Origin of the sequence: Ralstonia edaphi (genome assembly GCF_958350185.1) — a bacterium.
Lineage (GTDB): Bacteria > Pseudomonadota > Gammaproteobacteria > Burkholderiales > Burkholderiaceae > Ralstonia > Ralstonia edaphi.
Genome location: NZ_CATWHI010000002.1, coordinates 912,307 through 967,912 on the forward strand (window position 1 = coordinate 912,307; position 55,606 = coordinate 967,912).

General features: G+C 65.2%; 61 protein-coding genes (2 of these 61 running past the window's edge). 45 read left to right on the forward strand and 16 right to left on the reverse strand.

The window, feature by feature from the left end; all coding sequences use genetic code 11:
* The 4 genes from R2669_RS09440 to plsY all read left to right on the forward strand — a co-directional run.
* On the forward strand, window positions 1-435 hold the 3' portion of the coding sequence (locus tag R2669_RS09440) for a methylated-DNA--[protein]-cysteine S-methyltransferase (RefSeq protein ID WP_316899788.1). 42 nt of this gene lie to the left of the window's left edge; 435 of the gene's 477 nt are visible here — the last part of the coding sequence; its start codon lies beyond the left edge, outside the window; its stop codon occupies window positions 433-435.
* On the forward strand, window positions 432-1,367 hold the full coding sequence (gene xerD, locus R2669_RS09445) for a site-specific tyrosine recombinase XerD (protein WP_316899790.1): 936 nt from the start codon (window positions 432-434) through the stop codon (window positions 1,365-1,367). The genes R2669_RS09440 and xerD overlap by 4 nt, the downstream gene beginning before the upstream one ends.
* 20 nt (window positions 1,368-1,387) lie before the next feature.
* Complete coding sequence (ybaK, locus tag R2669_RS09450; protein ID WP_027680658.1) at window positions 1,388-1,879, forward strand: Cys-tRNA(Pro) deacylase; 492 nt, start codon at window positions 1,388-1,390, stop codon at window positions 1,877-1,879.
* A 70-nt stretch (window positions 1,880-1,949) separates the two neighbouring features.
* A complete protein-coding gene (gene plsY, locus R2669_RS09455; protein WP_316899792.1) occupies window positions 1,950-2,573 on the forward strand; it encodes a glycerol-3-phosphate 1-O-acyltransferase PlsY in 624 nt (207 codons plus the stop codon).
* On the opposite strand, the gene R2669_RS09460 is transcribed toward plsY, so the two are convergent.
* Window positions 2,570-3,586, reverse strand: a complete 1,017-nt coding sequence (locus R2669_RS09460) for a GlxA family transcriptional regulator (RefSeq protein ID WP_316899794.1) — start codon at window positions 3,584-3,586, stop codon at window positions 2,570-2,572. The two genes, plsY and R2669_RS09460, sit on opposite strands and share 4 nt — an antisense overlap.
* A gap of 160 nt (window positions 3,587-3,746) precedes the next feature.
* Between R2669_RS09460 and R2669_RS09465 the strand changes: the two genes are divergently transcribed.
* Window positions 3,747-6,131 carry an acylase gene (locus R2669_RS09465; RefSeq protein ID WP_316899795.1) on the forward strand — a complete coding sequence of 795 codons (2,385 nt, stop codon included), beginning with the start codon at window positions 3,747-3,749 and terminating at the stop codon, window positions 6,129-6,131.
* A 66-nt stretch (window positions 6,132-6,197) separates the two neighbouring features.
* Here R2669_RS09465 and R2669_RS09470 read toward each other — a convergent pair whose 3' ends face one another.
* The gene (locus tag R2669_RS09470; RefSeq protein WP_147213394.1) at window positions 6,198-6,683 is read right to left on the reverse strand and encodes a YajQ family cyclic di-GMP-binding protein; all 486 of its coding nucleotides are present in this window, start codon (window positions 6,681-6,683) and stop codon (window positions 6,198-6,200) included.
* 106 nt (window positions 6,684-6,789) lie between these two features.
* Between R2669_RS09470 and murB the strand changes: the two genes are divergently transcribed.
* The 3 genes from murB to argG all read left to right on the forward strand — a co-directional run bounded on the left by murB (window position 6,790) and on the right by argG (window position 9,770).
* Complete coding sequence (murB, locus tag R2669_RS09475; protein ID WP_316899796.1) at window positions 6,790-7,818, forward strand: UDP-N-acetylmuramate dehydrogenase; 1,029 nt, start codon at window positions 6,790-6,792, stop codon at window positions 7,816-7,818.
* Between the two features lie 148 nt (window positions 7,819-7,966).
* Entirely contained in the window at window positions 7,967-8,284 is a 318-nt protein-coding gene (ppnP, locus tag R2669_RS09480; RefSeq protein ID WP_316899798.1) for a pyrimidine/purine nucleoside phosphorylase, read from the forward strand.
* 148 nt (window positions 8,285-8,432) lie between these two features.
* Window positions 8,433-9,770: an argininosuccinate synthase gene (gene argG / locus R2669_RS09485; RefSeq protein WP_316899800.1), complete on the forward strand. Its 1,338-nt coding sequence runs from the start codon at window positions 8,433-8,435 to the stop codon at window positions 9,768-9,770.
* Window positions 9,771-9,856: 86 nt separating this feature from the next.
* On the opposite strand, the gene argF is transcribed toward argG, so the two are convergent.
* A complete protein-coding gene (gene argF / locus R2669_RS09490; protein ID WP_316899802.1) occupies window positions 9,857-10,783 on the reverse strand; it encodes an ornithine carbamoyltransferase in 927 nt (308 codons plus the stop codon).
* A gap of 369 nt (window positions 10,784-11,152) precedes the next feature.
* Between argF and R2669_RS09495 the strand changes: the two genes are divergently transcribed.
* Window positions 11,153-11,476: a DUF3579 domain-containing protein gene (locus tag R2669_RS09495; protein ID WP_027680651.1), complete on the forward strand. Its 324-nt coding sequence runs from the start codon at window positions 11,153-11,155 to the stop codon at window positions 11,474-11,476.
* Window positions 11,477-11,618: 142 nt separating this feature from the next.
* Here the strand turns inward: R2669_RS09495 and rpsT are convergent, their stop codons facing one another.
* A complete protein-coding gene (gene rpsT / locus R2669_RS09500; RefSeq protein WP_004631753.1) occupies window positions 11,619-11,885 on the reverse strand; it encodes a 30S ribosomal protein S20 in 267 nt (88 codons plus the stop codon).
* Window positions 11,886-12,200: 315 nt separating this feature from the next.
* Between rpsT and murJ the strand changes: the two genes are divergently transcribed.
* The gene (gene murJ, locus R2669_RS09505; protein ID WP_316899804.1) at window positions 12,201-13,754 is read left to right on the forward strand and encodes a murein biosynthesis integral membrane protein MurJ; all 1,554 of its coding nucleotides are present in this window, start codon (window positions 12,201-12,203) and stop codon (window positions 13,752-13,754) included.
* Window positions 13,754-14,599 carry a SirB1 family protein gene (locus R2669_RS09510; RefSeq protein WP_147213398.1) on the forward strand — a complete coding sequence of 282 codons (846 nt, stop codon included), beginning with the start codon at window positions 13,754-13,756 and terminating at the stop codon, window positions 14,597-14,599. The genes murJ and R2669_RS09510 overlap by 1 nt, the downstream gene beginning before the upstream one ends.
* 3 nt (window positions 14,600-14,602) lie before the next feature.
* Here R2669_RS09510 and R2669_RS09515 read toward each other — a convergent pair whose 3' ends face one another.
* A complete protein-coding gene (locus tag R2669_RS09515; RefSeq protein ID WP_316899805.1) occupies window positions 14,603-15,250 on the reverse strand; it encodes a VTT domain-containing protein in 648 nt (215 codons plus the stop codon).
* Between the two features lie 126 nt (window positions 15,251-15,376).
* Here R2669_RS09515 and mutL point away from each other — a divergent pair, with 126 nt between their 5' ends.
* The 23 genes from mutL to R2669_RS09630 all read left to right on the forward strand — a co-directional run bounded on the left by mutL (window position 15,377) and on the right by R2669_RS09630 (window position 33,941).
* A complete protein-coding gene (mutL, locus tag R2669_RS09520; protein WP_316899807.1) occupies window positions 15,377-17,284 on the forward strand; it encodes a DNA mismatch repair endonuclease MutL in 1,908 nt (635 codons plus the stop codon).
* Between the two features lie 6 nt (window positions 17,285-17,290).
* Complete coding sequence (gene miaA, locus R2669_RS09525; protein WP_147213401.1) at window positions 17,291-18,262, forward strand: tRNA (adenosine(37)-N6)-dimethylallyltransferase MiaA; 972 nt, start codon at window positions 17,291-17,293, stop codon at window positions 18,260-18,262.
* Between the two features lie 2 nt (window positions 18,263-18,264).
* Window positions 18,265-18,792, forward strand: a complete 528-nt coding sequence (locus tag R2669_RS09530) for a GNAT family N-acetyltransferase (protein WP_147213402.1) — start codon at window positions 18,265-18,267, stop codon at window positions 18,790-18,792.
* Window positions 18,793-18,872: 80 nt separating this feature from the next.
* A complete protein-coding gene (locus R2669_RS09535) occupies window positions 18,873-19,613 on the forward strand; it encodes a 2OG-Fe(II) oxygenase (protein ID WP_316899809.1) in 741 nt (246 codons plus the stop codon).
* Between the two features lie 10 nt (window positions 19,614-19,623).
* Window positions 19,624-20,280, forward strand: coding sequence for a DNA oxidative demethylase AlkB (gene alkB, locus R2669_RS09540; protein ID WP_316889937.1), 657 nt, complete (start codon window positions 19,624-19,626; stop codon window positions 20,278-20,280).
* Window positions 20,281-20,295: 15 nt separating this feature from the next.
* Window positions 20,296-20,946 (forward strand): DNA-3-methyladenine glycosylase family protein, encoded by a 651-nt coding sequence (locus R2669_RS09545; RefSeq protein ID WP_316899811.1) that lies wholly within the window; start codon window positions 20,296-20,298, stop codon window positions 20,944-20,946.
* A 158-nt stretch (window positions 20,947-21,104) separates the two neighbouring features.
* A complete protein-coding gene (napE, locus tag R2669_RS09550; protein WP_147213429.1) occupies window positions 21,105-21,269 on the forward strand; it encodes a periplasmic nitrate reductase, NapE protein in 165 nt (54 codons plus the stop codon).
* Between the two features lie 87 nt (window positions 21,270-21,356).
* Window positions 21,357-21,701 carry a chaperone NapD gene (locus tag R2669_RS09555; RefSeq protein WP_316899813.1) on the forward strand — a complete coding sequence of 115 codons (345 nt, stop codon included), beginning with the start codon at window positions 21,357-21,359 and terminating at the stop codon, window positions 21,699-21,701.
* Window positions 21,673-24,189, forward strand: a complete 2,517-nt coding sequence (gene napA, locus R2669_RS09560; protein ID WP_316872897.1) for a periplasmic nitrate reductase subunit alpha — start codon at window positions 21,673-21,675, stop codon at window positions 24,187-24,189. Before R2669_RS09555 ends, napA begins: the two co-directional genes overlap by 29 nt.
* A 40-nt stretch (window positions 24,190-24,229) precedes the next feature.
* A complete protein-coding gene (locus R2669_RS09565) occupies window positions 24,230-24,733 on the forward strand; it encodes a nitrate reductase cytochrome c-type subunit (protein ID WP_316872896.1) in 504 nt (167 codons plus the stop codon).
* Window positions 24,734-24,745: 12 nt separating this feature from the next.
* On the forward strand, window positions 24,746-25,333 hold the full coding sequence (locus tag R2669_RS09570; protein ID WP_147213409.1) for a cytochrome c3 family protein: 588 nt from the start codon (window positions 24,746-24,748) through the stop codon (window positions 25,331-25,333).
* Between the two features lie 52 nt (window positions 25,334-25,385).
* On the forward strand, window positions 25,386-26,018 hold the full coding sequence (gene ccmA / locus R2669_RS09575) for a cytochrome c biogenesis heme-transporting ATPase CcmA (protein WP_316899816.1): 633 nt from the start codon (window positions 25,386-25,388) through the stop codon (window positions 26,016-26,018).
* A complete protein-coding gene (gene ccmB, locus R2669_RS09580) occupies window positions 26,015-26,683 on the forward strand; it encodes a heme exporter protein CcmB (RefSeq protein WP_012436331.1) in 669 nt (222 codons plus the stop codon). Before ccmA ends, ccmB begins: the two co-directional genes overlap by 4 nt.
* Before the next feature lie 4 nt (window positions 26,684-26,687).
* Window positions 26,688-27,473 (forward strand): heme ABC transporter permease CcmC, encoded by a 786-nt coding sequence (gene ccmC / locus R2669_RS09585; protein ID WP_316899817.1) that lies wholly within the window; start codon window positions 26,688-26,690, stop codon window positions 27,471-27,473.
* Window positions 27,470-27,622, forward strand: a complete 153-nt coding sequence (locus tag R2669_RS09590; RefSeq protein WP_316899820.1) for a hypothetical protein — start codon at window positions 27,470-27,472, stop codon at window positions 27,620-27,622. The genes ccmC and R2669_RS09590 overlap by 4 nt, the downstream gene beginning before the upstream one ends.
* The gene (gene ccmE / locus R2669_RS09595; protein WP_147213412.1) at window positions 27,619-28,089 is read left to right on the forward strand and encodes a cytochrome c maturation protein CcmE; all 471 of its coding nucleotides are present in this window, start codon (window positions 27,619-27,621) and stop codon (window positions 28,087-28,089) included. The genes R2669_RS09590 and ccmE overlap by 4 nt, the downstream gene beginning before the upstream one ends.
* The gene (locus R2669_RS09600) at window positions 28,086-30,104 is read left to right on the forward strand and encodes a heme lyase CcmF/NrfE family subunit (protein ID WP_316899822.1); all 2,019 of its coding nucleotides are present in this window, start codon (window positions 28,086-28,088) and stop codon (window positions 30,102-30,104) included. Before ccmE ends, R2669_RS09600 begins: the two co-directional genes overlap by 4 nt.
* Entirely contained in the window at window positions 30,101-30,643 is a 543-nt protein-coding gene (locus tag R2669_RS09605) for a DsbE family thiol:disulfide interchange protein (protein ID WP_316899824.1), read from the forward strand. Before R2669_RS09600 ends, R2669_RS09605 begins: the two co-directional genes overlap by 4 nt.
* A complete protein-coding gene (locus tag R2669_RS09610) occupies window positions 30,636-31,106 on the forward strand; it encodes a cytochrome c-type biogenesis protein (protein ID WP_316899826.1) in 471 nt (156 codons plus the stop codon). Before R2669_RS09605 ends, R2669_RS09610 begins: the two co-directional genes overlap by 8 nt.
* Window positions 31,103-32,011, forward strand: coding sequence for a c-type cytochrome biogenesis protein CcmI (gene ccmI, locus R2669_RS09615; RefSeq protein WP_316899828.1), 909 nt, complete (start codon window positions 31,103-31,105; stop codon window positions 32,009-32,011). Before R2669_RS09610 ends, ccmI begins: the two co-directional genes overlap by 4 nt.
* Before the next feature lie 95 nt (window positions 32,012-32,106).
* Window positions 32,107-33,192: a bifunctional DNA-binding transcriptional regulator/O6-methylguanine-DNA methyltransferase Ada gene (gene ada, locus R2669_RS09620; RefSeq protein ID WP_316899829.1), complete on the forward strand. Its 1,086-nt coding sequence runs from the start codon at window positions 32,107-32,109 to the stop codon at window positions 33,190-33,192.
* Window positions 33,193-33,198: 6 nt separating this feature from the next.
* A complete protein-coding gene (locus R2669_RS09625) occupies window positions 33,199-33,462 on the forward strand; it encodes an Ada metal-binding domain-containing protein (protein WP_316899831.1) in 264 nt (87 codons plus the stop codon).
* 38 nt (window positions 33,463-33,500) lie between these two features.
* The gene (locus R2669_RS09630) at window positions 33,501-33,941 is read left to right on the forward strand and encodes a hypothetical protein (protein ID WP_316899833.1); all 441 of its coding nucleotides are present in this window, start codon (window positions 33,501-33,503) and stop codon (window positions 33,939-33,941) included.
* A 75-nt stretch (window positions 33,942-34,016) separates the two neighbouring features.
* On the opposite strand, the gene purM is transcribed toward R2669_RS09630, so the two are convergent.
* Window positions 34,017-35,072, reverse strand: coding sequence for a phosphoribosylformylglycinamidine cyclo-ligase (gene purM, locus R2669_RS09635; protein WP_316899835.1), 1,056 nt, complete (start codon window positions 35,070-35,072; stop codon window positions 34,017-34,019).
* Between the two features lie 163 nt (window positions 35,073-35,235).
* Here purM and R2669_RS09640 point away from each other — a divergent pair, with 163 nt between their 5' ends.
* Genes R2669_RS09640 through R2669_RS09680 form a run of 9 tightly spaced genes read left to right on the forward strand, consistent with a single transcriptional unit; the run spans window position 35,236 to window position 42,845 of the window.
* Window positions 35,236-36,306, forward strand: a complete 1,071-nt coding sequence (locus tag R2669_RS09640) for an AI-2E family transporter (protein ID WP_316899837.1) — start codon at window positions 35,236-35,238, stop codon at window positions 36,304-36,306.
* A gap of 58 nt (window positions 36,307-36,364) precedes the next feature.
* On the forward strand, window positions 36,365-37,066 hold the full coding sequence (hda, locus tag R2669_RS09645; RefSeq protein WP_004631704.1) for a DnaA regulatory inactivator Hda: 702 nt from the start codon (window positions 36,365-36,367) through the stop codon (window positions 37,064-37,066).
* Window positions 37,067-37,117: 51 nt separating this feature from the next.
* Window positions 37,118-37,792, forward strand: a complete 675-nt coding sequence (locus tag R2669_RS09650; protein ID WP_027680636.1) for a histidinol-phosphatase — start codon at window positions 37,118-37,120, stop codon at window positions 37,790-37,792.
* Between the two features lie 11 nt (window positions 37,793-37,803).
* On the forward strand, window positions 37,804-39,366 hold the full coding sequence (gene pcnB / locus R2669_RS09655; RefSeq protein WP_316899839.1) for a polynucleotide adenylyltransferase PcnB: 1,563 nt from the start codon (window positions 37,804-37,806) through the stop codon (window positions 39,364-39,366).
* A complete protein-coding gene (folK, locus tag R2669_RS09660; protein ID WP_147213422.1) occupies window positions 39,363-39,878 on the forward strand; it encodes a 2-amino-4-hydroxy-6-hydroxymethyldihydropteridine diphosphokinase in 516 nt (171 codons plus the stop codon). The genes pcnB and folK overlap by 4 nt, the downstream gene beginning before the upstream one ends.
* A gap of 29 nt (window positions 39,879-39,907) precedes the next feature.
* Complete coding sequence (locus R2669_RS09665) at window positions 39,908-40,552, forward strand: deoxynucleoside kinase (RefSeq protein ID WP_316899988.1); 645 nt, start codon at window positions 39,908-39,910, stop codon at window positions 40,550-40,552.
* 60 nt (window positions 40,553-40,612) lie between these two features.
* Window positions 40,613-41,431, forward strand: coding sequence for a 3-methyl-2-oxobutanoate hydroxymethyltransferase (panB, locus tag R2669_RS09670; protein ID WP_027680633.1), 819 nt, complete (start codon window positions 40,613-40,615; stop codon window positions 41,429-41,431).
* Between the two features lie 11 nt (window positions 41,432-41,442).
* Window positions 41,443-42,150 (forward strand): ABC transporter permease, encoded by a 708-nt coding sequence (locus tag R2669_RS09675; RefSeq protein WP_316899841.1) that lies wholly within the window; start codon window positions 41,443-41,445, stop codon window positions 42,148-42,150.
* Entirely contained in the window at window positions 42,147-42,845 is a 699-nt protein-coding gene (locus tag R2669_RS09680; protein WP_316899842.1) for an ABC transporter ATP-binding protein, read from the forward strand. Before R2669_RS09675 ends, R2669_RS09680 begins: the two co-directional genes overlap by 4 nt.
* Here R2669_RS09680 and R2669_RS09685 read toward each other — a convergent pair.
* The 3 genes from R2669_RS09685 to dnaK all read right to left on the reverse strand — a co-directional run bounded on the left by R2669_RS09685 (window position 42,789) and on the right by dnaK (window position 48,072).
* Entirely contained in the window at window positions 42,789-44,687 is a 1,899-nt protein-coding gene (locus R2669_RS09685) for a bifunctional chorismate-binding protein/class IV aminotransferase (protein ID WP_316899843.1), read from the reverse strand. The genes R2669_RS09680 and R2669_RS09685 overlap by 57 nt on opposite strands.
* A 149-nt stretch (window positions 44,688-44,836) precedes the next feature.
* Window positions 44,837-45,985 carry a molecular chaperone DnaJ gene (gene dnaJ, locus R2669_RS09690; protein ID WP_102066732.1) on the reverse strand — a complete coding sequence of 383 codons (1,149 nt, stop codon included), beginning with the start codon at window positions 45,983-45,985 and terminating at the stop codon, window positions 44,837-44,839.
* A gap of 134 nt (window positions 45,986-46,119) precedes the next feature.
* Window positions 46,120-48,072: a molecular chaperone DnaK gene (dnaK, locus tag R2669_RS09695; RefSeq protein WP_316872879.1), complete on the reverse strand. Its 1,953-nt coding sequence runs from the start codon at window positions 48,070-48,072 to the stop codon at window positions 46,120-46,122.
* A gap of 264 nt (window positions 48,073-48,336) precedes the next feature.
* Here dnaK and R2669_RS09700 point away from each other — a divergent pair, with 264 nt between their 5' ends.
* The gene (locus R2669_RS09700) at window positions 48,337-49,632 is read left to right on the forward strand and encodes a phospholipase A (protein WP_316889966.1); all 1,296 of its coding nucleotides are present in this window, start codon (window positions 48,337-48,339) and stop codon (window positions 49,630-49,632) included.
* A 12-nt stretch (window positions 49,633-49,644) separates the two neighbouring features.
* Here the strand turns inward: R2669_RS09700 and rnk are convergent, their stop codons facing one another.
* The 3 genes from rnk to grpE all read right to left on the reverse strand — a co-directional run bounded on the left by rnk (window position 49,645) and on the right by grpE (window position 51,466).
* Complete coding sequence (gene rnk, locus R2669_RS09705) at window positions 49,645-50,052, reverse strand: nucleoside diphosphate kinase regulator (RefSeq protein ID WP_147219135.1); 408 nt, start codon at window positions 50,050-50,052, stop codon at window positions 49,645-49,647.
* Window positions 50,053-50,381: 329 nt separating this feature from the next.
* Window positions 50,382-50,807, reverse strand: a complete 426-nt coding sequence (locus R2669_RS09710) for a thioredoxin family protein (protein WP_316889969.1) — start codon at window positions 50,805-50,807, stop codon at window positions 50,382-50,384.
* A gap of 11 nt (window positions 50,808-50,818) precedes the next feature.
* Entirely contained in the window at window positions 50,819-51,466 is a 648-nt protein-coding gene (grpE, locus tag R2669_RS09715; RefSeq protein WP_316889971.1) for a nucleotide exchange factor GrpE, read from the reverse strand.
* Between the two features lie 262 nt (window positions 51,467-51,728).
* On the opposite strand from grpE, the gene R2669_RS09720 reads away from it, so the two are divergent.
* Entirely contained in the window at window positions 51,729-51,926 is a 198-nt protein-coding gene (locus R2669_RS09720; protein WP_009241433.1) for a hypothetical protein, read from the forward strand.
* Window positions 51,927-51,947: 21 nt separating this feature from the next.
* On the opposite strand, the gene R2669_RS09725 is transcribed toward R2669_RS09720, so the two are convergent.
* The 4 genes in view from R2669_RS09725 to hutG are tightly spaced (at most 56 nt apart) and all read right to left on the reverse strand, a layout consistent with a single transcriptional unit that may run on beyond the window.
* Window positions 51,948-52,346, reverse strand: a complete 399-nt coding sequence (locus R2669_RS09725) for an RNA-binding S4 domain-containing protein (RefSeq protein WP_024974832.1) — start codon at window positions 52,344-52,346, stop codon at window positions 51,948-51,950.
* Window positions 52,343-53,458: a ferrochelatase gene (gene hemH / locus R2669_RS09730; RefSeq protein ID WP_316889973.1), complete on the reverse strand. Its 1,116-nt coding sequence runs from the start codon at window positions 53,456-53,458 to the stop codon at window positions 52,343-52,345. Before hemH ends, R2669_RS09725 begins: the two co-directional genes overlap by 4 nt.
* A 56-nt stretch (window positions 53,459-53,514) precedes the next feature.
* Complete coding sequence (gene hutI, locus R2669_RS09735) at window positions 53,515-54,750, reverse strand: imidazolonepropionase (RefSeq protein ID WP_316899844.1); 1,236 nt, start codon at window positions 54,748-54,750, stop codon at window positions 53,515-53,517.
* Window positions 54,743-55,606: the 3' portion of a formimidoylglutamase gene (gene hutG, locus R2669_RS09740; RefSeq protein ID WP_316899847.1), read on the reverse strand. The gene runs 114 nt beyond the window's last position; the window shows 864 of its 978 coding nt (coding positions 115-978); the start codon falls outside the window, past its right edge; it ends in the stop codon at window positions 54,743-54,745. The genes hutI and hutG overlap by 8 nt, the downstream gene beginning before the upstream one ends.

Genomic DNA, 55,606 nt, shown 5'->3' on the forward strand with positions numbered 1-55,606 from the left:
AAGCTGGGCGTGCGCGTGGCCGACGGCGCGCTTCGTGAACTCGTTTATCTGCCGGAAGGCACACCCCGCGTCGATTCATCGGATGCATTGATCGCAAGGCTGGCCCGGCAGCTCGACGCGTACTACAGCGACCCTCGCGCGACATTCGACATCCCGCTCGCGCGCGCCGGCACGGATTTCCAGCAACGCGTATGGCAGGCCATCAGCGCCATCCCGAGCGGCAGCGTCATCACCTACGGCACCATCGCGCAACAGATCGGCAGCGTGCCGCGCGCGGTCGGCCAAGCATGCGGTGACAACTGGTTTCCGATCCTGATCCCGTGCCACCGCGTGGTGAGTGCCTCCGGCATCGGCGGGTTTTCGCATCACACGGATGGCTACCTGCTGAACATCAAGCACTGGCTGCTGCGCCACGAAGGCGCGATGCTGATATGAGAAAGGCCGCACAGAAAGACGCCGAAGCACCGTCCCTGCCGCCGCAAAGCGCAGACGCCATCCAGCGTTTTTGCGACGCGCTGTGGCTCGAGGATGGCCTTGCCCGCAATACGCTCGATGCCTACCGGCGCGACCTCACGCTCTACGCGCAGTGGCTCGCCGAGCGCAGCAAATCCATCGCCGAAACCGAAGACGGCGACCTGGCCGACTACTTCGCCGCACGCCATGCCGAGAGCCGCGCATCGTCCGCCAACCGGCGCCGTACGGTGTTCAAGCGCTTTTTTCAATGGGCGTTGCGCGAGCATGTGGTGAGCACCGATCCGTCGCGCCTGCTGCCCACCGCCAAGCAGCCGCCGCGCTTTCCGAAGACGCTGTCCGAAACGCAAGTCGAGGCGCTCATCAACGCGCCCGATGTCGACACGCCGCTCGGCCTGCGCGACCGCGCGATGATCGAACTGATGTATGCGAGCGGGCTGCGCGTGTCGGAAATCGTCGCGCTGAAAACGGTGGAAGTCGGCCTGAATGAAGGCGTGGTGCGCGTGGTTGGCGGCAAGGGCGGCAAGGACCGCCTCGTGCCGTTCGGCGCGGAAGCGGGCGACTGGCTGCGGCGTTATCTGCGCGATGGCCGCACGGCGCTGCTCGGCGAGCGCACCGCTGACGCGCTCTTCGTCACCGCGCGCGGCGAAGGCATGACGCGCCAGGCGTTCTGGTATCTCATCAAGCGCTATGCGCTGCTGGCCGACATTCACGCGCCGCTGTCGCCGCACACGTTGCGGCACGCGTTTGCCACGCACCTGCTCAACCACGGCGCAGACTTGCGCGTCGTGCAGATGCTGCTCGGCCACGCAGATATTTCCACCACGCAGATCTACACCCACGTCGCGCGCGAGCGGCTGCGTACGCTGCATGCGCAGCACCATCCGCGCGGATAGCGATCGTTCCCCTGCCCCGTATGAGCAAGTCCAAGCACGTTTCTGAGACGCCCGCCACGCAGTTCCTCAAGGCGCACGGCGTCGCTTTTACCGAACACACCTACGACTATGTCGACAAGGGCGGCACGACCGAGTCGTCGCGCCAGCTTGGCGTCGATGAACATCACGTCGTCAAGACGCTGGTGATGGAAGACGAACACGCCAAGCCGCTGATCGTGCTGATGCACGGGGATTGCTCGGTCTCCACCAAGAACCTCGCGCGCCAGACCGGGCGCAAGAACGTGCAGCCGTGCAAGCCCGAGGTGGCGCAACGGCACAGCGGCTACCTGGTCGGCGGCACGTCGCCGTTTGGCGTGCGTAAGGCGATGCCGGTGTATGTGGAAGCGAGCGTGCTGGAGCTGGAGCGCATCTACATCAACGGCGGCAGGCGCGGCTTTCTCGTGAGCATCGCGCCCAGCGTGCTGACCACCGTGCTGAACGCGCAGCCCGTCAACTGTGCAAACCCCGATTGAAACGAACGCGGCGGCTGGGGCACCCTACGCGGCGCGCTACAATCCCGCAGCCTGATTTCACCGATTTCCTATGTCCCCAGTCGTCGCAACCGTCATTTTTGCCGTGGCCGCCTACCTGATCGGCTCGATCTCGTTTGCCGTGGTGGTGAGCCGCGCGATGGGCCTGGCAGACCCGCGCACCTACGGCTCGGGCAACCCCGGCGCCACCAACGTGCTGCGCTCGGGCAACAAGAAGGCAGCCATCCTCACGCTGCTCGGCGATGCGGCCAAGGGCTGGCTGGCGGTGTGGCTGGCGCAATGGCTGGCCCCGCGCTTTGGCGTGGACGAAACCGGCATCGCCCTGGTGGTGATCGCCGTGTTCCTGGGCCACCTGTTTCCGGTGTTCCACCGCTTTGAGGGCGGCAAGGGCGTGGCTACGGCGGCAGGCATTCTGCTGGCGCTGAACGTGTGGCTCGGGCTGGCCACGCTCGCCACGTGGCTCATCATCGCCGTGTTCTTCCGGTATTCGTCGTTGGCGGCGCTGGTCTCGGCGGTGTTCGCGCCGTTCTTCTACGTGCTGATGAACGGCTTCGACTGGATTGCCGGGGCGGTTGCGTTGATGGCGGTACTGCTCATCGCGCGCCACCGCGCCAATATCGCCAAGCTGCTCGCCGGCAAGGAAAGCCGCATCGGCGAGAAGAAAAAAGCGGCTTAATTCCGCAGCTCGGCGCGCACCGAATGGGCGCGCCGATGCTCTCCCGGCGGCCGCCCCGTGTGCCGCCGGATCAACCGCCGGAAGGCGGACATGTCCTGATAGCCGCACTGCTCGGCAATCGCCGTCAGGCTCAGCGTGCTGACTTCGAGCAGGTGACAGGCGCGCTCCACGCGCAACCGGTGCAGCAATTGCAGCGGCGACATCCCCACCGTTTTCGCGAAATGCCGCAGCAGCGTCCGCTCGCTGGTTGACGCCGCGGCCGCAAGTTTTTCCAGATCAAATGGTTCGTGCAGATGCTGCTGCAGGTAACGCCGCGCGCGCAGCACAACGCTGTCGCGGATGGCCGGTTTGCTGCGCAGCCAGATGCCGATGGCCTCGCCGCGCGAGGGGTGATCGAGCGCCGTATTGCCCAGCGTGCGCGCAAGCCGCGCATCCGCCAATCGCGCGACCAACCGGTGCGTGAGCGCCACGCCATGCTGCATCGCCCGTGCGGTGATGACGTTGCCACTGGTGACAATCGCCTGTGCCGGCACCACCTTCAGGCTGGGGAAATTGCCCTGCACCCAACCGGCAATCAGCCATGTGACAGTCAGGCGCTGGCCCGGCGGCAGCACGTCGGCCAACATCGCCACCCCCGTGAACGGCGATGCCACCAGCCGCCCGGCGTCCAGATAACGGCGGATCGTGGCGCGCTCCACTTCCAGCAGGGCCAGACGTTGCTCCAGCGTGCCGATGTGGTCGAAATGCAGCGGCGGGACGATCAAGGCGTCACCGAGCTGCGTCTCGTCTTCGGGGAGAGCGTCGCAACGGCAAGCGAGCGTTTCTGCAGCCGCCTGCCAACGCGCCGGGTCCCGCGCGATGAGCCGCCAGCCGAACACCGACGCCTTGGCGGCATTGGCCCGCTTGCCGGCCTGCATGGAAGCCAGCGCATTGGCCACGCCAAGCGTGTCGGAAGCCGTGGCCAGCGTGGAGAAACCGGCGTCAGGAAAAATCAGCAGGTCGATTTTCGGCATGCCGCAGTATAGGTCTGGGCGGCAATACGTGTGGCGTTATTGCCCCGAATTCTGGCGGGAATACCTCTTTCGAATCGGACCCGCCCGATTGACGATGCCGCGGTGGCTGCGCACAGACGCAACCGCCCATAACAACATCGACATCAGGAGACAACGCACAATGCAGCGATTCATGCAGGGATTCGCGCGCGGCGCGCTTGCCACGGCCGCGCTTGCGGCGCTTGCCGGCTGCGCAAGCACAGGCGGCGGCTGGGCCACGCCTTCGGACACCGGCCTCTCGGCTGACATCAGCCGCACCCGCTTCGGCATTCCGCACGTCCGCGCCAACGACTACGCGAGCCTCGGCTTCGGCATGGCCTACGCCTATGCGCAGGACAACGTCTGCCTGCTGGCCGACCAGGTCGTCACTGTCAACGGCGAACGTTCGAAGACGTTCGGGCCGGACGGCACGGTCGTGGTGTCGTTCAAGCCGGTGCCGAACACGCAAGCCGACGCCTTCTTCAAGGGCGCATTCGACGAGGCTGGCCTGCGCGCCGGCTATGCACAGATGTCGCCCGAGGCGCGCGAGCTGCTGCGCGGCTACATCGCCGGCTACAACCGCTATCTGAAAGACACGCCGGCCGCCAACCGCCCGGCCGCCTGCCGCAATGCCGACTGGGTGCGCCCGCTCACGGTGGCCGACATGATGCGGATGGGCGAAGAGAAAGCCATTCAGGCGAGCGCGGGCGCCATGCTGCAAAGCATCGTCGCAGCGCAGCTGCCGGGGGGCGCACCGGCATCGGCGGTCATTCCACCGCATGCCGTCGACACCGCCGCGCTCGACCGCGATCTGCAGCTGCGCGACATGCCGATCGGCTCCAACGGTTGGGCCTTCGGCAAGGCCGCCACGGACAACGGCCGCGGTGTACTGCTCGGCAACCCGCATTTCCCGTGGACGACCACCAACCGCTTCTACCAGGTCCACCTGACGGTGCCGGGCAAGCTGGACGTGATGGGCGCGTCGATTGCCGCCTTCCCCGTCGTCAGCATCGGCTTCAACAAAGACGTGGCGTGGACGCACACCGTCTCCACGGGCCGCCGCTTCACGCTGTTCGAACTGAAGCTTGCCGAGGGTGACCCGACCACCTACCTGATCGACGGCAAGCCGCACAAGATGACCACGCGCACCGTCGCCTTTGACGTGAAGCTGCCGGACGGCCGCATCGAGCGCCGCACGCACACCTTCTACAACACGGTGTACGGGCCGGTGCTGTCGATGCCCGCCGGCGGCATGCCCTGGACCTCGCAGAAGGCCTACACGCTGCGCGACGTCAATCGCAACAACACGCGCTCCATCGATACGTGGCTGCATATCGCGCAGGCCAAGGATGTGGCGGGTATCCGGCAGGCCATCGGCAATCTCGGCATTCCCTGGGTGAACACGATCGCCACCGACCGCAACGGCCGCGCGCTGTTTGCCGATGTGTCGACCACGCCCGACGTATCGACCGAAGCGCTCAAGCGATGCGCACCGTCGCCGCTCGCGGACAAGCTCTTCAAGGGCGTGGGCCTCGTGCTGCTCGACGGTTCACGCAGCGCGTGCAACTGGCAGGTCGATCCGGCATCGCCGGTGCCAGGCTTGGTAGCGCCTGCACGCATGCCCGTGCTGGAGCGCGATGACTACGTCGCCAACAGCAACGACAGCTCGTGGCTGACCAACCCGGCGCAGAAGATGACCGGCTTCTCGCCGGTAATGGGCTCGACCGACGTGCCGCAACGCCTGCGCACCCGCATCGGCATCATCGAAATCGAGCGCCGCCTCGCCGGGACAGACGGGCTGCCGGGCAACAAGGTGAATCTGCCGAACCTGCAGGCGATGATCTTCCGGAATGCCAACCTCGCCGGCCACCTCGTGCGTGACGATCTGCTGACCGCCTGCAAAGCCACGGCAAACCTTGACGCCGACGTGCGCGACGGTTGCGCTGCCCTGGCGCAATGGAACCTCACGGACAACGTCGACGCGCGCGCCGCGCATGTGTTCCGCGAGTTCTGGATGCGTGCCAAGGACATCCCACATGTCTACGCCGTCGACTTTGACCCGGCCGATCCGATCCACACGCCGCGCAGCCTGCGCATGAGCGATGCAGCTGTGCGCACGGCCGTGTTCAAGGCGTTGAAGGATGCCGTGGGCGCCGTCCGCACCGCCGGCTTTGCGCTCGACGCACCGCTGGGGACTGTGCAGGCAGCACATGCGCCGGGCGGTGACATCGCCCTGCACGGCGGCGAGGAGTACGAAGGCGTGCTGAACAAGCTGCAAAGCACGCCGATCGGGCCGAAAGGCTTGCAGGTGTATTTCGGCACGAGCTACATTCAGACCGTCACGTTTGACGATCAGGGCCCGGTGGCGGATGCGCTTCTGACCTACGGTGAATCGACCGACGCGGCCTCGCCGCATGCGTTCGACCAGATGCGCGAGTTTTCGGCCAAGCGCTGGAACCGGCTGCCGTTCTCGGAAGCCGCCATCGCCGCCGATCCGGCACTGAAGGTGACCAAGCTGTCGCAGTGAAGTTTTGCCACTGCAAATGCAAACGCCCCGCTCGTGCGGGGCGTTTTGCCTGGAAGCGTGGCGGGTTCAGTCGCGGAAGTTGTTGAAATCCAGCGGCGTGTCGGTCACTTCCTTGCGCAGCATGGCAATCACGCTTTGCAGGTCATCGCGCTTGGCGCCGGTCACGCGCACCGCGTCGCCTTGGATGCTCGCCTGCACCTTGATCTTGCTGTCCTTGATCGTCTTGACGATCTTCTTGGCCAGGTCACCCGAAACGCCCTTCTTGATCTTGACGACCTGCTTCATCTTGTCGCCGCCGATCTTTTGCTTGTCCTGGTAGTCCAGGAAGCGCACGTCGACGTTGCGCTTGGCAAGCTTGTTCATCAGCACGTCGTTGACCTGACCGATCTTGAAATCGTCGTCGGCAAACAGCGTGAGTTCCTGCTCTTTGTGCTCGACGCGGGAGTCGGAGCCCTTGAAGTCGAATCGCGTCGAAATTTCTTTGTTGGCCTGTTCCACGGCGTTCTTCACTTCCACCATGTTGGCTTCGCATACCACGTCAAACGACGGCATCGTGTTCTCCTTGCAGACTTGAATTCGGATTGCTGCGGCGCCTCTGTGCGGGGGCCGCGTGCGCCATGGCTTCTATAATCTCGGCTTTCCCAGCAGATTTGGCGCCATGGCGTTGCTCGACACGCATTATCCCCTAGGCCAGCACAACACGTTCCGTTTCGAGGCCACTGCGCGCTATGCCGCCCACGTTCGCACGCCGGACGACATTTCCACCGCGCTGGCCGACCCGCGCGTGCAGGGCTTGCCGGTGCTGGTGCTGGGCGGTGGCAGCAATGTCGTGCTCACGCGCGATTTCGAAGGCCTGGTGTTGCTGATGGAGATTCCGGGCATCGCCACCGGCCGAAGCATGGTCGATGGCCGCGCAGTCCACACCGTCACCGCAGGCGCGGGCGAAGCGTGGCATGGCCTGGTCGCCCACACGGTGGCGCATGGCTTGCCTGGGCTGGAAAACCTCGCGCTGATTCCCGGCACGGTGGGCGCCGCGCCCATCCAGAACATTGGCGCATACGGCGTCGAGATCAAGGACCGGTTCCATTCCCTACGCGCCTACGACCGCCACGCCGGCGAATTCGTCACCCTCACCGCCACCGAGTGCGCCTTCGGCTATCGCGACAGCCTCTTCAAGCGCAGCGGCGCCGATCGCTACGTCATCACCGAGGTCACCTTCGCCCTGCCGGTCGACTGGCAGCCCGACACGCATTACGCCGAACTCGCGCGCGAGCTGGCCGCGCAACACATCGCCAGCCCGACTGCACAGGACATCTTCGACGCGGTGGTCGCCATCCGCCGCCGCAAGCTGCCCGATCCGGCCGAGATCGGCAACGCCGGCAGCTTCTTCAAGAACCCCATCGTCGATGCCGCCACGCGCGATGCCCTCGCCGAGCGTTTCCCGAATCTGGTCGGCTACGCGCAACCCGACGGCACGTACAAGCTCGCCGCCGGATGGTTGATCGATCAGTGCGGCTTCAAGGGCCGGCAGAGCGGCGCGGTGGGCGTGTATGAAAAGCAGGCGCTGGTACTGGTGCACCGTGGCGGCGGCAGCGCGATCCAGCTGATGACGCTGGCGCGCGAGATCCAGGACGCGGTTCATGCGCGCTTTGGCGTGCGCATCGAACCTGAGCCGGTCGTGGTGTAAACAGTCGGGCGGATGGGCGCGCTGGGCATCTTGCGCCACATCGCACACCTCAAGATTCGGGCAGCACTCGCCTGACGTACCCGCGGTCGATCCAATGGCCTAAAATGGCTGGTTTGACCCCACGACCTCCCTTTTCGCGTTCCATTTCATGACCACCGAAACCTTTGACGGCGTCCGCCTGACCACCAAGGCCAATGTGTACTTTGACGGAAAGTGCGTCAGCCACAGCTTTACCCTGCCCGACGGCACCAAGAAGTCCGTGGGCGTGGTGCTGCCGGCCACGCTGACCTTCGGCACGGCCGCCGCCGAGATCATGGAATGCGTGGGTGGTTCGTGCGAATACAAGCTCGACGGCACCGATGAATGGAAGACGTCCGGCACAGGCGAAAGCTTCCAGGTTCCGGCCAACTCGAAGTTCGACATTCGCGTGACCGAGGCCTACCACTACATCTGCCACTACGCCTGAACCTGTCCAGGATCCCACTGCGCGGCTCGATCTTGACCTTGTGATGCTCGCCGTACCCGTGTACGGCTGCGCCTCTCAGGCCAACCTCGAACCGCTCGCTACGGATTCTGAACAGGTTCAAAGAACTGAAAGACTGAAGAGACACACCATGGAAACCATCCTGCAACACGTTCCCGTCGGCCAGAAGGTCGGCATTGCCTTCTCGGGCGGTCTCGATACCAGCGCAGCGCTGCGCTGGATGAAGAACAAGGGCGCGCTGCCCTATGCCTACACCGCCAATCTCGGCCAGCCCGACGAGGAAGACTACGATGCCATCCCGCGCAAGGCCATGGAGTACGGTGCAGAGAAGGCACGCCTGATCGACTGCCGCCCGCAGCTGGCCAATGAAGGCATTGCCGCTATCCAGTCCGGCGCGTTCCACATCAGCACTGGCGGCATTACGTACTTCAACACCACGCCGCTGGGCCGCGCCGTAACCGGAACCATGCTGGTCGCCGCCATGAAGGAAGACGACGTCAACATCTGGGGCGATGGCTCGACCTTCAAGGGCAACGACATCGAGCGCTTCTACCGCTACGGCCTGCTGACCAACCCGGCGCTGAAGATCTACAAGCCGTGGCTGGACCAGGCCTTCATCGACGAGCTGGGCGGCCGCGCTGAAATGTCGGCGTTCATGACCAAGGAAGGTTTCGGCTACAAGATGAGCGCCGAGAAGGCCTACTCGACGGACAGCAACATGCTGGGCGCCACGCACGAGGCCAAGGATCTGGAACAGCTGAACAGCGGCATCCGCATCGTCAACCCGATCATGGGCGTGGCGTTCTGGAAGCCGGAAGTCGAGGTCAAGGCGGAAGAAGTGTCGGTCACGTTCGACGAAGGCCGCCCGGTCGCCGTCAACGGCCGCGAGATTGCCGACCCGGTGGAGATGTTCCTGGAGTTGAACCGCATCGGCGGCCGCCACGGCCTGGGCATGAGCGACCAGATCGAGAACCGCATCATCGAAGCCAAGAGCCGCGGCATCTACGAAGCCCCGGGGATGGCGCTGCTGCACATCGCCTACGAGCGCCTGGTGACCGGCATCCACAACGAAGACACCATCGAGCAGTACCGCATCAACGGCCTGCGCCTGGGCCGTCTGCTGTACCAGGGCCGCTGGTTCGACCCGCAAGCCATCATGCTGCGCGAAACCGCCCAGCGCTGGGTGGCCCGCGCCGTGACCGGCACCGTCACGCTGGAACTGCGCCGCGGCAACGACTACTCGATCCTGAACACCGAGTCGCCCAACCTGACCTACGCGCCGGAGCGTCTGTCGATGGAGAAGGTGGAAGACGCCCCGTTCAGCCCGGCCGACCGTATCGGCCAACTGACCATGCGCAACCTCGACCTGATGGACACGCGCGACAAGCTGGCCATCTATTCGAAGGCCGGCTTGCTGTCGCTGGGCACCGCCAACGCGCTGCCCCAACTCGACGGCGGCAAGAAGTAACTGCCTGCCGCATCAAGGCAAAAAGGCCGCTCCGACGTCAATCGGAGCGGCCTTTTTTATGCCTGCAGATTGGGGCGGCTGCGCGCTCAATAACGACCGCAGAGCAGGTATTCCATCAGCGCCTTCTGCACGTGCAGGCGGTTTTCCGCCTCGTCCCACACGACGCTCTGCTTGCCGTCGATGACGGCCGCTTCGACCTCCTCGCCGCGGTGCGCGGGCAGGCAGTGCATGAACAGCCCATCGGGTTGCGCGCGCTGCATCATCGCCTCGGTGACCATCCAGTCGCCAAAGGCCTTCTTGCGCGCTTCGTTCTCGGCTTCGTAGCCCATGCTGGTCCACACATCGGTGGTCACCAGATGCGCGCCGTCGCAGGCCTCGAGCGGGCTTTCGAACACATGGACGAACGGCAAAGCTGAATCGGCCACCATGGCCGGATCCAGCTGATAGCCCTTCGGCGCAGAAAAATGGAAGCGGAAACCGAGGATCTCAGCCGCCTGGATCCACGTGTAGGCCATGTTGTTGGCATCACCCACCCAAGTGACCGTCTTGCCCTTGATCGGGCCGCGGTGCTCGATGAAGGTGAAGATGTCAGCCAGCACTTGGCACGGGTGGTATTCGTTGGTCAGCCCGTTGATGACCGGCACGCGCGAATGCGCGGCAAAGCGCTCGATGATCTCCTGCCCGAACGTGCGGATCATGATGATGTCGGTCATGCGGGAGATGACCTGCGCGGCGTCTTCGATCGGCTCACCGCGCCCGAGCTGGGAATCGCGCGTGTTCAGGAAGACCGCGTGGCCGCCGAGCTGGTGAATGCCGGCTTCGAACGACAAGCGTGTACGCGTGGAATTCTTCTCGAAGATCATGGCCAGCGTGCGGTCGTGCAGCGGATGCCACGTCTCGTAGTTCTTGAACTTGGCCTTGAGGATCGCGGAACGGTCCAGCAGGTATTCGTACTCTTCCAGCGAAAAGTCCTTGAACTGCAGGTAGTGCTTGATCGAGCTTGGTGGGTTCATAAAACAACGAAGGCGGCCTGCAGATGACGCACCGGGAACATCCCGTAGCACGTCGCCCTAGCCGCCTTGCCTGTTGAAGATTCAGGCCATCATACGGGATCGCCATCGGTTTGGCGAGTTTCGTGCCTGCGCGGGCCGGCTATCACAAAGGCCCCGGTGAAAGGCCGATGAAAGTCTTATATAAGATATAATACTGGCTGCCTCGGATGCCCCACCCGTCCGCACGCCGGCACGACGAGCCGGTCCGTCCGGTTCACGAATCGGCAACCAGGCAGGCGCATCATCCGCACCACAAGTGCACCCCGCTCGAACGTTGCGGCACCCGCACGGTCGAAGTCGTTTGCAAATCTCCACAGCCCCACGCAGTCCATGGCAGCCAACCCTCGCCAATTCTTTATCCAGGGCGTCACCCGTGACGGAAAGACCTTCCGCCCGAGCGACTGGGCCGACCGGCTGTGCGGTGTGATGGCGCAGTTCCGCCCCGCCGGTGATTCCGGAGATCCCCGCTTCACCTACTCCCCATATGTGCGCCCCGTCATGTCGGGCGGCATCCGCAGCGTGTTCGTCGACGAGCGTCTGCGCGACATCGAACCCAAGGCGCTGGATTTCGTGCTGAACTTCGCGCACGACAACAACCTCCAGCTCGTGGAAGCCTGCATCCTGCCGGAAGGCGGCGCTGCAGCGAAAGCCTGATCCCCAAGAACGCCGCTCCACGCAGCGCCTTGCACATTGCAGGCGCGCAGAATGCAAAAAGCCCGTCCGAAGACGGGCTTTTTATCGTCGGAGCGCAACGTTCGTGTCGCGCCATGCCGGCCCAGGCCGGCATCACCCGAACTTAGGCAGCCATTGCCTTGATGGCAGCGGACAGACGCGACTTGGCGCGTGCAGCCTTGTTCTTGTGAACGATCTTCTTGTCAGCGATGCTGTCGATCGTGCTTTGGGCGGTCTTGAATGCAGCAGCAGCGGCAGTCTTGTCGCCAGCAGCCACAGCCTTGCGGACGCCCTTGATTGCGGTACGCAGACGCGAGCGCAGAGCCGAGTTGTGAGCGTTTTGAACGACGGCTTGGCGTGCGCGCTTGCGTGCTTGTGCGGTGTTTGCCATGGAAAAATCCCTGAAGAAACGGTAGCAAGCGCCCCGGGAGACACGGAAGGCCGAAGCGCGCAAATTGGTGAAAGACGGCAATTATACGCAGACTTCCGCCTTCAACGCAAACCCTGTTGTGAAATCGCCCGGATAGCTGCAGTTTGCGGCTTTTGCAGCACTTTTGGGCGCGTGGCAGGCCGGTCCCTATAATACGGCCGCAATTGTGCCCTCCGGTCACGTTCGTCACGCCGGGCGCGAACCCCGCATGGCGCCGTCGGTCAGACCGCCATCGCCGTGTTTGCCTCCCAGGCGGCGCCCAACCACGCTTTCATCTTGAATCTCCTCAAAACCCTCGCCACGATCAGCGGCCTGACGATGCTCTCGCGCATCACGGGGCTCATTCGCGAAACGCTGATCGCCCGCGCCTTCGGTGCCTCGGTCTACACCGACGCCTTCAACGTCGCCTTCCGCATCCCCAACCTGCTGCGCCGGCTTTCGGCCGAGGGCGCGTTTTCGCAAGCGTTCGTGCCGATCCTGGGCGAATTCAAGAACCGCCAGGGCGAAGCCGAAACGCGCGCGCTGGTCGACTCCGTGGCCACGGTGATGACCTGGTTCCTGGTGATCATCTCGGCGCTGGGCGTGATTGGCGCGCCGTTGATCGTCACCGCTGTCGCGACCGGCTTCAAGGAGCACGAGAGCCAGGCGTACATCTCGGCGATCTTCATGACGCGCGTGATGTTTCCGTACATCGGGCTGGTGTCGTTGGTGGCGCTGGCGTCGGGCATTCTGAATACGTGGCGGCAGTTTGCGGTGCCAGCTTTTACGCCGGTGCTGCTGAACCTGTCGTTCATCGTGGCAGCGGTGTTTGTGGCGCCGCACCTTGAGACGCCGATCTACGCCCAGGCCTACGCGGTGATGGTGGGCGGCATCCTGCAGCTCGCCATTCAGATTCCGTCGCTGCGCAAGGTCGGGATGCTGCCGCGCGTGTCGTTCAACGTGCGGGCGGCGTGGCACCACCCAGGCGTGCGGCGCGTGCTCAAGCAGATGTTGCCGGCAACGCTATCGGTGTCCGTCGCGCAGATCAGCCTGATCATCAACACCAACATTGCGTCGCGCCTGCCCACGGGCAGCGTGTCGTGGCTGAACTACGCAGACCGGCTGATGGAATTCCCGACCGCGCTGCTGGGCGTGGCACTTGGGACGATCCTGCTGCCCAGCCTGTCGAAGGCCAGCGCGGAGGACAACCGTGAAGAGTACTCATCGCTGCTCGACTGGGGGTTGCGGCTGACCGTGCTGCTGGCGGTGCCGTCTGCGGTGGGGCTGTTCGTGTTTGGCGCGCCGCTCACGGCCACGCTGTTCCACTACGGCAAATTCACCGGCATGGACGTCGAGATGACGCGCCAGGCGCTGACGTCGTACGGCGTGGGGCTGATCGGGCTGATAGTCATCAAGATCCTGGCGCCTGGCTTCTACGCACGGCAGGACATTCGCACGCCGGTGAAGATCGCGCTGGTGGTGCTGGTGGCGACGCAGTTGTCCAACTACGTCTTCGTGCCGATTTTCGGGCACGCGGGCCTGGCGCTGTCGATCAGCTTTGGCGCGACCATCAACGCGGCGCTGCTGTTCTTCGGCCTGCGTCGGCGCGGCTATTACCATCCGCTGCCGGGTTGGGGGCTGTTCATTGCGCAGGTGATGTCAGCCGTACTGCTGTTGGCCGGCGTGCTGCTGTGGCTGGCCCACAATTTCGATTGGGTTGGACTGGGCGCCAGGCCGCTTGTGCGCATCGCGCTGCTGGCCGCAAGCCTGGTCCTGTGCGCGGTGGTCTATTTCGGTACACTGTGGCTCACTGGATTGAAGTTCTCCACGTTCCGAAAAAAGGCCATCTGATGACCACTAAAGTCCTCGATTATTTTTCGGCCCTGGTCGCGGACGACGACAGCATCCCCCTCACAGAAACGGCACTGTCGATTGCGCAGGACGCATATCCGGATCTGGACCTGCAGGCGGAGCTGGCCGCCATTGACGTGCTGGTCGCGCGGATCAAGAACCGCATTGCCGACGGCACGCCGGCCATCCAGCGCCTGCGCCTGCTCAATCAGTTCTTCTATCGCGAGCTGGGCTTCGGGCCCAATGCAAACGACTACTACGACCCCGAAAACTCCTATCTGAATGCCGTGCTGCAAAGCCGGCGCGGCATTCCGATCTCATTGGCCGTGCTGCTGATGGAGATCGGCCAGCAGATCGGCCTGCCGCTCAAGGGGGTGTCTTTCCCCAATCACTTCCTGGTGCGCATGAGCATTCCTGCGGGCGAGGTCGTGCTCGATCCGCTGACGGGGCAGACGCTGTCGAAGGAAGAGTTGCAGGACATGCTCGACCCGTACCTGGAAAAGGAAGGCATCGAAGACCCGAACACGGTGCCGCTCGGGGTGTTCCTGCAGGTGGCCACGCACCGCGAAATCATCGCGCGCATGCTCCGCAACCTGAAGGCAATCTATCTGCAGGAATCGCGCTGGCAGCGCCTGCTGGCGGTGCAGCAGCGGCTGGTGATTCTGCTGCCCGATTCGATCGAAGAAGTGCGCGACCGGGGACTGGCCTACGCCAACCTGGAGTGCTTCCGCCCTGCGCTGGAAGACCTGGAAGCCTACGTGGACGCCCGCCCCGATGCGGCCGACACCGCCAAGCTCAAGGAGCGCATGCCAACGCTGCGCGCCATGAGCAAGAACTTGAATTGACGCCTACTTCGGCGCCACAGCGCCGCGACGGCGCCTGAGCAGCTTCCACAGCCCGCCCAGCGCAAGCGGCACGATCGCCGCGCCCAGACCGATCAGCACGATCGTGTTCAGGTGATCGCGAATCACGGGCACATTACCGAACGCCTCGCCCGACAGCACCAGGATCGCCACCCACAGCACGGCGCCGACCATATTGAAGAGCTGGAACTTCGCAAACGTCATCTTCGACACGCCGGCCACGAACGGCGCGAACGTGCGCACCACCGGGATGAAGCGCGCCATCACCAGCGTCTTGCCGCCGTGGCGCTCATAGAAGCCGTGGGTCTTCATCAGCGCTTCGTGATCGAGGAAGCGGATGTGACCGTCGAACACCTTGGGGCCAACCCACGAGCCGACGAAATAGTTGACCGTATTGCCCGTTACCGCGGCGGTGACCAGCAGCACGATGAGCAGCCAGGCGTCCATCTGGCCCGTGGCGCACATGGCGCCGGCAATGAAAAGCAGCGTGTCGCCCGGCAGGAAGGGCAGCACCACAAGGCCGGTCTCGGCAAAGACGATGGCGAACAGCAGCACGTAGACCCACGCGCCGTACTGCTGAATGAGCAGTCCCAACGATTTGTCGACATGCAGAACGATGTCGACGAGTTGCATCACGATATCCAAACCAACCCCCGATTGAGCAGCGGGGAATGATACCGGATGTCAATTAATTTTCCCCTTGCGCCTGCGGGGCTTGCGTCGGTGCGCCGCACAGTGCGTGACATTTATAATGCCGCGATGACTTCCGCCTCGACTTCCCGCCGCCCCATCCGCCCGCTTCCCGACCAGCTGATCAGCCAGATCGCGGCCGGCGAGGTGGTCGAACGGCCGGCGTCCGTCGTCAAGGAACTGCTGGAAAACGCGCTGGATGCCGGCGCCACGCAGCTCCAGATCAAGCTGGAGGAAGGCGGCGTGCGGCGCATTGCCATTACTGACAACGGCGCAGGCATTCCGGCCGACGAATTGCCCGTCGCGTTGATGCGGCATGCGACCAGCAAGATCGGCTCGCTGGAAGAACTGGAATCGGTGTCGACGCTGGGGTTCCGGGGCGAGGCGCTCGCTTCGATTGCCTCGGTGGCGGAATTGACGCTCACGTCGCGCACGGCCCATGACGCCCACGCCACACAGATCATCGCGCAGACCGGGCGAGCGCAGCCCGCCTCGGGCGGCGTCGGCACCACCGTCGATGTGCAGCACCTGTACTTCAACACGCCGGCGCGCCGCAAATTCCTCAAGACCGAGCAGACCGAGCTGGGTCACTGCATGGAAGTGATCCGCCGCACCGCGCTGGCGCGGCCCGATGTCGCCATCTCCGTGCATCACAACGGCAAGCCGCTGGAGCATTGGAACGCCACGCAGGCGGATTCACGCTCGGCGGCCGTGCTCGGCACCGAATTCGCCCGCGCGCGCCTGCCTTTTGAAGAATCCGCCGGCGAGCTGCGCCTGTTCGGCTTTGCCGGCCTGCCGACCGCGTCGCGCGGCCGGGCCGACCACCAGTTCTTCTACGTCAACGGCCGCTTCGTGCGGGATCGCCTGCTCACGCATGCCGTGCGCAGCGCTTACGAAGATGTGCTCCATGGCGACCGCTTCCCCGCCTACGTGCTGTGCCTAGAGCTGCCGCCCGAAGCGGTGGACGTGAACGTGCATCCGTCCAAGATCGAGGTGCGCTTCCGCGACAGCCGCGCGGTGCACCAGTTCGTCTATCACGCGGTGCAACGCGCCTTGTCCCGCCACGCCGGCGAACAGGGCGACAGCCTGCGCACCGACATCGCCGAAGCGCCCGAGGTGGCCGGGGTCACGACGGCGCCCTCGCCCGCCGACAACACCACGCGCTGGATCAACCAGATGGCGGCACGGCAAACGTCGCTCGGCATTGCGCAGCCGCGTGCGGAATACCTGTCGATGATGCGCGGCGACAGCGCGCCCATGCCGTCGGGCCGCCCCGCCTGGATGACCGATGTGCCGAGCGCCGCGACGTTGTTCGACGGCGGCACGGCAACTGCGCAAGCGCCTGCTGCCGTTGCGGAGCCGGCCGCTGCGCAGCACGCCGATGACGACGATGCCCACCCGCTCGGCTTTGCGGTCGCCCAGCTGCACGGCATCTACGTGCTGGCGCAGAACACGCGCGGCATGGTGCTCGTCGACATGCACGCCGCGCACGAACGCATCCTGTACGAACAGCTCAAGACCGCGCTGGAAGCCAGGCGCGTCGAAGTCCAGCCGCTGCTGATTCCCGTCACGTTTGCCGCAAGCCCGGTGGAGATCGGCACCGCAGAGGAATTCCGCGACACGCTCACGCTGCTCGGCTTCGACATCTCCGCCGTGTCGCCGACCACGCTGGCCGTGCGATCGGTGCCGACGCTGCTGCAGAAGGCCGATGCGCAAGCGTTGGCCCGCGACGTGCTGCGCGATCTGCACGCCTATGGCGGCTCGCGCGTGCTGGCCGAACGCCAGAACGAACTGCTGGCCACGCTGGCGTGCCACTCCGCCGTGCGCGCCAACCGCCGCCTGAACCTGGATGAGATGAACGCGCTGCTGCGCCAGATGGAAGCCACCGAACGCGCCGACCAATGCAACCACGGTCGGCCGACGTGGATCCAGCTTACCGTGGCGGACCTGGATCGACTCTTCCTGCGTGGTCAGTAAATTCCGATGACTGCGTCTGCTGCAAGCGCCCCGCGCGCGATTTGCCTGCTCGGGCCGACAGCGTCCGGCAAGACCGCCGCCGCATTGAAGCTGGCCGAGCGCTGGCCGGTCGAGATCATCAGCATGGATTCCGCGCTGGTGTATCGCGGCATGGACATCGGCACCGCCAAGCCCAGCGCCGAAGAGCAAGCCATCGCGCCGCATCACCTGATCGACATCATCGATCCGCTCGATGCGTATTCCGCCGCGCAGTTTGCCAACGATGCGAATGCGCTGATCGATGCCATCCGCGCGCGCGGCCGGCTGCCGCTGATCGTCGGCGGCACGATGCTGTATTACAAGGCGCTCACGCAAGGTCTCTCCGATTTGCCCGGCGCCGATCCCGCCATCCGCGCGGAGATCGATGCCGAAGCCGCCCGCGATGGCTGGCCGGCGTTGCACGCCAAACTGGCGCAGGTCGATCCGGTGACGGCCGCGCGACTGCACGCGACCGATGCGCAGCGCATCCAGCGCGCGCTGGAGCTGTATCGGCTGACGGGCCAGCCGATGTCCGCCCTGCTCGCACGCGAGGTTGGCGCAAATGCATTCCAGCAGCACGATGCGGCTGCGCCATATCTGACGATTGCGCTGGAACCGTCCGACCGCCTCGTGCTGCATGCGCGCATCGCACAGCGCTTCGATGCGATGCTCGCCGGCGGCCTGCTTGATGAGGTGGAGGCCTTGCGCCGCCGCGGCGATCTTTCGCCCACGCTGCCGTCCATCCGCTGCGTCGGTTATCGCCAGGCGTGGGCCTATCTGGACGGCGAAATCGACATGGCGGCTCTGCGCGAACAAGGCATCGCCGCCACGCGTCAGCTCTGCAAGCGCCAGATCACGTGGCTGCGCAGCACGCCGGAGCGGCACGTGGTCGACTGCCTCGCGCCCGATTACGTCGACCAGGTTGCGCGCCTGGTCCAAACCTCACTGGAACCACGATGACAATGACCGCCACCACAGCGAGCAGCTTCACGCTGCGCCCTGCCACGCCAGACGACTGCGCCTCGCTCGTTCGCCTGATCTCTGCACTGGCCGAGTACGAAAAGCTCACGCACCTGGTGCAGACCACGCCTGAAGCGCTGGCGACGATGCTGTTCGGGCCACGCCCGTATTGCGAAGCGGTGCTGGCGGAAGTCGACGGCCGGGCCGTGGGCTTTGCGCTGTTCTTCCACAACTTCTCGACCTTCCTGTGCAAGCCGGGCCTGTATCTGGAAGACCTGTTCGTGGAACCCGAATACCGCGGCCTGGGCATCGGCAAGGCACTCCTGATCCACCTGGCGCGCCTGGCGCAGGAGCGAGACTGCGGCCGCTTCGAATGGAGCGTGCTGGACTGGAATGCGCCGTCCATCGCCTTCTACGAAGCCATGGGCGCCGATGTGCTGCCCGAGTGGCGCATCTGCCGCGCCACCGGCGATGCGTTGACCAAGCTGGCCGCCACCACCATGCCCGCCAGCCTGGCCGCAGCCGCCTGAATTTGACCGCAAGCTCCGGAGTGCCGCGCGCACTCCAGCGAGCGTAGGCTTGGCATATCGAATCTCGGAAAGGAGCCCATATGCCGCCTTCCACGGCCGCCGCACATATCAGCGCGGGGCACCGTCCAAGTCTTGACTGCATCGACTGGCATGCCGTTGAGGAGGCCCTCAACGAGGCCGGCTGCGCCGTGTTGCCAAGCCTGCTCGCCGCTGACGCGTGCGACTCCCTCGCCGCGCTGTACCCGCAACAGAGCCTGTTTCGGTCGCGCGTAGTGATGGAACGCCACGGCTTCGGGCGCGGCGAATACCAGTATTTCGCGTATCCGCTGCCGGACCTCATCGCGCAGTTGCGCGCCTCGCTCTACCCGCCGCTGGCGACCATCGCCAACCGCTGGAATCAAGCCATGGATATCGACGTGCGCTATCCAGCCAAACACGCCGATTTCCTGCGTCGCTGCCACGAAGCCGGCCAGCTGCGCCCCACGCCGCTGATCCTGCGATACGGCGCCGGCGACTACAACTGCCTGCATCAGGACCTCTACGGTGAACACGTCTTCCCGCTGCAGGTCGCCATCCTGTTGTCGGAACCGGGCATCGATTTCAGCGGCGGCGAATTCGTCATGACGGAGCAGCGCCCGCGGATGCAGTCGCGGCCCGAGGTGGTGCCATTGCGCAAAGGCGATGCGGTGGTCTTTGCGGTACACCATCGCCCCGTCCAAGGCACGCGCGGCACGTACCGCGTGAACATGCGCCACGGCGTGAGCCGCCTGCGCTCCGGCCAGCGGCATACTGTTGGCATCATCTTCCACGACGCGCTGTAGCGACCACACCATGACCACCGGCGATCTGTTTGCCGATCACGCACCCGCCGATGACGCCCGCATTGCGCTCGGCGAGGCGGCGTTCGTACTGCGTGGTTTTGCGCTGGCGGATGCACCGGCCCTGCTCGCAGCGGTCGACGCCATCGCGCAGCAGGCAGCGTTTCGCCACATGGTCACGCCGGGCGGTTTTGAGATGTCGGTCGCGCTCACCAACAGCGGCACGCTGGGCTGGACTTCAGACCGCCGCGGCTACCGCTACGCCACGCACGACCCGCTCACGGGAGCCGCGTGGCCACCGCTGCCCGACGTGTTCCTGCGCCTTGCGCGCAACGCCGCCGCAGAGGCGGGCTTCCCGGGCTTCGCGCCCGACGCCTGCCTCATCAACCGCTATGTGCCGGGCGCACGCCTGTCGCTGCATCAGGACAAGGACGAGCAGGATTACGGCGCGCCGATCGTCTCCGTGTCGCTCGGCATGCCGGCCGTCTTTCTGTTTGGCGGACATCGCCGCGCCGACAAGACGCAGCGCATCCCCCTGTTTCACGGCGATGTCGTCGTCTGGGGCGGGCCGGATCGCCTGCGCTATCACGGCGTTGCGCCGCTCAAGGACCACCCGCATGCGCTGCTTGGTAGCCAGCGCATCAACCTCACGTTCCGCAAGGCCGGCTGACCGGCAAATTACCGCATGACCATCGCCGCAGACCTGTCCGATACGGCCTACCGACAAGCCGAAGCCTTCCTTGCCACGCTGGACGAAGACTGGGCCCGCCATATCGCAGCGATCGGACCGTGCCGCCACGCCGCCAAGCCTGCGCGCGAACCTTATGAAGCGCTGATCCGCGCGATCGCCTATCAGCAGTTGCACGCCAAGGCCGGCGACGCCATCCTGGGACGTTTCCTCGCGCTGTATCCGGCAGCGGCTTTTCCTGCACCGCAGCAAGTGCTGGCCACCGAGGAGGCGGCGCTGCGCGCCTGCGGCTTCTCGGCGACCAAACTGGCGACCATTCGCGGCATCGCACAAGCCGCGCTCGACGGCGTCGTCCCGACGCGTGAACAGGCGCGCGCCATGCCGGACGAAACGCTCATCGAACGTCTGGTGACATTGCGCGGAGTCGGCCGGTGGACGGTCGAAATGCTGCTGATCTACACGCTGGAGCGCTCCGACATCCTTCCCGCAGATGACTTCGGCGTGCGTGATGGCTACCGCCGCCTGAAGCGGCTCGACAGCACGCCCACGCGCAAGCAGATGGAAAAACTCGGCGCTGCATGGAGCCCATATCGGACCGTCGCGGCCTGGTATTTATGGCGCGTGCCCGTCAATGTTTCACGCGCGTGAATCGAGCAAATCTTGCGCTAGATCACGCCCCACCGACATATCGGTTGCGCGATAGGGGGCACGCCGGGATCATGCGAAAACCTTGAATTCCCGTGCGACGTTCGCTTTACTGGAAAACGTTCGCGCGCCATTGCGCCGCCCTCATTGGTCGAGTCATCGTGGAACAGCCCCAAAACGTCGACGCGCAACGTAAATCCGAAGAACTGCGGAGCTTCCTGTTTCTGACAGCGGTGATGGTGCCGGTTCTATCCGTACTTATCGTGGCCGGATACGGCTTTATCGTCTGGGCAACGCAATTACTGAGCGGTCCGCCAACGCATTGATTTAACGCCCCGGGGGGTCCGAGGGCGAGTCGGTCATATGTTCGCGCAGCACTGATTAGAAAAGGCGTTGATCGCCACAACAGCGTCATGCGACACACAAGAAAAATAGACATCCCCATTCGGCCGGCGCCGCTCGAAGATGACGAGTGGCATATCGCCGGGGTTCTGGTCCAGACGCGGCCAACCCAGCTTGCATCGGTAAGCCAATCCATCGAAGCCATCGCCGGCAGCGAAATCCATGCGGCCAGCGACAACGGCAAGCTCGTGGTCACGCTCGAGGCGCCGAGTTCGCGCGCCATTGCAGCCCACTTGGCGTTCATTGAGCAGATCGACGGTGTGCTGAACACCGCGCTGATCTATCAGCACAACGAAATGGCAGACGCCATGAATGAGGAAATGGACGATGAAAGTCTCTCGCCGCGCGTTCATTAAGCAGACCGCTGCCGCCGCCACCGCTTCGGTAGCAGGCGTCACGCTTCCTGCCGGCGCCGCAAACCTCGTCACCGACAAAGAGCTGACGCAGCTCAAGTGGTCCAAGGCGCCTTGCCGATTCTGCGGCACCGGCTGCGGCGTTGAAGTGGCCGTCAAGGACAACCGTGTGGTGGCCACGCAGGGCGACCCGAAGGCCGAGGTCAACCGGGGCCTGAACTGCGTCAAGGGCTATTTCCTGTCGAAGATCATGTACGGCAAGGACCGGCTGACCCAGCCGCTGCTGCGCATGAAGAACGGCAAGTACGACAAGAACGGCGAGTTCACGCCCGTGAGCTGGGACCGTGCGTTCGACGAGATGGCGGTGCAGTTCAAGCGCGTCATCAAGGAAAAGGGCCCGACCGCTGTCGGCATGTTCGGCTCCGGCCAATGGACCGTTTTTGAGGGCTACGCAGCCGTCAAGCTGATGAAGGCGGGCTTTCGCTCGAACAACCTCGACCCGAACGCGCGCCACTGCATGGCCTCCGCCGTGGCCGGCTTCATGCGCACGTTCGGCATGGACGAGCCGATGGGCTGCTACGACGACTTCGAAGTCGCCGACGCGTTCGTGCTGTGGGGCTCGAACATGGCGGAGATGCATCCGATCCTGTGGTCGCGCGTGACGGATCGGCGCCTGTCTGCGCCGAAGACGAAGGTCGCGGTGCTGTCGACGTTCACGCACCGCTCGTTCGATCTGGCCGACATTCCGATCGTCTTCACGCCGCAGGCCGACCTCGCGATGCTGAACTACATCGCGAACTACATCATCACCAACAAGAAGGTCAACACGGACTTCGTCAACAAGCACACCGTCTTCAAGCAGGGCGTGACCGATATCGGCTACGGCCTGCGGCCGGACAACCCCGTGCAGAAGGCCGCCAAGAATGCCGACAAGGTGGGCGATTCGAAACCGATCTCGTTCGACGAGTTCGCAAAGTTCGTCTCGACGTACGACCTGGACTACACCACCAAGCTGGCGAACCCGGACAAGAGCAAGGAGAAGGAGTTCAAGCAGCAGCTCCAGAAGCTTGCCGAGCTGTACGCCGATCCGAAGATCAAGGTCGTCTCGTTCTGGACCATGGGTTTCAACCAGCACACGCGTGGCACCTGGGCGAACAACATGATCTACAACCTGCACCTGCTGACGGGGAAGATCGCCACGCCGGGCAACAGCCCCTTCTCGCTGACGGGCCAGCCTTCGGCCTGCGGGACCGCACGCGAAGTCGGCACGTTCTCGCACCGCTTGCCGGCCGACATGGTGGTGACGAACCCGAAGCACCGCGAGGAAGCCGAGCACATCTGGAAACTGCCCGCCGGCACGATCCCGGAAAAGCCGGGCTATCACGCCGTGCTGCAGAACCGCATGCTGAAAGACGGCAAGCTCAATGCGTACTGGGTGCAGGTCAACAACAACATCCAGGCCGGCGCCAACATCAACGAGGAAGGCTACCCGGGCTACCGCAATCCGGCGAACTTCATCGTTGTCTCGGACGTGTATCCGACCGTCACCGCGCTGGCCGCCGACCTGATCCTCCCGAGCGCCATGTGGGTAGAGAAGGAAGGCGCCTACGGCAACGCCGAGCGCCGCACGCAGTTCTGGCATCAACTCGTTGATGCGCCCGGCGAGGCACGTTCCGACCTGTGGCAACTGGTGGAATTCTCCAAGCGTTTCAAGGTGGAAGAAGTCTGGCCGGAAGACCTCATCGCCAAGAAGCCGGAGCTGCGCGGCAAGACGCTCTACGACGTGCTCTACCGCAACGGCAACGTCGACAAGTTCCCGCTCAAGGACGTCGACCCGGAATACAACAATGCCGAAGCCAAGGCGTTCGGCTTCTACCTGCAGAAGGGCTTGTTCGAGGAATATGCAAGCTTCGGGCGCGGCCACGGCCACGACCTGGCGCCGTTCGACGACTATCACAAGGCGCGCGGATTGCGCTGGCCGGTGGTCAACGGCAAGGAAACACGCTGGCGCTACAAGGAAGGCAGCGACCCGTACGTCAAGGCCGGCACCGGCTACCAGTTCTATGGCAACCCGGACGGCAAGGCGGTGATCTTCGCCCTGCCCTATGAGGCGCCGCCGGAAGTGCCGGACAAGGAATACCCGTTCTGGCTGTCGACCGGCCGCGTGCTGGAACACTGGCACTCGGGCTCGATGACGCGGCGGGTGCCCGAGCTGTATCGCGCATTCCCGAATGCGGTCTGCTTCATGCACCCCGAAGACGCGAAGGCGTTGGGGCTGCGGCGTGGCGTCGAGGTCGAGGTGATCTCGCGGCGCGGCAAGATGCGCACCCGCATTGAAACGCGCGGCCGCAACCAGCCGCCGAAGGGCCTGGTGTTCGTGCCCTGGTTCGATGCAAGCCAGCTCATCAACAAGGTCACCCTGGATGCAACCTGCCCGATCTCGCTGCAGACGGATTTCAAGAAATGCGCCGTCAAGATCGTGAAGGTCTGACGAGCCCAGGCAGACGACACACGCGCAACCGGAAAACGTCATGAAGCTCAGCCGACTCCTGGGACTGCCAGCCGCACTCTGTGCGCTGCTGCTGGCGACCCTTGCCAACTTGCCCGCGCAGGCCCAAGGCGTTGTCGACGCCATGCGCGGCCCCACGCCGATCGCGGCCGAATCGACACCGCCCATCCTGTATCCGACCGAGAACAAGGACGTGCGCCGCGAGCGCAACTACACCGGGCAGCCGCCGACGATTCCGCACAAGATCGACGGCACCTACATGTATCAGATCACCAAGGACAACAACGGTTGCCTGTCCTGCCATGCGCGTACGAAGGCCGAAGAGATGCGGGCGATTCCGATCAGCCCCACGCACTACGTTGACCGCGACGGCCATCAACTGGCCGACGTTTCGCCGCGTCGCTTCTTCTGCACGCAATGCCACGTGCCGCAGGCCGACGCCAAGCCGCTTATCACCAATACGTTTGTCGATGTCGATGAACTGCTTAAACGCAAGCCTGACGGCAAGAGCGTTGGCAAGAACTGAGGTGGTGCAGCCATGTTCGACCTGATCAAGCGCTACTGGCGCACCATCAATCGGCCCAGCGCGTATTTCAGCCTGGGCTTTCTGACATTGGGCGGCTTTGTTGCGGGCGTGGTGTTCTGGGGCGCGTTCAACACCGCGATGGAGGTGACGAACACCGAAGCGTTCTGCACGGGCTGCCACGAAATGCACGACAACGTGTACCAGGAGCTTCAGAGCACCATCCATTACACCAACCGCAGCGGTGTACGCGCCATCTGCTCGAACTGCCACGTTCCGCACGCCTGGACGAACAAGATTGCACGGAAGATGCAGGCCTCCAAGGAAGTGTGGGGCAAGATTTTCGGCACCATCGATACGCGCGAGAAATTCGAAGCCCACCGGCTCGAACTGGCCCAGCACGAATGGGATCGCCTCAAGGCCAACGATTCATTGGAATGCCGCAACTGCCACAACTACGATTCGATGGATTTCACACGGCAAAGCCCGCGCGCGTCTGCCATGCACTCCCAGTACCTGGGCAGCAAGGAGAAGACCTGCATCGACTGCCACAAGGGCATTGCGCACCATCTGCCCGACATGTCGAAGATGAAGACCGAGTGACGCACGCGATCGTGCAACATGTGCCAGCCCCCATTCGACTCCGACACCTGACGTGCTTGTTGCCAGCCAATTGACGTTTTCGCGCGCCGGCCGCCGGATCTTCCGCGAGCTGGAGCTCTCGGTGTCGGCAGGCGAGCTGGTGCAGATCACCGGAGCGAACGGCAGCGGGAAGACCACGCTGCTGCGTGTGCTCTGTGGCCTGCTGGCACCGGCAAGCGGCACGCTGACATGGCACGGCATGCCCGTGCGCAGCAACGGCCCCGCTTTCCTCAATGCGCTCTGCTACGTTGGGCACACCAACGGCATCGACCCTGACCTCACGGTGACCGAGAGCCTGCAGCTGGCCATGCAACTGGCCGGATTGCGCGGCCCGGCATCTGAGCCGTTTGGCATCGGGCGCGCACTGGAAGCGCTCGAACTCGGCAAGCTTGCCGCCACGCCGGTGCGCAAGCTCTCGCAGGGACAGCGTCGGCGCGTGGCACTGGCGCGCTTGCTGCTCGCGCGGCGTGAACTGTGGCTGCTCGATGAACCGATCGCCTCGCTCGACGATCATGCAGTCGGCCTCTTCACCGCACAGCTCGATGCGCACTTGCGTGCAGGCGGCATGGCCATCATGGCCACGCACCACCTGCTGTCGCGCCCGCAAGGGGCGAGTCGCGTGCTCAGCCTGGGAAGCACCGCATGAAGCCGATGCTGATGGCCATCCTGCGACACGACCTTGCGCTCTCATGGCGGCGGCGCGGCAACCTTGTCGGCGGCGTGGTGTTCTACGTCATTGCGGCGAGCCTGTTCCCGCTGGCCATCGGCCCCGACCCGCAGCAGTTGCGCATGCTCGCGCCGGGCATCCTGTGGGTCGCGGCGCTGCTGGCGTCGATGCTCTCGCTCTCTCGGTTGTTTGCGCAGGAACACGCCGATGGCAGCCTGGATCAACTGCTGTTGTCGCCGCACCCGCTTGCGTTGATCGTGCTGACGAAGATTGCCGCACACTGGCTCGCCAGCGGCTTGCCATTGCTGCTGCTGACGCCCATCCTGGCCCAGCAGTACAGCCTGCCGCTGCATGCAACGCTACTGCTGACCGCCACGCTGCTGATCGGTACGCCGGCCATTGCGCTGATCGGTGCCGTTGGCGCAGCGCTCACACTGGGCGTGCGCAACGGCGCAGCGCTGTTGTGCATCCTGGTGCTGCCGCTTTGTGTGCCCGTGCTTGTGTTTGGCGCAGGCGCGGGATCTGCCGCTGATGCGGGGCTCGATGTCATGCCGCATCTGTCGTTGCTGGGCGCTTGCCTGGCGCTGTCGTTGTTTGTCTGCCCGCTGGCCACGGCTGCCGGGCTGCGCATTGCCGTGGAATGACCCGATGACGAATCGATCCGGACTCCACACCACGCCCATCACCGTGCGCCAGCCTGCGTCGCGGCGCTGGAACTGGCTCGCGTATGCGTCCCCCGTGCGGTTTGATCCGCTCGCGCGCAAGCTCGCACCGTGGTTTGGCGTGGCCGCACTTCTGTTCCTCATCGCCGGCCTCTATGTCGGCTTCATGGTGGCGCCCACCGATGCGCAGCAAGGCGAGGTCTATCGCATCATCTTCCTGCACGTGCCGGCTGCGTGGATGTCGATGTTCATCTACCTCGTGATGGCCGGTTATTGCGCGCTGGGGCTGGTACTGCGCACGCGGCTTTCGTCGATGATGGCGTCAGCACTCGCGCCCACGGGTGCGCTCTTCACCGCCATCGCGCTATGGACCGGCGCGCTGTGGGGCAAGCCCACTTGGGGCACATGGTGGGTATGGGATGCGCGGTTGACGTCGGAGTTGCTGCTGCTGTTTCTGTACCTCGGCTTCATCGCATTGGAAAGCGCCATTGAAGACCCGCGCCGCGCCGAACGCGCCTGCGCCGTGCTGGCCGTGGTCGGCGTAGTCAACATCCCCGTGATCTATTTCTCGGTGCAGTGGTGGAACACGCTGCACCAGGGCGCGTCCATCAGCCTGACGGCGGCACCGTCCATGGCGATGACGATGCTACTCGGCATGCTGCTGATGACGCTCGCATGCTGGATGTACAGCATCTGCGTGGCACTGATTCGCGTGCGCTGCATCATGCGCGAACGCGCCGACGATGACCACAACTTGAGCACGCCCGCATGAACCAGTTCTCCGTCAACCACGTCGACTATATTGCGGGCGCGTTTATTGTGGCCGCGATCTGCATTGCGGCCGAGATGCTGCTGCTCGCCCGCCGCTGGCGCGCGGCCAACCGCGCCAGTCACGCCCATCCAGACGACGGCGACCAATGACACGCAGACAACGCCGTCTCGGCATCCTGATCGCCGCACTGGTGTGCGCGGGTGCAGCCACCGCACTTACGCTGAATGCGTTCCGCTCGAATCTGGTGTTTTTCTTCAGCCCGAGCCAGATCGCTGCCAAGGAAGCGCCCGTGGCGCAGGTCTTCCGTCTGGGCGGGCTCGTTGAGCGCGGTTCCATCCAGCGCGAACGTGACGGCATGACGATCCGCTTTATCGTCACCGACACTGGGCGCGGCGTGCCAGTCGTCTACCGCGGCTTGCTGCCCGACCTGTTCCGGGAGGGCAAGGGCGTGGTGGCGCGCGGCCGTCTCGGCCAGGACGGCGTCTTCGTCGCCAGCGAGGTGCTCGCCAAGCACGACGAGAACTACATGCCGCCCGAAGCCGCCGATGCCGTACGACGCGCCGCGCAGGTCAACGACCAGATGGCGAAGGAATCCGCCCGGAGTGCGTCACGATGATCGCCGAGCTGGGCCACTTCGCGTTGATCCTCGCGCTGCTGACTGCGGCCATGCAATCCGTGCTGCCGCTGGTGGGCGCCGCGCGCGACGACGAGCGCTGGATGGCCGTGGCGCGCCCTGCCGCGCGCATGCAATGCGCATTGGTGCTCCTGGCGTATGGCGCGCTGACATGGGCCTTCGTCAGCAACGACTTCAGCGTGCTCTATGTCGCTGCCAACTCGAACAGCGCGTTGCCGCTGCCCTATCGCGTGGCCGCCGTGTGGGGCGGACACGAGGGATCGATGTTGCTGTGGACGACGATGCTGGCGCTGTGGTCGCTGGCCGTGTCGTTGTTCAGCCGACAGCTGCCGCTGCCCGTGGTGGCGCGCGTGCTGGGCGTGATGGGCGCCATCAGCACGGGGCTGCTGCTGTTCCTGCTGTTCGCATCCAACCCGTTCCTGCGCCTGTTGCCGCCGGCGATGGAAGGGCGTGATCTCAATCCGCTGTTGCAAGACCCGGGCATGGTGTCGCATCCCCCCATGCTCTACATGGGCTACGTGGGCTTTGCGGTGGCGTTTTCGTTTGCCATGGCCGCACTCCTGTCCGGCCGGCTCGATGCCACCTGGGCGCGCTGGTCGCGGCCGTGGACGACCGCCGCCTGGGCATGCCTGACGACCGGCATCATGCTCGGCAGCGCCTGGGCATATTACGAACTCGGCTGGGGCGGCTGGTGGTTCTGGGACCCGGTCGAAAACGCCTCATTCATGCCGTGGCTGGCGGGCACGGCGCTGATCCACTCCTTGGCGGTGACGGAAAAGCGCGGCGTGTTCCGCGCATGGACGGCGCTGCTGGCCATCTTCACGTTTTCGCTCAGTCTGCTCGGCACGTTCCTCGTCCGCTCGGGCGTACTGACGTCGGTGCACGCGTTTGCGGTCGACCCGAAGCGCGGTCTCTTCATCCTGGCCTTGCTGGGGATCGTGACGGGGGGCGCCTTGGGTCTGTTTGCGTGGCGGGCAAAGCGGTTGTCCGGCAACACGGCGGAAGGCGCCACGTTCTCGCTGTTCGCGCGTGAATCGTTCCTTCTGGCCAACAACGTGCTGCTGGCTGTGGCTGCCGCCACGGTGTTGCTCGGCACGTTGTATCCGCTGGTGCTCGATGTGCTGCGGCTGGGGAAGATCTCGGTCGGACCGGCGTATTTCGAGCAGGTCTTTGTGCCGCTGATGTCGCCTGCGGTGCTGCTGATGGGCGCGGCGCCGCTGGCGCGCTGGCGTCATGGTGCGCTGCCGTCCATGGCCGTGCGGCTGCGCTGGGCGGCAGTGGCGAGTGTTGTGGTCGGGCTCGGACTCGCGGTGTTTTATCGGACGTCCGCACTGGCCGGCCTGGGGCTGACGCTCGCCGCATGGTGTCTTGCGAGCGCGCTGGCCAGTCTGGCCGAAAAGCTCCGGCAGCCCGGCAATCGACTGACGACATTGCGGCAGTTGCCGCCGAGCTACTTCGGCATGCTGGTGGCGCACGCGGGAGTCGGTGTGTTCATCGCGGGCGTCACGCTCGTGCTCAGCCAGGAGACGCTACGCGAGTTGCCCGTGCGCGTGGGCGGCACGGTGGAGGTGGGCGGCTACACGTTCCACCTCACCAGCGTTGTACCGGCCCAGGGCCCCAATTACGACGTCTTGCGCGGCCACGTCGACGTCAGCCGCGACGGCAAACCCGTGGCCACACTGCTGCCTGAGCGGCGCCTGTATCACAGCCAGGACAACCCCACGACCGAGGTCGCCATCGACAGCAGCATCACGCGCGACCTCTATGTCGCGCTCGGCGAATCACTCGGACAGGACAACTGGGCCATGCGCGTCTACATCAAGCCCTTCGTCAGCTGGATCTGGGGCGGCTGCGTGCTGATGGTGGTGGGCGGCCTGCTGGCCGTGTGCGACCGCCGCTACCGGCTCCGTCGCCGCTCCACGGCATCGCGCACCGCACCCGACACCGCACTGGCGAGTCCCTCATTGGCGATGCCGGCAACCGAGGAGCCCCGGTGAAGCTGCGTTACGTGCTGCCGCTGGCAGCGTTCTTTGTTCTGGTGATTGCGCTGGCGGCAGGGCTGTCGCGTGATCCGCGTGAGCTGCCCTCGCCGCTGGTCGGCAAGCCCGCACCGGCGTTCCGGCTGACGGCGTTGGATTCAACTGCCACCACCGTCACGCCGCAAGACCTGCGCGGAAAGGTGTGGATGCTCAATGTCTGGGCGTCGTGGTGCACCGCATGCCGGGCAGAGCACGCCGTGCTGAACGCATTCGCCAAACAATCACCCGTGCCGATCTACGGCCTGAACTACAAGGACGACGCCAGCGCCGCCCGCGCCTGGCTCAAGCAGATGGGCGATCCGTATGTCGCCTCGCTCATCGATGCAGACGGCAAGGTCGGCATCGACTACGGCGTGTACGGTGTGCCGGAAACCTTCGTGATCGATCGCGCCGGCGTGATCCGCTATCGCCAGGTCGGCCCCGTCACAGCCGAATCCATGGAACGCAAGATCGTGCCGCTGCTGCAGCAACTGGAGCAGGAGGGCGGTCATGCATAAACGACTGGCTGCGCTGGTTCTCGCAGGCGTCGCGGCGTTCACGTTGCAAATGCCCGCCCGTGCGACGGCGTCGGACGTCGATCTCGACACCCGCGTCCATGCGCTGTCGGAGCAGTTGCGCTGCCTCGTCTGCCAGAACCAGACCCTCGCCGACTCCAACGCCGACCTCGCCGTCGACCTGCGCCGCCAGATTCGCGAACAACTGCGCGCCGGCGCCACCGAAGCCGACGTGAAGCAGTACCTCGTGCAGCGCTATGGCGATTTCGTCCTGTACCGTCCGCCCGTCAAACCGCTGACGTATCTGCTGTGGTTCGGCCCGGTGCTGTTGCTGATGGCGGTGGTGTTCGGCATCGTGTCGTCCCGCAAACAGCGGAAGCCGGCGCCTGCCGAGATGGACCCCGACGCCCAGGCGCGCCTCGCTGCACTGCTTGCGTCGTCGTCACCGGACGACCCCCGCCCATGACTGTGATGACCCTGTTCTGGCTGCTGGCGGCTGCCCTCACGGCCGTCACCATGGCAGTGTTGCTGACGCCGCTGTTGCGGCGCGCGCGCACCCATCAGTTCGATACGCGCATCCAAGGCCCCACGGCGCGCAGCCAGATGGTTCGCTGGTACCACGATCAACTGCGCGAGCTGGATGCCGATCTGCGCGCCGGCACTATCGATGCCGCCGGCCACGCGCATGCACGCGCGGAGCTGGGCCAACGGCTGCTGGACGATACCGCCGATACCGCCGACAGCGCCACCACGCCGCCGGCGCGCCCGGACCGCCGCCCCGTCGTGCTCGCGGCACTGCTGTTGGCTGCGTTGCCCACGTCCGCAGTGCTGCTCTATCAGCACCTGGGCAAGCCCGCCGCGCTGTGGATGCCGGGCGACATGCTGACCGCCGCGCGCAGCGACCACACCGGTGGAGATGCGCAGATCGAATCGATGGTCAACAGCCTCGCGCAACGCCTGCGCGACACGCCTGACGACGCGCCCGGCTGGGCCCTGCTCGCCCGGTCCTACAGCACGATGGAGCGCCCGGCCGATGCCGTCGCCGCTTACGCCAAGGCAGTCGCCCTTGCGCCCGACGTCGCGAGCCTGCGCGCCGATTACGCCGACGCACTCGCCACAGCGCAGGGCGGCGCCCTCGCCGGAGCGCCCATGGAGCAGGTACGCCTCGCACTGAAGAGCGATCCGGACGAGCCCAAAGCGCTGGCGCTGGCCGCTTCCGCCGCCGTAGAACGTGGTGACGTGGCCGAGGCCATCGCCCAGTGGGAGCACCTCTACCAGTTGCTGCCGCCCGAATCTTCCGGCGCCAAGCAAATCGCGGCCAACTTGGCCGCCGCGCGCGCCGGTCAGCAAAAGGCACCGCGCAGAAAGTGAAGCAATCGGTGCTTCGAATTTGACCGCAAGACCCGGAGTGTCCCGCCAGGGGGCCGCACCTACAGTACAGTCATCGCAGTCCACTGGATGACGCCATGCAAACCTCCGCCCGTACCGTACCGGACACCACCTCCGTTGAACATGACCCGCGCTGGGCTCGCGTGCTGGCGCGCGATGCCTCTGCCGACGGGCAATTCGTCTATGCGGTAAAGACCACCGGCGTGTATTGCCAGCCGAGCAGCCCGTCGCGCCTGCCGCGCCCGGAAAACGTCGAGTTTTTCGACACCCCTGCCGACGCAGAAGCCGCCGGTTACCGCCCGAGCCGCCGCGCCAGCCCGGATCAGACCACCGTCCGGGCGCAGCAAGCCGCGCTGGTCGCGCAAGCCTGCCGCCGCATCGAGGCAGCCGACACACCGCCCACGCTTGAAGCGCTTGCGCAGGACGCCGGCCTGAGCCCCTATCACTTCCATCGGCTGTTCAAAAGCGTCACCGGCCTCACGCCCAAGGCCTACGCAGATGCGCATCGCGCCCGCAAGCTGCGCGCGCAACTGGAACGCGGCAGCACCGTCACTGAAGCCATCTACGACGCCGGATTCAACGCCAGCAGCCGCTTCTACGAGGCGTCGGACAACGTGCTGGGCATGACGGCCAGCCGCTACCGCGCCGGCGGCGTACAGACGACGATCCGCTTTGCGGTGGGCGAATGTTCGCTCGGTTCGATCCTGGTGGCGCAGAGCGATCGCGGCATCTGCGCGATCCTGATGGGCGACGACCCCGACGCTCTCGCGCGCGATCTGCAGGACACCTTCCCGAAGGCCGAACTCATCGGCGGCGATGCGGGCTTCGAAGATCTGGTGGCGAAGGTCGTGGGTTTTGTCGAGGCGCCGTCCATCGGACTGGACCTACCGCTGGACGTGCGCGGCACCGCGTTCCAGGAGCGCGTATGGCAGGCGCTGCGCGAAGTGCCGCCCGGCAGCACCACCAGCTACACCGAGATTGCCGCGCGCATCGGCGCGCCCCAGGCCGTCCGCGCCGTTGCGCAGGCCTGCGCGGCCAATCACATCGCAGTGGCGATTCCCTGCCATCGGGTGATCCGCCGGGACGGCAACACCTCCGGTTATCGCTGGGGTGTGGAGCGCAAGCTGGCGCTGCTGGAGCGCGAGTCGCAATCCGCCGCATGAAACCGCGTGAGAACGTGGACGCTCATCGGCGCGGGCGGCCAGCCTTATGAGAGCGCCGTGCCCGGCACGCTGGGCGGGCATCGGCGTGCTCGCATCTATGGCCGCCTCGATTGCGCCGCCGCACGCCGGGCCATCGCGCGCGGCGGTTATGTTCGCTACCGCGTGTTCTTCCTGAACGAAGCCGACGCGCGTGCCGCCGGCTACCGGCCCTGCGCAGTGTGCATGCCGCAGGCGTATGCGGCATGGAAACGATCGGTCAGTTCCGGGTAAAGTCGGGGGCTGAACATCGCCGACACGCTCCGCACATCATGACCCAACCCCTGCTGCTTGCCTTGCTCACCGCTCTCGCGCTGGCGGGCTGCGGCCGCTCCGACGACGCGCACAAACCTGCCGCCCCCGCTACGGCTTCCGCACCTGCGGCCTCCGCCCCTGGCGCGTCCAACTCGGCCAATGCGCCGACCGCCAGCGCGCCCGCCGTCAGCGAAGCCGAACAGGCCAAGGCCGTCGATCTGGCCCGCGCCGCCATCGAAAAATACAAGCTGACCACCCTGTCGCAGGAATGCCTGTCGTTCGTGGTGGACCGCGCCGACGACACGCACAACAGCGTTGAAGTGCTGGAAAACCACACCCCGGCCTGCGGCGGCGACCCGAACACCGCACCGCGCGTCGTCACGCTGCTCATCGACAAGAACACCGGCGCGCTGCAGAAGGACGACCCCGCCAGCGGCGAATACGTCCCGCTCAAATAAGCGCCCGCAAGACAGAACGCGCATAAAAAAACCGCCGAACGTATCGGCGGTTTTTTTGCGGGGGCGAACTTCGCGTCAGACCACGATCGTCTGCGCTTCGCCTGCCTGGCGGGCGCGGATTTCGCCGATCTGGTAGACCGTCTCGCCTGCGTCCTTCAGGTGGGCGATGGCGGCCGGTGCATCGGCTGCCGACACGATCACCACCATGCCGATGCCGCAGTTGAAGACGCGGTGCATTTCGCCATCGGCCACGTTGCCGGCCTTTTGCAGCCACTGGAACAGCGGCGGCAGCGTCCAGGCGTCCTTGTGCAGCACGGCGGTCAAGTTGTCTTGCAGCACGCGCGGCACGTTTTCGGTCAAACCGCCACCGGTAATGTGCGCCATGCCCTTGACGGTCAGTTTCTCCATCAGCGCCAGCAGCGGCTTCACGTAGATGCGCGTCGGCGCCATGATGGCGTCCTGCAGGCGCTGGCCGTGGAAGTCTGCGTTCAGGTCCGGACGCGACACCTCGATGATCTTGCGCACCAGCGAGTAGCCGTTCGAATGCGCGCCCGACGAAGCCAGGCCCAGCACCACGTCGCCCTCGGCAATGGTGGTGCCGTCGATGATCTTGCGCTTTTCGACCGCGCCGACAGCAAAGCCGGCCAGGTCGTATTCGCCGTCCGGGTACATGCTGGGCATTTCAGCGGTTTCGCCGCCGATCAGCGCGCAGCCAGCCAGCTCGCAACCCTGGGCGATGCCCTTGACCACCGTGGCAGCGGTGTCGACGTCAAGCTTGCCGCAGGCGAAGTAATCCAGGAAGAACAGCGGCTCGGCGCCCTGCACGAGGATGTCGTTCACGCTCATGGCGACCAGATCCTGGCCCACCGTGTCGTGGCGGTTCAGCGCAAACGCCAGCTTGAGCTTGGTGCCCACGCCGTCGGTGCCCGACACCAGCACCGGTTCCTGATACTTCTTGGACAGCTCGAACAGCGCGCCGAAGCCGCCGATGCCGCCCAGCACGCCTTCGCGCATGGTGCGCTTGGCAAACGGCTTGATGCGGTCGACAAGGGCGTCACCCGCCTCGATGTCGACGCCCGCGTCGCGGTAAGACAGGCCGGTCGATGCGGATGGGGTTTCGGAAGCGCTCATACAGTCGTCTGAATTGAAAAAACCGGGAAAGAAAGCGAGACGGCGGCGGGAAGTCACAAAAATCGGACCCGCCGGTCCAGTAAAATCGCGATTTTACCGGATGCGGCCGTCACGATGGCCGCTTTTCCGACTCCTCCACCCCGCCATCGGAACCGTCGCCCCCATGAACGCCCCCGTGCTGACGCAGGAAACCAAGCGCACGCTCGCCTGGATCGCCGTGGCGCTTGTCTTCCTCGCCCTGCTCAAGGCGCTGGCGCCGACGCTCACGCCCTTCGTCTTCGCGTTCATCCTGTCGTACATCCTGCACCCGGGCGTGGAATGGCTGCAGCGCCATCGCGTACCGCGCGTGCTGGGCGTGTTTCTGATGATCCTGGTGCTGACGGTGGTGGGCGTGGCGCTGATGCTGCTGATTTTGGCGGTGCTGCAGCGGGAGATTCCGGCGATCCGAGATCAATTGCCTGGGATGCTTGCGAAGCTCAACGCGTTTCTGTCGCCCAAGCTGGACGAATTGGGCCTGCATGTCAGCTTCGATTTTCCGGGCCTGCGCGCCCTGCTCACGGAACAGCTCGCCGCCAGCCCGGACGACGTGGTGGCCCGTGTGCTGACCTATCTGCGTGTGTCCGGCTCCGCGGCCATCCAGGTGCTGGGCATCTTCTTCCTGGTGCCGATCGTGATGTTCTACCTGCTAATGGACTGGAACATGCTCATGCGCCGGATCGAAACCGCCGTCCCGCGCCGTTGGCTGCCAAAAACGCGCGAACTGGCCGCCGAAACCGACGGCCTGCTCTCCCAATACCTGCGCGGGCAGATCATCGTGATGCTGGTGCTGGCGGTGTATTACTCGGCGGGGTTGGCACTGGCCGGCTTTGACGTGGCGCTGCCGGTGGGCATTTTTACGGGGCTGGCCGTGTTCATCCCGTATATCGGCTTTGGCGTGGGCCTCACGCTGGCCATCCTGGCCGCACTGTTGCAGTTCGGCAACCTCTACGGCCTGCTGGCGGTGGCCGTGGTGTACGGCATCGGCCAGTTCCTGGAAAGCTTCTACCTGACGCCCCGCCTGGTGGGCGAACGCATCGGTCTGCATCCGCTGGCGGTCATCCTCGCCTTGCTGGCTTTTGGCCAATTGTTCGGTTTTTTCGGTATCCTCCTCGCCCTACCGATGAGTGCTGTGCTGCTGGTCGGTTTGCGGCAGATCCGGAAGCTTTATCTGGGCAGCCGGCTCTACCAGGATTGAAAGCCACTGAAGGCGACTGAAGGCAACTGAAAAGTACGGCGACTCCACTCCACGTTTCATGGCCACACCCGAACAGCTCCCGCTCGAACTCGGCGCGACACCCGCCCCGACCTTCGACAACTTCGTCGCCACCGGCAACGAAGAGGCGGTGCTTCGCCTGCGCGCCCTGATTCCGCAAGTGGTGGACGGCACCGCAACCGACCGCCTGGTTTACCTCTGGGGCGAGGAAGGCAGCGGCCGCAGCCACCTGCTGCAGGCCATTTGCGCCCAGACCGAAGCCGGCGGCTACGAAGTCCGCACGCTGGAACCCGACGCCCCGCCCGAAGCGTTCGAATTCGACCCGACCATCACCGTCTGGACCATCGACGACGCCGAGCGCCTGGACGAATGGGCGCAGATCGCCGTGTTCAACCTCGTCAATGAAGTGCGCGCGCATCCGCATGCCGCCATCGCCATCTCCGGGGCGGCTGCGCCGATGGCGATGCCGCTGCGTGAAGACCTGCGCACCCGCCTGGGCTGGGGCCTCGTCTACTGGCTGCGCCCGTTGTCCGACGCCGACAAGGTGGAAGCCCTGCGCCAAGCCGCTCGCGAACGCGGCATGCAGCTCTCGGCGGACGTGCCGCAGTGGCTTGTGACGCACTCCTACCGCGACATGCCGAGCCTGATGGCTCTGCTGGACGCCCTCGACACCTATTCGCTCGCCCGCAAGCGCGCCGTCACCCTGCCGCTCGTGCGCGACATGCTCGCGCTGATGAAGTGAATCCCAGGCTCGCACGGCCGGAGATGTAACGTTCGGGTAAAATCGCGCCCCATGAATCTGGCCCTCTTCGACCTCGATCACACCCTCATCCCCACCGACAGCGACCACGAGTGGGGACGCTTCCTCATCCGCCGCGGCGTGGTGGATGAAGCCGAATACCAGCGTAAGAACGATCAGTTCTATGCCGATTACAAAGCTGGCACGCTGGATATCCATGCCTTTCTGCGTTTTGCCCTGGCACCGCTCGCCGCCCACCCGCGCGACACGCTCGCCCAGTGGCACGCCGAGTTCATGCACGACGTGATCCGTCCGAAGATCACACCGCAGGCGCAAGCGCTCGTGTACAAACATCTGGATGCCGGCGACCTGTGCTGCGTGGTCACCGCCACCAACAGCTTCGTCACACGCCCGATTGCCGAGGCCTTCGGCATCGATCACCTCATCGCCACCGAACCCGCCACCGCCGACGGCAACCCGGACAGCGCCTTCACCGGCGACGTGGCGGGCACACCGAGCTTCCGCGAAGGCAAAGTCGCCCGCGTGCATGAGTGGCTGGCCAACATGGGCCGCGGCTGGAGCGATTTCGAGCGCAGCACCTTCTACAGCGATTCGGCCAACGACGTGCCGCTGCTGGAGGAAGTGACCGACCCCGTCGCCACCAACCCGGACGACACGCTGCGCAACCTCGCAGCTGCGCGCAACTGGCGCATCATGGATCTCTTTTAAGCAGGCGCGGCGTGATCAAGAAACTCATCAATCGCCTGCTGGGCAAGACCTCCGCAGAGCCCACCGCTCCCGCTGAACCGGGGGTGCCCGCCGCCAGGAAGAGCCGCGCGCCCAAGGCGGCCAAAACCGCCAAGGCGCGCACCAAGTCCGCCGGTGGCGTGCCGCGCCAGGCGCGCGTGTGGAGCGTGGACGAGCACGGTATCGACCCGAAGCTACTCTCGCGCAACGCGGTCAAGGTCACGTCCACGCTGCAGGACGCCGGCTATGCCGCCTTCATCGTGGGCGGCGCCGTGCGCGACTTGCTGCTCGGCATCAAGCCGAAGGACTTTGATGTGGCGACCAACGCCACGCCCGATCAGGTCCAGGCTCTGTTCCGCCGCTCGCGCATCATCGGACGCCGCTTCCAGATCGTGCACGTCACGTTCTACGGCGGACGCGATCAGGAAATCATCGAAGTCTCGACCTTCCGCGCGCTCGTCGACGCGGTGGACGCCGAGCAGGTGCCGGCCGGCAAGCGCGTGAAGCGCACCGAGCTGGACCACCACACACACGCCGTCGACGCTAGCGGCCGCGTGCTGCGCGACAACGTCTGGGGCACCCAGGCCGAAGACGCCACCCGCCGCGACTTCACCGTCAACGCGATGTACTACGACCCCGCCGACGAGACCGTGCATGACTACCATCACGGCATGGAAGACATGCGCGCCCGCACGCTGCGCATGATCGGCGATCCGCATACCCGCTACCGCGAAGACCCGGTGCGCATGCTGCGCGTGGTGCGCTTCGCGGCCAAGACCGGTTTCGACATCGACCCTGACACGCGTGCGCCGATCGCCGAGCTGGGCCCGCTGATCCACAACGTGCCGGCCGCCCGCCTGTTCGACGAGATGTTGAAGCTGCTGATGTCGGGCCACGCCTGGGCATCGCTGCAGGAACTGCGCAAGGCGGGCCTGCACCGCGGCCTGCTGCCACTGCTGGACGTCGCGCTGGAGCAGCCGATGGGCCAGCGCTTCGTGCAGCTCGCCCTCGACAACACCGACGATCGCGTGAAGGCCGGCAAGCCGGTCTCGCCCGGCTTCCTGTTTGCCTCGCTGCTGTGGCATCACGTGGTCGAGCACTGGAACCGCCGCCGCGCCGCCGGCGAGCCGCTGATCCCCGCGCTGCATACCGCCATGGACGAAGTGCTCGACCGCCAGACCGAACAGCTCGCCATCCAGCGCCGCTTCACCTCCGACATGAAGGAAATCTGGAGCATGCAGCCGCGCTTTGAGAAGCGCTCGGGCCGCATGCCGTATCGGCTGCTGGAGTCGCCGCGCTTCCGCGCCGGCTACGACTTCCTCGCGCTGCGTTGTGCCTCGGGCGAATTGCCGCAGGAACTCGCCGACTGGTGGACCGACTTCCAGAACGGTGACGGCGAAGCTCGCGAAGCCCTGATAGCCCAAGCCAAGCACGCCCCGAGCGCCTCGGCAAATGCCGGCCCGGCCAGCCCGGGCAAGCGCCGTCGCCGCCGACGTGGTCCGGCAAAATCGGATACAGTCGGTGACGTCAATCCGGGAAGTTCGGAGGAAACGTGAAGACAGTGGCGTACATCGGCATCGGCGCCAACCTGGGCGACGCGCGCCAGGCAGTGAAAGACGCCGTGGTCTGCCTCGCACAGCAGGTCGGCATCACCGTCACCGGCAAATCGAGCCTGTATCGCAGCGCGCCCATCGAATCCAGCGGCGACGACTACATCAACGCCGTGGTGCGCATCGATACGCATTTCACCGCCGACCAGCTGCTCCGCATCTGTCACCACATCGAAGACCAGTTCGGCCGCGAGCGCCCGTTCCACAACGCGCCGCGCACGCTTGATCTGGACTTGCTGCTCTACGGGGACCACGTCCTCACCTCGCCCGAGCTGACGGTGCCGCACCCCCGCGTCGGCCAGCGCGCCTTCACCCTGCTGCCCCTGCATGAACTGGCGCCCGACCTCGTGATTCCGGGCATTGGCGCCGTGGCTGAGCTGCTGCCCGGCGTGGCCGACCAGCGCATCGAAAAGACCACGATGTGTCAGTGCATGCGCGCCAAGCAGCCCGCCGCCTGATCATCCGCACCACGCACAAACACCTGCCGATGGCACTGGACCACCTGCGCCGTATCGTTGTCGAGGGGCCCATTGGCGTGGGCAAGACCGCGCTGGCCCAGCGCCTGGCCGATCATCTGCGCGCGTCGACGTTATTCGAGACGCCCGCCGAAAACGCCTTCATTGCTCGCTTCTACGAAGAACCCGCCCGCTATGCGCTGCCGGTGCAGCTGCGCTTCCTGCTGCAACGCGCCGAGCGCCTGAAGGCTTGGCACAAGGCGACGCTCACCGGCGAGCGCATCGTCGCCGACAGCTTCCTGCCGCGCGACCGGCTGTTCGCCCAGCTCACGCTGCCCGCAGATGAACTCGCGTTGTACGACGCGATGGCCAATGCGCTGGCCCTGCCGCAGCAGCGCATCGACCTCGTCATCTGCCTGCAGGCGCGCGCCGAGGACCTGCTGCCGCGCATCACCCGTCGCGCCGTTCCTTACGAAACAGGCATCGATGCGGAGTATCTCGAACGCATCTGCGCCGCATACGGCGAGCTGTTTCTGTATTACGATGCCGCACCGACGATGATCGTCGACACCGCTGCCTTCGACCCCGCAGGCAACGACGACGATTTCCGCACCTTGCTCGCCCGCATCGACGCGATGCGCGGACCCAAGGAATTCATCAAGCTGGCAACGCGCTAGTCAGTCGACGCACCGCATGGTCTGCGTGGGCGCTCGCGATGCCCCAATGAGTCTCAGTCCATGAGCTATCTCCAGGAATCGAACCGCAAGGCCGTCACGGTGACTTCGCTGCAGGCCATGCGTGCCGCCGGCGAGCGCATCGCCATGCTGACCGCCTACGACTCCAGTTTCGCCGCCCTGATGGATCGCAACGGCACCGACGTGCTGCTCGTCGGCGATTCGCTCGGCAACGTGATGCAGGGCCAGAAGACCACGCTGCCGGTCACGCTCGATCACATCGTCTATCACACCGAATGCGTATCGCGCGGCATCGAGAAAGCGCTGCTCGTATCCGACCTACCGTTCGGTACTTATGGCACGCCCGAACAGGCGTTCCACAGCGCCGTGCGCGTGATGCAGGCCGGCGCGCAGATGGTCAAGCTCGAAGGCGGCGTGTGGCTCGCGCCGACGATCAAGTTTCTCGTTGAACGCAGCATTCCGGTGTGTGCGCACATCGGCCTGACGCCGCAATCGGTGCATGCGTTCGGCGGCTTCAAGGTGCAGGGTCGCGGCGACGAAGCGGCTGCGCAACTGAAAGCCGACGCGCTGGCCGTGCAGGATGCCGGTGCGCAACTCGTCGTGATGGAAGCGATTCCTGCCGCGCTGGCTGGCGAGGTGACGCGCCTGCTGGCCATTCCGACCATCGGCATCGGTGCGGGGTTGGAGTGCTCGGGCCAGGTGCTCGTGATGCACGACATGCTGGGCGTGTTCCCCGGTCACCGCCCCAAGTTCGTACGCAACTTCATGGACGGGCAAGCCACCATCGACGGCGCCGTCGCGGCCTACGTGGCCGCCGTCAAGGACGGCACGTTCCCCGGCCCGGAACATACCTTCGCCTAAGCGGCATCCGCATGGAAATCTGGTCGGCCACCGTCGACGCCTTCGCCCTGCTCGCCAGCGGCGATGCGGCGCTGTGGCGGATCGTCTGGGTGTCGGTGAAGGTGGCGATCGCGGGGTTAGCGCTGGCGGCACCTCCCGGTCTGCTCATCGCTTACCTCATCGCCATGCACCGCTTTATGGGCCGCCGCGCGCTCGTGGTGCTGGCGCAGGCGTCGCTGTCGTTTCCGACTGTGCTGATCGGGCTGCTGCTGTATCTGCTGCTGTCGCGCCAAGGGCCGCTTGGCGGCTTCGGGCTGCTGTTCACGCAGGGCGGGATGATCCTCGGGCAAGCGGTGCTTGGGCTGCCGGTGATTGTCGCGTTTGCACTGACGACACTTGAGCGCGCGGATCCGCGTCTGGCAGAAACCGCGCGCGTGCTGGGCGCCGGACGCGTCCGGCTGCTGCTGACGGTGTTTCGTGAATTGCGCTTCGGCCTGATGGCCGCGGTGGTGGCCGGCTTCGGACGCGTGATCGCGGAAGTGGGCTCTGCGCTGATGGTCGGCGGCAACATCGAAGGCGTCACGCGCACCATGACCACGGCGATTGCGCTGGAAACCAGCAAGGGCGAGTTCGCACAGGGCATCGCGCTGGGCATCGTGCTGATCGTGCTGGCACTGCTCGTCAACCTTGTGCTGGCGTGGCTGCAAGGGGCTGGCAACTATCGCAGGGAGCCGGCATGAGCGCGTCGTCGCAGCCCACGATGGTGTTTGAAGGCTTGCGCTGCCAGCACGGCGCGCGCGTTCTGTTCGAGATTCCGCGCCTGGCCCTCTCGGCCGGACATGCGATTGTCATCACCGGCGCAAACGGTGTCGGCAAGACAACGCTGCTGCGCATGCTGGCCGGGCTTGCACCCGCCAATGGCGCGACGGTTGACATGGGCAAGGGGCGGCAGGCGCTGTCGCCCTACCCGGCGGAGCTGCGCAAGCGGCTGACCTACGTACACCAGCATCCCTATCTGTTCCGCACGTCGGTACGCGCGAATCTCGCCTATGGCCTGACCACGGGAGCACACCGCGTACCGCATGCGGAGCTCGCTGCGCGTGTCGACGATGCGCTGCGCTGGGCGGGTCTGGAGCACGTGGTGGATGTGTCGCCCGAACGGCTGTCCGGCGGCGAGACGCAACGCCTCGCCTTGGCGCGTGCTCGCGCGCTGCACACGGATGTGCTGCTGCTCGACGAACCGACGTCCAATCTGGATGGCGCCGCACGCGAGCAAGTCATTGCGCTGGTCGGCGAGCTGGCAGCGGAGGGCCGCACACTGTTGATGGTCTGCCACGACCGCGAGCTCATCAACCTGCCCGGCGTGGCGCGCTGGAAGCTAGAGCACGTCGGCGGTCAGGGCCGGCTCGAAATGCGCGGGCACCACGCCGCGTAGGGCATTGCATACAGCGATGGCCTCGGCGCGGGCAACATCGGCGCGCGTGAGGACACGCTCTTGCAGCGGCCCACCGAGCCAGGGCGATGCGTCTTTCAGCAGCACGGCGCGCATCACCCCCGGCAAGACCCCCGCGGACAGCGGCGGCGTCCACCACGCACCATCGAGCTTGACCAGCAACGTGCTGCGCCCGCCTTCAGCCAAGGTGCCGTCCGCGTTGAAGAACACGGCATCGAATGCACCTTCGCGCTCCGCTGCCTGCCACGCAGCGTCGTAACCTTCGCGCAACGTGGTCTTGTGCGCCGGCAGACTGTGCGTGGCCTCGCGCGGTTGCGGTGCGACGAGCAGGCGGACCGGCGCATCCCAGCTCGCATGCAGGGGCGACAGAGGCACGGCCGATACGTTGGCCACACCGTCCGACGTAAGCAATAGGCGCATGCGGTAAGCGCCCCCGCCATCCAACGATGCGCACGCACGCGCCACGTTGTCCGCCAGCGCGGTCCGATCAAACGGGAAACCAAACGCAGCCGCTGAACGCCCCAGCCGCGCCAGATGCCAATCCAGCAAAGGCACCCCGCCGCGCGTCGCGCGCATCGTCTCGAACAACGACAACCCCGGGTCGAGCGCCGTCACGAAGCGCGCTTTCAGTTGGCACTCCGCGTATTCCTCATCGGCGATGCTGTCATGCACGATGCCGGAGCCGATGCCGAGTTCACCGCGGCGCAGGCCATCGGTGCCGGGCGCGCTCAGCACCAACGTGCGGATCGCCACCGAGAAGCATGCGTCGCCCATCGCGCGATCGTCGGCAGGCGCGTCGATCCAGCCGATCGCGCCGGTGTACAGGCCACGCGGCTCCGGCTCCAGCGCCTTGATGATTTCCATCGTCCGCCGCTTGGGCGCGCCCGTGATGGAGCCGCACGGAAACAGCGCGCGCAGGCAATCGGCCAGGCCAGTGGCGGGCGGAATCTCGGCCTCCACGGTCGACGTCATCTGCAGCACGCTGCCGAACGGCGTCACCTCGAACAGCGTCGGCACACGTACCGAACCCGCGCGTGCGAGACGGCCCAGATCGTTGCGCAAGAGGTCGACGATCATCAGGTTCTCGGCGCGGTTCTTCTCATCAGCTGCGAGCGCGATGGCGCGGGCTTCGTCGACTTCGACGTCGCCGGATGCGGGCGCGGTGCCCTTCATCGGCCGCGCAACAAGCTGGCCCGCCTGGTGCGAGAAGAACAGCTCCGGCGAGCACGACAAAATCGCGCCGCCGTCCGGCAGCCCAATGAACGCGCCGTACGGCACCGGCTGGCGCGCGCGCAGGCGCCGATACAGCGCCGCGGGCGCGCCAAACGCCGTCATGCGCAGGCGGTACGTGTAGTTGACTTCGTAGGTGTCGCCCGCCGCAATCCAGTCGTGGATGCGCGCGATGGCGTTGGTATAGGTGGCGTGATCAACGCTGGCAGCACAGTCGAACAGACCGGCCGCCCCCGCCGCTTCAGGCCAAGCCTCGAACAGCGAATCGACCTCCGCCGGCGACAGCACCTGCATCGTGCGGAACAGCAGCACGCGCAAACGGCCATCGTGACCGGGCAAGGACGAAGAGATTTCAGTGGAAGCCGGCAGACCGACCAGCGGCTCGCCAAACTCATACGGCGCAACGATCAGGGCATGCAAACCCTCGCGCCAGGCGGCGCGGAGGTCATCGTCCAGCCCATCCAGGATACCGGCCGGCCGGAAAAACTCGCCGGCATAACCGGTGTACCAGCGCGAGCACGGCGCCCCGCCCGAGGTGGCATCGTCCAGCAGCGCGAACGGCGCGCCGGCTTCTGGCGCTTGGAGCGGCTGCATGACGATGTCCCGATTGAAGAGTTGGTGTTTAAGAAGCCTCGAAAAGCGTAGCGAGCGGCCCGAGGTTGGCACGAGAAGCGCAGCCGTACATTGGTACGGCGAGCATCACAGTGCCAAGATCGGGCCGCGCAGTAGCTTTACGCGGCTTCTTACGAGGAGAAGAAGTTTTTCACCTTGTCTAGCCACGACTGCTCCTGCGGGCTGTGCCGCGAGCCGCCTTCGTGCACGGACTTGTCGAACTGCTTGAGCAGTTCCTTCTGGTGCTCCGTCAGCTTGACCGGCGTCTCGATGTTGATGTGCACATAGAGATCGCCCGCATAGCCCGAACGCACGCCCTTGATGCCCTTGCCACGCAGGCGGAACGTCTTGCCGGCCTGCGTGCCTTCGGGCACCGTGAACGACGCGCGGCCGCCCAGGGTCGGCACTTCGATGTCGCCGCCGATGGCCGCCGTCGCAAACGAAATCGGCATCTGGCAATGGAGGTCGTCGCCGTCGCGCTCGAACACCGGGTGCGGCTTGATGTGGATTTCCACATACAGATCGCCCGGAGGCCCGCCGTTGATGCCCGGCTCGCCATTACCCGACGAACGGATGCGCATGCCTTCATCGATGCCGGCCGGAATCTTCACTTCCAGCGTCTTCTGGCTCTTCAGCTTGCCCTGGCCGTGGCACTTGGTGCACGGCTTGGGGATGTACTTGCCGCTGCCGTGGCACTTCGGACACGTCTGCTGCATCGTGAAGAAGCCTTGCGACACACGCACCTGACCAGCGCCGTGGCAGGTCGGGCACGTCTCCACGCTGGAGCCGGGCTCGGCGCCCTTGCCGTGACAGTGGTCGCACTCATCCCAGTGCGGCACGCGGATCTGCGTATCGTAGCCATGCGCGGCCTGCTCCAGCGTGATCTCCATGCTGTAGCGCAGGTCAGCGCCGCGATACATCTGCGGGCCGCCACCGCGGCGCCCGCCCTGACCCTGGGCTTGGCCAAAGATATCGCCAAAGATGTCACCGAAGGCTTCGGCAAAGCCCCCGCCAAAGCCCGCACCGCCCGCGCCAAAGCCGCCGGCCATGTTCGGGTCAACGCCCGCGTGGCCGTACTGGTCGTAGGCAGCTTTCTTCTCGGCGTCGGAGAGCATCTCGTAGGCCTCTTTGGCCTCCTTGAATTTCTCTTCCGCTTCCTTGCTGTCCGGATTGCGGTCCGGGTGGTACTTCATCGCGAGCTTGCGATATGCCTTCTTGATCTCGTCGTCGCTCGCGTTCTTGCCTACCCCGAGCACTTCGTAGTAATCACGTTTTGCCATGGTGGCTTCAGTCGTCGCCTGTTTTTACTGCGTGTCGAATAGCAAAAAAGCCGAGCGTGACATCAGGTGCGTCCCGCACAACCCGATGATCACTGCCCGGCGTACCGTAACGTCCGCCTGGCGGACGAGTTGGCTTACTTTTTGTCGTTCACTTCCTTGAACTCGGCGTCGACGACGTTATCGTCGTGCGGTGCGCCTTGTCCGGCTTGCGCGCCTGCCTGGGCACCGGCCGCGTGTTCAGCGCCGCCTGCCTCGCCCTTGGCCTGCATGTCGGCATAGACCTTCTCGCCCAGCTTCTGCGAGGCGGTTGCCAGCGCTTCGGTCTTGGCGTCGATCGCGGCCTTGTCGGCACCCTTCAGGGTTTCCTCAAGTTCCTTGATCGCGGCTTCGATCTTGTCCTTCTCGCCAGCTTCCAGCTTGTCGCCGTACTCGCCCAGTGCCTTCTTGGTCGAGTGCACCAGCGCTTCACCCTGGTTACGGGAGTCGACCAGTTCGCGCAGCTTCTTGTCTTCCTCGGCGTTGGCCTCGGCGTCCTTCACCATGCGCTCGATCTCGGCTTCCGACAGGCCGGAGCTTGCCTTGATCGTGATCTTGTTTTCCTTGCCGGTCGCCTTGTCCTTGGCGCCCACGTGCAGGATGCCGTTGGCGTCGATGTCGAACGACACTTCAATCTGCGGCGTGCCGCGCGGTGCCGGCGGAATGCCTTCCAGGTTGAATTCGCCCAGCAGCTTGTTGCCGGAGGCCATCTCACGCTCGCCCTGATAGACCTTGATCGTCACGGCCGGCTGATTGTCGTCCGCGGTCGAGAACGTCTGCGAGAACTTGGTCGGGATGGTCGTGTTCTTGCCGATCATCTTGGTCATCACGCCACCCAGCGTTTCGATGCCCAGCGACAGCGGCGTCACGTCCAGCAGCAGCACGTCGGTACGGTCACCGCCCAGCACCTGACCCTGGATGGCAGCGCCCACGGCAACGGCCTCGTCCGGGTTCACGTCCTTGCGAGCTTCCTTGCCGAAGAACTCCTTCACCTTTTCCTGCACCTTCGGCATACGCGTCATGCCGCCGACCAAGATCACGTCGTGGATGTCCGACACCTTCACGCCAGCATCCTTGATGGCGGTGCGGCACGGATCGATCGTACGGGCGATCAGGTCTTCGACCAGCGCTTCCAACTTGGCGCGCGTGATCTTCAGGTTCAAGTGCTTCGGACCCGAGGCATCAGCCGTGATGTACGGCAGGTTGATTTCGGTCTGCTGGGTGCTCGACAGCTCGATCTTGGCCTTTTCAGCGGCTTCCTTCAGGCGTTGCAGCGCGAGCACGTCCTTCGACAGGTCGACGCCCTGCTCCTTCTTGAACTCGCCGATGATGTAATCGATGATGCGCTGGTCGAAGTCTTCGCCGCCCAGGAACGTATCGCCGTTGGTCGACAGCACTTCGAACTGCTTCTCGCCGTCCACGTCGGCAATCTCGATGATCGAGATGTCGAACGTACCGCCGCCGAGGTCATACACGGCGATCTTGCGGTCGCCCTTTTCGTTCTTGTCCAGGCCGAATGCCAGCGCAGCCGCGGTCGGCTCGTTGATGATGCGCTTGACGTCCAGACCGGCGATGCGGCCGGCATCCTTGGTGGCTTGGCGCTGCGAATCGTTGAAGTAGGCCGGCACCGTGATCACGGCTTCGGTCACTTCCTCGCCCAGGTAGTCCTCGGCAGTCTTCTTCATCTTGCGCAGGACTTCAGCCGAAATCTGCGGCGGCGCCATCTTCTTGTCGCGCACTTCCACCCAGGCGTCGCCATTGTCGGCCTTGGTGATGGTGTACGGCATCAGGCCGATGTCCTTCTGGACTTCCTTCTCTTCAAACTTGCGGCCGATCAAGCGCTTGACGGCGTACAGCGTGTTCTTCGGGTTGGTCACCGCCTGGCGCTTGGCCGGGGCACCGACCAGGATCTCGCCGTCTTCCATGTACGCGATGATCGACGGGGTGGTGCGTGCGCCTTCGGCGTTCTCGATCACCTTGGGCGTGTTGCCCTCCATGATGGCCACGCAGCTATTGGTGGTACCGAGGTCGATACCGATGATTTTGCCCATGTTCTTGCTCCTCGAATCTGGTGTCAGGACTGCACTGAATACAAACTTGGATCGGATGTGGGAGTGCCGTCTGGCTTTTCAAGGCCGAATTTTGAAAAGTTGAGCATTTTGGCCGGTTTTTCTTGGGAAAGCACCCGAAAACGTGCGCTCCCCGGCAAAAACGGGCGTTTTGAATGCCCGGAACCGCAAACCGGGCACAAAAGGTCTGGGTGTTACCCTTGCGCGCATTGCCACTCGCCGGACGCCAACCCGGCTTTTGCGCCCATGCCTTTGCATCCGCTTCGATCCATTCTTGGCGCTGCGCTCCTTGCCGCATGCGCCGTGCCCTCCGCCGATGCCGCTGTTGCCTTGCTCCAGCCCTCCCGCCGCATCGATGCCAACCAGCCCTTCACCCTGACCCTGGTCATTTCGGGCGATGCCGCCCAGCGCAGCTATGCCGTGCCGGCCAAGCTGCGCGCAACCGCCACCGCCGATCTGCAAGGCGCGGTGGAAGTGATCCTCAATCGACATAACGCCGGGGCGGAGACCCTGCATCTGCGCCCGGGGCAGGTCCGCACCGTCGCCTATACGGGCACGCTGCCCGAGGCGCTGCGCGGTACGGTTCGGATCGATATTCCCGATCTGGATGCGGCACCCGTTCTGGTGACGCTCGTGCGCGGCCCAGACGCCCCGCAGATTGCCGCGGATGGCGCTCCGGCCGGCGCGGCCCGTAACGCCGCGGCCGAAGCGACCCAGCCGGGCGGCGCGCTCGGCACCAACCCGAGTGCCCCCGCTGCCAACGCAACGGCTGCACCGCCCACCCCTGTGGCGGTGGCGGGCAGTGGCGAAGCATCCCGTCCGCCAGAAGACACCGCTCGCCTGACGTTCCACGAGCCCATGTTCGCTGCCATCGGGGCGCACGAAGGGCTGAACGCCAAGTTCCAGCTGAGCTTTAAATTCCGGATTTTTCAGCCGGAGAATCCGGCATCGGCAGCGCTGCTCGATAACCTGTATTTCGGTTACACGCAGTTCTCGCTGTGGGATCTGGGCAAGGAATCCGCGCCGTTCCGCGATACGAATTACCGGCCCAGCATCTTCTATTACCGGCCCGACACGGGCATCCACGGCGGCGCGCTCACCCGGCTGTCGTTCGCAGGCGGCATCGAGCACGAATCGAACGGCCGCGACGGCGATGCCTCACGCGCCATCAACACCGTCTTCGTCCGCCCCACGTTCCACTTTGGTGACCTGAACGATTACCACTGGAAGTTCGAGCCGAAGCTCTACGCCTACCTCACGCGCACTGGCAACACCGATATCGCGCACTACCGCGGCTTTGGGGATTTCCGCGTGTCGTACGGCGCGCCCAATGGCTGGGAACTGGCCGCCACGCTGCGCAAAGGCACTCGCAAGGCCTACGGCAGCGTCGACGCGCAATTGACGTATCCGATGAGCCGGATATTCACTGGCACGGCGGGCTATCTGTTCATCCAGTATTTCACCGGCTACGGCGAGAGCCTGCTCGACTACAACCACAAGCTGGGCTCGCAGGTGCGTGTCGGGTACAGCCTCTCGCGATAGAACGCAGCCGGCTTAGAGCGTGTGCTGGCCGCTGGCCTCTGGCTGGAATGCCACGCGGTCGATGCGCAAGGAGCGCTGTGCGCCATTTGGCGCCGAGTATTTGACCGACTTGCCCGCACGCGCACCCAACAGCGCAGCGCCCATCGGGGAGAGCACCGACAACTTGGCCGACGTCACGTTGGCCTCTTCCGGGTAGACGAGCGTCCACTCTTGCTCGGCGCCGGTGTCATCCACCACGCACACGACCGAGTTCATGGTGACCACGTCGGCGGGAATCTTGTCGCCAGGCACAACGTTGGCACGGGCGATCAGGTCGTCGACGAGGTCGGCCAGCGGCGAGTTGCTGCCAGCGCGCGCGGCGGCATTTTCGAGGCGGGTGAGGTCAAGCTCGGTCAGGTAGATGGCGGCTGCTTTGGACATGACGATCTCCTACAAGTCTGTGTTCAACACGAGGCAAAGCCGCTGCCGATAGCCCCGCAGGCCAACGCAAAGCAGCGGCAAGGAAACCGGCAGGCACACAGGCCGGCCGGCGGTAATACGAACTAAAACTGCTGGCGAAAGAGAGAGAGCCCGGCGGCAACGTGCCGCAGGGGCACTAGAACGACCGCCGGGCGGCGGCAAGGGCCGCGATCATCGCCTGAGCGGCGCGCGGCAAGGTGCGCGCCATGCGCTTGGGGCGCACAGCACGGGAAGGCGAAACGAGGAAGAGGGCCGCAGCCATCGGCATCGACGTCATGACGGTCGCTGCCTCAAATGAGCGGCTTGCCGGCCAGCTTGTTGCGCGCATTGGCAACGGCGGCGGCAAATTGCGCGTGGCCATGCCAGCCGGTCGCTCGGCCGAGCTTCTTGCCACGATGGAAGAACATGAATACCGGAACACCGTGCAAGCCAAAGCGCTGGCCCAGTTCCGGGTGCGCATAGACGTCGGCATGCAGCCACGTCAGCCCAAGCTCACGCACGGCGCCCGGTTGCGCGAGCATGGCCTTCTTGGCCATCTCGCAGTTGAAGCAATCGACGCCCCAGAAGAACACGCACACGAGGGCATCGCCCGCAGCCGCAATGGCCGCGTCGAAGGTGGCGGTGTTTACCTCGCGCATGCCAAACGCCGCGAACGCGGTCTTGTCGACCGGAATCGCGCGTTGGGCATCATGCGACGTGGCTGTGTTCTGGATCACGGGGCGTTGGCTTACTTCGGCGCCGCCACGGTCACGAGAGCCGGGCGCAGCACGCGGTCGGCCAGCGTGTAGCCGCGCTGAAGCACCGCCACCACGGTATTGGCTTCCTGATCGGCCGGCACCATCGAGATGGCTTGATGGCGATGCGGATCGAACTTTTCGCCCACCGGGTTCAACTCGGTCACACGGCCCTTTTCGAACGCGGCGTACAGCTGCTTGAGCGTCAGTTCAACGCCCTCGCGCAGCTTGGTGGCGTCGCCCGAAGTGTCCGCCAAGGCGGCCTGCAGGCTATCCATCACGGGCAGCAGATATTCGGCGAAGCCTTCGATGGCGAATTTGTGCGCCTTGGCCACATCCTCCTGGCCACGGCGGCGAATGTTCTCGCCTTCGGCCGTGGCGCGCGCCCAGTTCTCGTAGTTCTGACGAGCCTTTTCTTCAGCGGCCTCGAGCTGACGGCGCAGTTCAGCAACGTCCACGTCGGCCGCGGCCTCCGCCACGGCGGCTTCGTCACCGGCGACAGCCTGGGCATCGGCGCTCGCGCGCTGAGCCTGGCTCGAATAGGCGTGGGCCGCCTGGCCCGTCGCCGATGGGTTCGGCTGGGTGGCTTGAGTGTCCGCTGGCATGTCCGAGTTAGAAGGGGTGTGCGAAGAGTGATTCATAGCGCTGGATAAAGGGCATCGACGCACGGGATGTACCCGAAGACGATCCGCTGGATTTTTACAAACGATTTGTCCCCGTTATGGGGCAATTGGCGCGCTTTTCAAGGGCGCCGGATGCGCGGTAACTGTGCGCCGTGCATCACGAAATATGGGGTTACAACTTTCATCAGACTGCCACGGCACAGCAATTGCGGCGCCCTGATGAGCCACCTATGATGCAAGAAAAAACTGGGGGGCGCGAGCTTCTTTGAGGGTTCGTACCATGCACAACAAATTGCCCGTTCTGACCGTGCTCCTGCTGTTGACGCTGACCGCAGCCACAACGTTCATCTGCCTGTCTGGGGCCGTCACGCCGCGTTATACGGAGTACGGCAGCGGCAAGGCATTCTTCAAGCACTACATTATCAAGCCCGCACAGATGCAGCAGATGCCGCGCGGCCTGATGAGCGTATCAAGTTAGCACACACTTGCGCGGAACGCTTCATTCTCCGCCAAGTTTGTCGATGCGTCGCCGGTCTCGCTTGGTCGGCCGGCCGGCAATTTGTGTGGCGGGTTCCCGATACAGGCGGCGCTTGTCGGCGTTCTCTTCGCGTTTTAAGCGACTGGTGTCCGTCTCGGCGTAGAGCGTTTGCGCGACCGAAGCCGGGCCGCGCACTTCCGCCAGCGCCAATACCTCGACTTCCCACTGCTGTTCATGCGCGTGCACCCGCACGCGGTCACCAATTTTGACATCCTTGGCGGGGCGGACCGGCTGATCGTTGATCTGCACGCGACCGCGTTCGACCGCATCCGTCGCCTGCGAACGTGTCTTGAAGAAGCGCGCCGCCCACAGCCATTTGTCGATGCGCACGCGATCGGCCGCGTCCGTGCTCACTTTCATGCGGCGGCCCCCTTGCTCTGCGCACGCGTGCGGCTCGCCTCCAGCACATGCGGATGCGTGAGCGTGAGCGGCCAGCCCTGCAGATGCGCCAGCGCAATGTCGGCAATGCCGGCGATCCACACCTCGCTGTCGTTCAGGCACGGGATGTAATGGAATTCCTTGCCGCCGGCGACACGGAAAGTGGACTGCCCTTCCATGGCGATCTCTTCCAGCGTTTCCAGGCAATCGGCCGGAAAGCCCGGGCAGAACACGTCGACGCGATGGGTGCCGACGCGGCCAAGCTCTTCCAGCGTGGGCGCGGTGTACGGCTGCAACCATTCGGCGCGGCCAAAGCGTGACTGGAACGTGACCAGGTACTGACCCGGCTGCAGGCCGAGCGCTTCCCCCAGCAAGCGGCCGGTCTTCAGGCATTCGCAGTGATACGGATCGCCCAATTCCAGCGTCCGTCGCGGCACACCATGGAATGACAGCACCAGCTTGTCGCCGTGCGCAAAATCTGGAGCGCCGTGCTGCGCCCAATATGCCCCCACCTGCTGGTGCAGCGCATTGATGTAAGCGGGGTCATCGTGGAAATGCTTGATCAGCCGCAACTCCGGCTGATTGCGCATTTCGCCCAGCACACGGAAGACCTCGTCGAAGGCCGTGGCGGTGGTGGTGCCGGAATACTGCGGATACATCGGCAGCACGAGGATGCGCTCGACGCCCTGCTTGCGCAGCGCCTGCATGACGGACGGAATCGACGGATTGCCATAGCGCATTGCACAGGCGACCACCACATCGTGGCCCTGCGCGTTCAGCAACTGCTGCAGCGCATGCGCCTGGCGCTCGCTGTAGACGAGCAGCGGCGAGCCCGTCATGTTGGCCTCGCGCAGCCAGATGCTTTCGTATTTGTGCGCCGACGTGCGCGAACGCAGCGGCACGATCAGCCCGTTGAGGATGAACCACCACACCGCGCGCGGAATTTCCACAACGCGGGGGTCGGACAGGAACTGACGCAGGTAGCGGCCGACCTCGCGCGGCGACGTGCCGTCAGGCGTACCGAGATTGACGAGCAGGATCGCCGTGCGATCGGGCTGGCCGTGCTGGAACAGGGGTTCGGGCAAGAAGGGCATGGGCGCGGGTTCGCGATAGACCGGCCGATTATACGAGCCGCGTCCTCGCGTGTTCCTTACGCCACCACGGTGCCGTCCTTGATCACGCCCACACATGGGTTCAGCCCCATCGCGTACGCCAGATCGGCGGGCCGGTCGATGCGCCACAGGGCGAAATCGGCCGCGCAGCCCGGAGCCAGCACGCCACACGTGCCAGACAGGCCCAGCGCTGCGGCAGCATGACGCGTCGCGCCGGTCAGCGCTTCCAGCGGCGTCAGGCGGAACAGCGTGCACGCCATGTTCATCGCCAGCAGAAGCGACGACAACGGCGAGGTACCAGGGTTGCAGTCGGTCGACACGGCCATGGGCACACCGGCGGCGCGCAGCGCGGCCATCGGCGGGAGGCGCGTTTCGCGCAGGCAGTAGAACGCGCCGGGCAGCAGCACGGCCACCGTGCCGGCTTGCGCCATGGCTGCGATGCCGGCCTCGGTCAGGCATTCGAGGTGATCCGCTGACAGCCCGCCGTAGCGAGCCACCAGCGCCGCGCCGCCCTGATCGGAGAGCTGCTCGGCGTGCAGCTTGACCGGCAAGCCGTGGCGCTGCGCCGCGTCGAACATGCGCGCCGTCTGTGCGGGCGTGAAGCCAATGGTTTCGCAGAAGGCGTCAACAGCATCGACCAGGCCCTCCGCAGCGAGCGCGGGCAGCACATCGGCGCAGAGATGATCGATGTAGTCATCCGCACGGCCGGCGAATTCGGGCGGCACGGCATGCGCGCCGAGGAACGTCGTGCGCACGCGCACCGGCAATGATTGGCCGAAGCGCCGTGCAACGCGCAGCATGCGGCGCTCGGTTTCCAGGTTCAGGCCGTAGCCCGACTTGATCTCGACGGTGGTGACACCTTCGGCGCGCAGGGCATTCAGGCGCGGCAGGCTGGCGTCGGCCAACGCGTCTTCGCTGGCGGCCCGCGTGGCGCGAACGGTCGAGAGGATGCCGCCGCCCGCCCGCGCAATCTCTTCGTATGGCACGCCGTTCAGGCGCGCTTCGAATTCATTGCTGCGGTTGCCGGCGTAGACGAGGTGCGTGTGGCAATCGATCAGGCCGGGCGTGAGCCACGCGCCGCCGCCATCGTGTTGCCGTGCGGCGCGGGCGTTGACGGGCAGATCGGCCCGGTAGCCAAGCCACGCAATGCGGCCATCCTTGACGGCGATGGCCCCGTCGCGGATCTCGCCGTAGCCGTCGGCATCGGCGGCAAGCGTGGCGAGGTTGACGTTGGTCCAGAGCGCGTCCCAGTGCGGGTTGGCCGGATCAGTCATGCGCAGCTCCCTGCAGGCCAATGCCGTCTGCCACGCGCGCCACGAGGCGGGCGGCGACACGTGCCGTGCGGTTGTCGATGTCGAGCGACGGGTTCAGTTCCGCTACATCTGCCAGCCGCAGCTTGCCCGAGCTGACCACGCGATCGACGATGGGCTCGATCACGTCCATCCCCACGCCGCGTGCGGACGGCGCGCTCACGCCTGGAGCCACCGCGGCCGGCAGCACGTCCAGGCACATCGTCAGATAGACGTGGTCGACCTGGCTCAGGAACACCTCCACCACCTTCAACACGTGCGCGAGTTGCATGACGTCCATCTCGTCGTCGTGCATCCAGCGCACGCCGAGCTGGCGCGCACGCGCGAACAGCGCCTCGGTGTTGGCGTAAGTGCTCACGCCGAGGCAGGCGTAGTGGAACGGCCATCCGCGCCGCGCGCAGTCTTCGGCGATCTGGCGGAATGGCGTGCCGGAGCTGCCCCGCTCGCCCGCGCGCAAATCGAAATGCGCGTCCAGATTGAGAATGCCGATACGCGGGGGCTGGTCGGATTTCGCCGCCAGATGCCGCGCCAAGCCGCCAAACGAGGCCCACGCGATCTCATGCCCGCCGCCGAGCGCGATCGGAAATGCGCCGCGGTCGAGCAGATCGTGGAGCACACCCGACAATTCGCTCTGCGCGTCTTCCAGCGCATCGCCCTGGCAAGTCACATCGCCTGCGTCGACGACCACACGGCCGGCACGCGCGGGCAAGTTCGCGAGCATCTTGCGGATGGCGGCCGGGCCCGCCTGTGCACCGGTTCGCCCGTGATTGCGTGCGACACCCGCATCGCAGGCAAAGCCCGCCAGGGCGACGGTGTTGGC

Coding starts and splice junctions, on each gene's coding strand:
- xerD (WP_316899790.1), top strand. CDS start 432: ATGAGAAAGGCCGCACAGAAAGACGCCGAAGCACCGTCCCTGCCGCCG.
- ybaK (WP_027680658.1), top strand. CDS start 1,388: ATGAGCAAGTCCAAGCACGTTTCTGAGACGCCCGCCACGCAGTTCCTC.
- plsY (WP_316899792.1), top strand. CDS start 1,950: ATGTCCCCAGTCGTCGCAACCGTCATTTTTGCCGTGGCCGCCTACCTG.
- R2669_RS09460 (WP_316899794.1), bottom strand. CDS start 3,586: ATGCCGAAAATCGACCTGCTGATTTTTCCTGACGCCGGTTTCTCCACG.
- R2669_RS09465 (WP_316899795.1), top strand. CDS start 3,747: ATGCAGCGATTCATGCAGGGATTCGCGCGCGGCGCGCTTGCCACGGCC.
- R2669_RS09470 (WP_147213394.1), bottom strand. CDS start 6,683: ATGCCGTCGTTTGACGTGGTATGCGAAGCCAACATGGTGGAAGTGAAG.
- murB (WP_316899796.1), top strand. CDS start 6,790: ATGGCGTTGCTCGACACGCATTATCCCCTAGGCCAGCACAACACGTTC.
- ppnP (WP_316899798.1), top strand. CDS start 7,967: ATGACCACCGAAACCTTTGACGGCGTCCGCCTGACCACCAAGGCCAAT.
- argG (WP_316899800.1), top strand. CDS start 8,433: ATGGAAACCATCCTGCAACACGTTCCCGTCGGCCAGAAGGTCGGCATT.
- argF (WP_316899802.1), bottom strand. CDS start 10,783: ATGAACCCACCAAGCTCGATCAAGCACTACCTGCAGTTCAAGGACTTT.
- R2669_RS09495 (WP_027680651.1), top strand. CDS start 11,153: ATGGCAGCCAACCCTCGCCAATTCTTTATCCAGGGCGTCACCCGTGAC.
- rpsT (WP_004631753.1), bottom strand. CDS start 11,885: ATGGCAAACACCGCACAAGCACGCAAGCGCGCACGCCAAGCCGTCGTT.
- R2669_RS09510 (WP_147213398.1), top strand. CDS start 13,754: ATGACCACTAAAGTCCTCGATTATTTTTCGGCCCTGGTCGCGGACGAC.
- R2669_RS09515 (WP_316899805.1), bottom strand. CDS start 15,250: ATGCAACTCGTCGACATCGTTCTGCATGTCGACAAATCGTTGGGACTG.
- mutL (WP_316899807.1), top strand. CDS start 15,377: ATGACTTCCGCCTCGACTTCCCGCCGCCCCATCCGCCCGCTTCCCGAC.
- miaA (WP_147213401.1), top strand. CDS start 17,291: ATGACTGCGTCTGCTGCAAGCGCCCCGCGCGCGATTTGCCTGCTCGGG.
- R2669_RS09530 (WP_147213402.1), top strand. CDS start 18,265: ATGACCGCCACCACAGCGAGCAGCTTCACGCTGCGCCCTGCCACGCCA.
- R2669_RS09535 (WP_316899809.1), top strand. CDS start 18,873: ATGCCGCCTTCCACGGCCGCCGCACATATCAGCGCGGGGCACCGTCCA.
- alkB (WP_316889937.1), top strand. CDS start 19,624: ATGACCACCGGCGATCTGTTTGCCGATCACGCACCCGCCGATGACGCC.
- R2669_RS09545 (WP_316899811.1), top strand. CDS start 20,296: ATGACCATCGCCGCAGACCTGTCCGATACGGCCTACCGACAAGCCGAA.
- R2669_RS09555 (WP_316899813.1), top strand. CDS start 21,357: ATGCGACACACAAGAAAAATAGACATCCCCATTCGGCCGGCGCCGCTC.
- napA (WP_316872897.1), top strand. CDS start 21,673: ATGAAAGTCTCTCGCCGCGCGTTCATTAAGCAGACCGCTGCCGCCGCC.
- R2669_RS09565 (WP_316872896.1), top strand. CDS start 24,230: ATGAAGCTCAGCCGACTCCTGGGACTGCCAGCCGCACTCTGTGCGCTG.
- R2669_RS09570 (WP_147213409.1), top strand. CDS start 24,746: ATGTTCGACCTGATCAAGCGCTACTGGCGCACCATCAATCGGCCCAGC.
- ccmB (WP_012436331.1), top strand. CDS start 26,015: ATGAAGCCGATGCTGATGGCCATCCTGCGACACGACCTTGCGCTCTCA.
- ccmC (WP_316899817.1), top strand. CDS start 26,688: ATGACGAATCGATCCGGACTCCACACCACGCCCATCACCGTGCGCCAG.
- R2669_RS09590 (WP_316899820.1), top strand. CDS start 27,470: ATGAACCAGTTCTCCGTCAACCACGTCGACTATATTGCGGGCGCGTTT.
- ccmE (WP_147213412.1), top strand. CDS start 27,619: ATGACACGCAGACAACGCCGTCTCGGCATCCTGATCGCCGCACTGGTG.
- R2669_RS09600 (WP_316899822.1), top strand. CDS start 28,086: ATGATCGCCGAGCTGGGCCACTTCGCGTTGATCCTCGCGCTGCTGACT.
- R2669_RS09610 (WP_316899826.1), top strand. CDS start 30,636: ATGCATAAACGACTGGCTGCGCTGGTTCTCGCAGGCGTCGCGGCGTTC.
- ccmI (WP_316899828.1), top strand. CDS start 31,103: ATGACTGTGATGACCCTGTTCTGGCTGCTGGCGGCTGCCCTCACGGCC.
- ada (WP_316899829.1), top strand. CDS start 32,107: ATGCAAACCTCCGCCCGTACCGTACCGGACACCACCTCCGTTGAACAT.
- R2669_RS09630 (WP_316899833.1), top strand. CDS start 33,501: ATGACCCAACCCCTGCTGCTTGCCTTGCTCACCGCTCTCGCGCTGGCG.
- purM (WP_316899835.1), bottom strand. CDS start 35,072: ATGAGCGCTTCCGAAACCCCATCCGCATCGACCGGCCTGTCTTACCGC.
- R2669_RS09640 (WP_316899837.1), top strand. CDS start 35,236: ATGAACGCCCCCGTGCTGACGCAGGAAACCAAGCGCACGCTCGCCTGG.
- hda (WP_004631704.1), top strand. CDS start 36,365: ATGGCCACACCCGAACAGCTCCCGCTCGAACTCGGCGCGACACCCGCC.
- R2669_RS09650 (WP_027680636.1), top strand. CDS start 37,118: ATGAATCTGGCCCTCTTCGACCTCGATCACACCCTCATCCCCACCGAC.
- R2669_RS09665 (WP_316899988.1), top strand. CDS start 39,908: ATGGCACTGGACCACCTGCGCCGTATCGTTGTCGAGGGGCCCATTGGC.
- panB (WP_027680633.1), top strand. CDS start 40,613: ATGAGCTATCTCCAGGAATCGAACCGCAAGGCCGTCACGGTGACTTCG.
- R2669_RS09675 (WP_316899841.1), top strand. CDS start 41,443: ATGGAAATCTGGTCGGCCACCGTCGACGCCTTCGCCCTGCTCGCCAGC.
- R2669_RS09680 (WP_316899842.1), top strand. CDS start 42,147: ATGAGCGCGTCGTCGCAGCCCACGATGGTGTTTGAAGGCTTGCGCTGC.
- R2669_RS09685 (WP_316899843.1), bottom strand. CDS start 44,687: ATGCAGCCGCTCCAAGCGCCAGAAGCCGGCGCGCCGTTCGCGCTGCTG.
- dnaJ (WP_102066732.1), bottom strand. CDS start 45,985: ATGGCAAAACGTGATTACTACGAAGTGCTCGGGGTAGGCAAGAACGCG.
- dnaK (WP_316872879.1), bottom strand. CDS start 48,072: ATGGGCAAAATCATCGGTATCGACCTCGGTACCACCAATAGCTGCGTG.
- R2669_RS09700 (WP_316889966.1), top strand. CDS start 48,337: ATGCCTTTGCATCCGCTTCGATCCATTCTTGGCGCTGCGCTCCTTGCC.
- rnk (WP_147219135.1), bottom strand. CDS start 50,052: ATGTCCAAAGCAGCCGCCATCTACCTGACCGAGCTTGACCTCACCCGC.
- grpE (WP_316889971.1), bottom strand. CDS start 51,466: ATGAATCACTCTTCGCACACCCCTTCTAACTCGGACATGCCAGCGGAC.
- R2669_RS09720 (WP_009241433.1), top strand. CDS start 51,729: ATGCACAACAAATTGCCCGTTCTGACCGTGCTCCTGCTGTTGACGCTG.
- R2669_RS09725 (WP_024974832.1), bottom strand. CDS start 52,346: ATGAAAGTGAGCACGGACGCGGCCGATCGCGTGCGCATCGACAAATGG.
- hemH (WP_316889973.1), bottom strand. CDS start 53,458: ATGCCCTTCTTGCCCGAACCCCTGTTCCAGCACGGCCAGCCCGATCGC.
- hutI (WP_316899844.1), bottom strand. CDS start 54,750: ATGACTGATCCGGCCAACCCGCACTGGGACGCGCTCTGGACCAACGTC.